Origin of the sequence: Pseudarthrobacter sp. B907 (assembly GCF_040137805.1) — a bacterium.
In the GTDB taxonomy this organism is placed as follows: Bacteria; Actinomycetota; Actinomycetes; order Actinomycetales; family Micrococcaceae; genus Arthrobacter.
In genome coordinates, this window is record NZ_JBEEQE010000014.1 from 1 (window position 1) to 57671 (window position 57671).

Below are 57671 nucleotides of genomic sequence, written 5' to 3' on the forward strand. Positions count from 1 at the left end.
TCTGCCCGTACCCACCGCAGATCCGGAGTTGAGCCCCGGACTTTCACGGCAGACGCGACAAACCGCCTACGAGCTCTTTACGCCCAATAATTCCGGATAACGCTTGCGCCCTACGTATTACCGCGGCTGCTGGCACGTAGTTAGCCGGCGCTTCTTCTGCAGGTACCGTCACTTTCGCTTCTTCCCTACTGAAAGAGGTTTACAACCCGAAGGCCGTCATCCCTCACGCGGCGTCGCTGCATCAGGCTTGCGCCCATTGTGCAATATTCCCCACTGCTGCCTCCCGTAGGAGTCTGGGCCGTGTCTCAGTCCCAGTGTGGCCGGTCACCCTCTCAGGCCGGCTACCCGTCGTCGCCTTGGTGAGCCATTACCTCACCAACAAGCTGATAGGCCGCGAGTCCATCCAAAACCACAAAAAGCTTTCCACCCCCCACCATGCGATGAGGAGTCATATCCGGTATTAGACCCAGTTTCCCAGGCTTATCCCAGAGTTAAGGGCAGGTTACTCACGTGTTACTCACCCGTTCGCCACTAATCCCCCCACAAGTGAGGTTCATCGTTCGACTTGCATGTGTTAAGCACGCCGCCAGCGTTCATCCTGAGCCAGGATCAAACTCTCCGTTGAAGTAAAACAGACACAGCATCCGCCCCCGGGAAAACGGGAACAAACACTGCACAAAATTTGAAACCAGCTAAAAACACCAGACCATCCACGGGGTGGACAATCCGGCACAATCAACCAATTCAATACAATAAATTGGTATCAACAAACTTGGCACACTATTGAGTTCTCAAACAACAGACACACCCGGCACCACCACAACCATCAATTCAGTCGAGGATCGCTCCGGAGCAACTTTTTAAACTTACCGGGCCGCTTCACCCTAGTCAAATCAGCGTTTCCGACTCAATCTTGCCATAGGCTTCTTGGTCTTCTTAGCGGATCAACTCCGGGGAGCAGCGCGGAAATAAACTCTACCACCAGTTGGCCCGGGTGACAAAGCGGCCCCGGCGAGCACCCCTGCAAGCCCCCGGGACGGGCCGCCGCGGGGACGGAAAAGCCCGGAATCCCAAGGATTCCGGGCTTTTCCGTGCCAGCGGTGTGCTTGTTAGTCGAGCGCCCTGAAGTACGCGGCGCCCAGCGGCGGCAGTGTCACGGTGAGGGTGGCCGGCTGACCGTCGATGCCGTCGGCGGATGCCGTCAGTGCGCCGTCGTTCAAAACGCCCGAACCGCCGTAGGCAGCGGCGTCGGTGTTCAAGACTTCCTGCCACTGCCCCGCAGCCGGGACGCCCAGGCGGAAGTCTTGGTGCGGGGCGCCGGAGAAGTTCAGGGCGCACACCAGCTCGTTGCCGGCGGCATCCCGGCGGATGAAGGTCAGCACGTTCCGGTCGGCGTCGCCGCCGTTGATCCACTGGAAGCCGTCGGGATCGTTGTCCCGTTGGTAAAGGGCCGGCGTGGAGCTGTAGAGCTCGTTGAGGTCCTTGGTCAGGAGCTGCACGCCGCGGTGCGCGGGGATATCCGCCAGCCACCAGTCCAGGCCGTGCTGTTCGGACCATTCCGCTTCCTGGCCAAACTCGGTGCCCATAAAGATCAGCTGCTTGCCGGGGTGGGCCCACTGGTACGCCAGGAAGGCGCGCAGGTTCGCGAGCTGCTGCCAGCGGTCACCGGGCATCTTGCGCAGCATCGAACCCTTGCCGTGCACCACCTCGTCATGGCTGATCGGGAGCAGGAAGTTCTCCGTGTAGGCGTAGACCATCGAGAAGGTGACGGTGCCGTGGTGCCACTTGCGGTTGAACGGGTCCTCGGCCATGTACTTGAGCGAGTCGTGCATCCAGCCCATGTTCCATTTGATCCCGAAGCCCAGCCCGCCCTGGCTGGTGGGTGCGGTCACGCCGGGGAACGCGGTGGACTCCTCGGCGATCATCACGGCGCCGGGGTGCGTCTTGTAGACCGTGGCGTTGACTTCTTGCAGGAAGGAAATGGCTTCAAGGTTTTCGCGGCCGCCGAAGCGGTTCGGCTGCCACTGGCCCTCCTCGCGGGAGTAGTCCAGGTACAGCATCGAGGCCACGGCGTCGACGCGGAGGCCGTCGATGTGGAATTCGTCCAGCCAGTAGAGGGCGTTGGCGACGAGGAAGTTGCGGACCTCGCTGCGGCCGAAGTCGAAGATCAGGGTGCCCCAGTCGGGGTGTTCGCCCAGGTTTGGGTCGGAGTGCTCGTACAGGGGTTCCCCGTCGAAGCGGGCAAGCGCCCACTCGTCCTTGGGGAAGTGTGCCGGCACCCAGTCCAGCAGCACGCCGATGCCCGCTTGGTGCAGTGCGTCCACGAGGTGCCGGAACTCGTCCGGATGCCCGAAGCGAGAGGTCGGCGCGAAGTAGGACGTGACCTGGTAGCCCCAGGACCCGCCGAAGGGGTGCTCGGCGACCGGCATGAACTCCACGTGGGTGAAGCCAAGCCACTGCACGTACTCCACGAGTTCCTTGGCCAGCTGGCGGTAATCCAGCCCCACCCGCCAGGAGCCCAGGTGGACTTCGTAGACGCTCATCGGCGCGTTGTGCGGATCCCGGGCCGCACGGGCCTTCATCCACTCGTCGTCCTTGAAGGCGTAGGACGGCTCCACCACGCGGGACGCCGTCAGCGGCGGAACCTCGGTGCCGAAGGCAAGCGGATCGGCCTTTTCCACCCAGTGGCCGTACTTTGTCTTGATCTCAAACTTGTAGCACGCCCCTGCCACAACGCCAGGAATAAACAGCTCCCAGACGCCGGAGGACCCGAGCGAGCGCATCGAGAATTCACGGCCGTCCCAGCCGTTGAAGTCGCCCTTCACCCGCACGGCCTGGGCGTTCGGGGCCCACACGGCAAAGGACACGCCGTCGACGTCGCCGAGGGCCGACTTGTAGTGCCGCACGTGGGCGCCCAGCACATCCCAGAGACGCTCGTGGCGTCCCTCGCCGATCAGGTGCAGGTCAATCTCCCCCACCGAGGGCAGGTAGCGGTAGGGCTCGTCGGCCGGCTGCGGCGCCTGGCCCTCGTAGCTGACCTCAAGGCGGTAGTCCGGCACGTGGCCCTCATCAACGGGCTCCAGCACAGCCACCCACACACCGCCGGATTCATGCGACATGGGGAAGCTGCCGGCGGAGGTGACCACGGACACGGCCTCCGCGAGGTGTTTCACGGTGCGGATAGTGACGTGGCCGTAGTCGTCGAGGTGCGCGCCGAGGACTGAGTGCGGGGCGTGGTGCTCGCCGGCCGCGACCCGGGCAAGGGTCTCCGCGTCCACGGGGAGCGGGACGCCGGGTCGATCGGTACGTGTTGGACCTGTCATTTTGATACCTTCCGCTGCGGCTTCGGCGGGAACGCCGGAGCCTGTACTGCCGAGGAGACGACGGGATGCATTCACCGGGATGGCGAGCCAGTCGGGCCTGTTCCGGAGTTCGTAAACAACTTCGTAGAGGGCTTTGTCGAGCCACAATGCCACGAAAAGGGGCGAGTCGCGGTCGATGGTGCCGGGGGTGACCTCCGCGTAGCCGGCCAGGAAGGCCTCGGCGCAGTCGTCCACCCAGTCCGAGGGCACCACGGCATCGTCGTACTCGCGGACGGCCGCCCCTGCGGCGTAGTCAAAGGAGCGCAGCATACCGACGACGTCACGCAGCGGCACGTCCGGGAAGTTGCGTTCGGAGATCGGCCGCAGCGGCTCACCTTCGAAGTCCAGGATCGCCCAGCGCGCCGCCATCCCCGGGGCGCCGGGGACCTGGAGGATCTGGCCGAGGTGCAGGTCGCCGTGGATCCGCTGCAGGGGGCCTGCGCTGCTGCCTTCGAGGCGCGCCAGCAGGGCCTCCAGCTCATCGTCGAAGGGTCCGACGGCGGCTCCGGCTTCCGCCCAGGACTGCCGGACCCGCTGGGCCACGCCGGGCGCGATTTCGCCGCCCGGCACGGTCTCGGCGGCAGTGCCCAGCGCCTCGGCCAGGCGGCGGTGCACGGTGGCCGTGGCGACGCCGAGGGCGCGGGCCTCGGCCGTGAAGCCGGTTCCGGTGCTGGCCGCATCGACGGCGAGACGCCAGGCGTCCAGGCCGCCGGCCAGGAATTCGTGCGCGACGGCGAGCTCGCCACGGGCCGGGCTGCCGGCGTCGGCAAGACCGCTGGCGCCCCCGGGGCCGGTCCATTCGCCGGTGACCCAGCCGAGGGTCGCCGGGACCTCCGCGGTGCGGCCCGCAGTCAGGGCCGCGCCGATCTCGACCTCGGGGTTCTGGCCCTCGGACAGCACCCGGAAGAACTTGAGGATCGCCGCGGAGCCGCCGTCGTCGACGATCACCGAGCTGTTGGACTGCTCGCCGGAGAGCACCCGCACCTTGCCGGTGGCGAACGGCAGCCGGTGGCCCGATTGGACGAGGTGGCCGGCGGCGGCACCGTCAGCCGTGGCACTGCCTGCCCGCATGAGTTCCAGCCAGGCCTCGATGAAAGCGGGGTCATGGACGCCGTCGTAGATCCAGCCGCGGGCCGGGTCCGCGCCGTCGGCGGGAATCTCCCCCAGCAGGGCGGCACCGGCGCCGGCCAGCGGCAGGGCACGGAAGCTGAGCGGCACCTGCACGACGTCGGTGCGGTTACCGTCCGCCGTCGGATACGTCACGGCGAGCAGCAGGACCTCCAGCCCGACGCCGGCCTCCGGCGCGGGTTCGAGGTGGATACGGCCAGCCGGTTCGAAGCTGAAGTGCGCGCTCTTGACGGGGAACCATCGCTGGCGCGGGAGCCAACTGCGCAGCAGGGCGTCAAGCGCGGGGGGCAGGGTGGGTGCGGTCATTTCAGCCTTCGATGGACAGGATAGGCATCGCCTGGGTGTGGGGAGAGGCCGGGTTGGATGCGGACGATCGGATCCGCAGCCAGAAGAAATCGTGGCTGCCCAGGGTGAGGGTCAGCGTTCCGTCGTCAGAGATCGCGGGGAACGCCTGGCCGCCGAAGACGTCGCGGAGGCCGCGGCCGGCGTACTGCGGCACCTTCAGGGTGGTCGCCACCGGATGCTGGGACAGATTGAAGGCGCACAGGATCGTCTCGGGGTCCTCGCCGGCGGCGTTGCCCGCCGACAGCTCGCGCAGGTAGGACAGGACGACGTCGTGGTCCGCCTCGACGTGCTGGAACGAGCCGAGCCCGAAGGCGGGGTGGTTCTTGCGGACACTCAGGATCTGCCGGGTCCAGCGCAGGAGCGAGCCGGAGTGGGCGGCCTCCGCTTCGACGTTGGCCATGCTGTAGTTGTAGACCAGCGACTGGATCACGGGCAGGTAGAGCTTGCCCGGGTCGGCATGGGAGAATCCGGCGTTGCGGTCCGGGTTCCACTGCATCGGGGTGCGGACAGCGTCGCGGTCCTCGAGCCAGATGTTGTCGCCCATGCCGATCTCGTCGCCGTAGTACAGGAACGGGCTTCCCGGCAGCGAGAGCAGCAGGGCGTTGATGAGTTCGATTTCGGAGCGGGAGTTGTCCAGCAGCGGGGCCAGCCGGCGGCGGATGCCGATGTTGGCGCGCATGCGCGGATCCGGGGCGTACCAGCCGAGCATCGCGGCGCGCTCGTCGGCGGTGACCATTTCCAGGGTCAGCTCGTCGTGGTTGCGCAGGAACGTGCCCCACTGGGCGCCCTCGGGAATGTCCGGGGTGTCCTTCATGGTCTCGATGATGGGCGCGGCCTTCTGGTCGCGCAGTGCGTAGTACAGCCGCGGCATGATCGGGAAGTGGAAGGCCATGTGGCATTCGGGTTCCTCTTCGGTGCCGAAGTACTCCACCACTTCGGCCGGCGGCTGGTTGGCTTCGGCGATGATGACCCGGCCGGGGTAGCTCTCATCGACCATCCGGCGCAGCTGCCGCAGGAATTCATGGGTGGCCGGCAGGTTCTCGCAGTTGGTGCCCTCCTCCTCGAAGAGGTAGGGGATGGCGTCGGCGCGGAAGCCGTCAATGCCCTGGTCCAGCCAGAACCGCACGACGTCGAAGAGGGCGTCGATCACCTTGGGATTTTCGAAGTTCAGGTCCGGCTGGTGGCTGAAGAACCGGTGCCAGAAGAACTGGCGTCGGATCGGATCGAAGGTCCAGTTGGATTCCTCGGTGTCCACGAAGATGATGCGGGCGTCCTGGTACTTCTCGTCCGTGTCGCTCCACACGTAGAAGTCGCCGAACGGGCCGTCCGGGTCCTTGCGCGACTCCTGGAACCAGGGGTGCTGGTCAGAGGTGTGGTTCAGCGGCAGGTCGATGATGACCCGGACGCCGCGGGCGTGGGCCTCGGCGACGAGCCGCTTGAAATCGCTGATGGTGCCGAATTCGTCCAGCACGGAGTTGTAGTCGGAGATGTCGTAGCCGCCGTCCCGCAGCGGGGACTGGAAGAACGGCGGGAGCCAGAGGCAGTCGACGCCGAGCCACTGCAGGTAGTCCAGCTTCTCGATCAGCCCGTGGAAGTCGCCGGAGCCGTCGCCGTTTCCGTCAGCGAAGCCCCGGACCAGGACCTCGTAGAAGACCGCCTTCCGGTACCAGTGCGGATCGTGCTGGAGGCCGGGGGCGTTCAGTTCGAACGTCTGTTTCGGGGTGAAGTGCTGGTTGGGGTTGCTCGGGCTGAAACTCACTGGCGCTACCTCCGGATGCTCAGGATGTGGGCGGGTTCGACGTGTGCGTCCAGGCGTACGTAGTTGTACTCGCCCCATTCCCAGCTGTCGCCGGTCAGCAGGTCATCGACGGTGAAGCCGCCGCTGTGCGTCAGGTTCTCCGGGTCCAGCTCGAGGGCGGCCAGGTCCAGGGACACCGTGCTCTCCCGGGTGCTGTGCGGATCCACGTTGACCACGATGATCAGCGTGTCCTTGGTGCCGTCCGGGAGGGTCTTGTGTTTCGAGTACACAACCGTGGCGCCGTCGGTGCTCGAGTGCAGCGTCAGGTTCTGCAGGTCGCCGAGGGCCGGGTGGGAGTGCCGGATCTCGTTGAGCCGGGTCAGGTACGGGGCCAGGGTGCGGCCGGATTCCGTCGCCGCGTCCCAGTCGCGGGCCTTGTACTCGAACTTCTCGTTGTCGATGTACTCCTCCGCGCCGGGCCGGGCGACGTGCTCGTAAAGCTCGTAGCCGGCATAGACGCCCCAGATCGGGCTGGCCGTGGCGGCGAGCGCGGCACGGATCTTGAACGCCGCCGGGCCGCCGAACTGCAGGTACTCGGTGAGGATGTCCGGGGTGTTGACGAAGAAGTTCGGCCGGAAGTATGCCGGGGATTCGTGGCTGACTTCCTGGAAGTACTCCTCCAGCTCCTCCTTCGTGTTCCGCCAGGTGAAGTAGGTGTAGGACTGCTGGAACCCGGCGCGGCCCAGCGCGTGCATCATCGCCGGGCGGGTGAAGGCCTCGGCGAGGAAGACGACGTCGGGGTGCTTCTTGTTGACCTTGGCGATCAGCCATTCCCAGAACCACACCGGTTTGGTGTGCGGGTTGTCGACGCGGAAGATCTTCACGCCGTGGCTGACCCAGAGCAGGACGATCCGCAGGATCTCGTTGGACAGGCCGGCGGGGTCGTTGTCGAAGTTGAGCGGGAAGATGTCCTGGTACTTCTTCGGCGGGTTCTCGGCGTAGGCGATGCTGCCGTCCACCCGGGTGGTGAACCACTCGGGGTTGCTCTGCACCCAGGGGTGGTCCGGGGCGGCCTGCAGCGCGAGGTCCAGGGCCACCTCCAGGCCAAGCTCGCCGGCGCGGGCCACAAAAGCGTCAAAGTCCTCGAAGCTGCCCAGGTCCGGGTGGATGGCGTCGTGGCCGCCCTCCTTCGCCCCGATCGCCCAGGGCGAGCCCGGGTCGTGCGGGCCGGCCAGCAGGGTGTTGTTCGGGCCCTTGCGGTGTGCGGTGCCGATCGGGTGGATCGGCGGCATGTAGATGATGTCGAAGCCCATGGCCGCGACGGCGTCGAGGCGCTGCGCGGCGGTGCGGAACGTCCCGGAGGTCCATTCGCCGGTTTCGTGGTTGCGGACCGCGCCCTCGGAGCGGGGGAAGAACTCGTACCAGGCGCCGCGGCCGGCCAGTTCGCGCTCCACCAGCAGGGGGTAGGGCTCGGAAACGGTGACCAGTTCGCGGATCGGCTGGCGTGCGACGACGGCGGCCACGTCGGTGCTGAAGCCGGCGGCCAGGCGCTCCTCCGGGGTCTTGGAGCCATCGGAAAGGCCGACGACGGCGATCCGGAGCGTCCGCCGGTCGGCGGAGGGGCGGCTGGCATCCTCGGACGCCTCGGTCAGCAGTGCTGCGCCCTCGGCCAGCATCAGGTCGACGTCGATGCCCGCCTCGATCTTGACCTCGGCGTTGTGGTGCCAGGTGCCGTAGCGGTCGTGCCAGGCTTCGATGACGAACGACCACGGGCCGGTGGACGACGGGGTGAGCAGGCCTTCCCAGCGGTCGGTGCCCTTGCCCCGGTTGCCCCGCGGCGGTGCCAGCCGGACGCGCTGCCGCTCTTTCCCGCGCGGGTCAAGGAGCACGGCGCTGACGCCGAGCATGTCGTGGCCCTCCCGGAATGCGGTGGCTCCGACGACGATGCTCTCCCCTACGACGGCCTTGGCGGGGAACTTCCCGTCCTCGACCGCAGGCTGTACGGCGGTGATGGGAAACCTGCCGAATTTCAGGCCATCCGTGATCGGGGCCTTCGGCTTTTGCTTGGACACGGCACTGGTTCGCGAGTTAGTCGTCACAGCCTCGACGTTATCTACAAATCGCCCAGAATGCTAAGGCCACTCAGTTTTTTCGGGCGAATCCTGAAGGCAATCCGACATTTACCGGAAAGAAACCCAAACCTGTTCCGGGGCCCTAAGTTGTCCGTTAGTGTTTCGCTGGTGAAGGCTATCCGCAGATTTACCGTCCGAACTGTTCTTCCCGAATCGATCCGGCCTTTGGCGCGGCTCGCCACCAACCTTCGCTGGTCGTGGCACCTGCCCACCCGGGAGCTTTTCGAGCAGCTAAACCCTGCGATCTGGGCCGAGAGCGCGCACGATCCGGTGACCTTCCTGGGCCTGGTCAGCCGGGAGGAGCTGCAGCGCCTCGCCGCGGACCAGGACGTGGTGGGCCGCGTCCACGCTGCCGCGAAGGACCTGGACCACTATCTGGAACAGCCGCGCTGGTACCAGGGCCTGGGCGATGACGCGCCCCGCTGCATAGCGTACTTCTCCCCCGAGTTCGGCATCACCGAGGTCCTGCCGCAGTACTCCGGCGGCCTCGGCATCCTGGCCGGCGACCACTTGAAAGCGGCCTCGGACCTCGGCGTCCCGCTGATCGGCGTCGGGCTGCTCTACCAGGCCGGCTACTTCAAGCAGTCGCTGTCCCGCGACGCCTGGCAACAGGAGACTTACCCCGTCCTGGACCCCGACGGCCTGCCGCTGACGCTGCTCCGTGAGGCCTCCGCGGACGGCACCGGTCGGCCCATCCAGATTTCGCTCCCGCTCCCCCACGGCCGCCGGCTGCTGGCTCACGTGTGGCGGGCCGACGTCGGGCGCGTCCCGCTGCTGCTGCTCGATTCCAATGTGGCCGGCAACGACGACGCGGCGCGCGGCATCACGGACCGCCTCTACGGCGGCGGCGGCGACCACCGGCTGCAGCAGGAGCTCCTGCTGGGCATGGGCGGAGTCAAGGCGCTGCGCGCCTACCAGCGGTTGACGGGCGCCCCCGCGCCGGAGGTGTTCCACACCAACGAGGGCCATGCCGGCTTCCTCGGCGTCGAACGCATCCAGGAACTGATGTCCGGGGAGAACCCGCTGAGCTGGGACGAAGCCCTGACCGCGGGCCGCGCCTCCACTGTGTTCACCACCCACACTCCGGTCCCGGCCGGCATCGACCGCTTCGAGACCTCGCAGATCGAGCATTTCTTCACCGCCGGGCTGGCCCCGGATGTCCCGATCGGCAAGATCCTGGACCTGGGCCGGGAGGACTTCGCCGACGGCAACCCCTTTGTCTTCAACATGGCCGTGATGGGGCTGCGGCTGGCCCAGCGCGCCAACGGCGTGGCGAAACTGCACGGGGTCGTCTCCCGCGGCATGTTCTCCGCGCTCTGGCCGGGCTTCGACCATGCGGAGGTGCCCATCACCTCGGTCACCAACGGCGTCCACGTGCCCACCTGGGTTGATCCCCGGGTCTCGCAGCTGGCCCGCGAGCAGTTCGGCTCCGACGCCGAGACGGAGGGCCGCTGGGACCTGGCCTACAACGTCAGCGACGAGGCGCTGTGGGCGCTCCGCCGCGAAATGCGGGTGTCCTTGGTCGAGGACGTCCGCCGCCGGCTCCGGGCCGCCTGGAAGAAACGCGGCGCGGCCGACGCCGAGCTGTCCTGGACCGACTCCGTGCTGGATCCGGACATCCTGACCATCGGCTTCGCCCGCCGGGTGCCCACCTACAAGCGCCTGACGCTGATGCTGCGCGACCCGGAGCGACTCAAGGCCCTGCTGCTGCACAAGACACACCCGATCCAGCTGGTGATCGCGGGCAAGTCGCACCCGGCTGACGACGCCGGCAAGAAGATGATCCAGGACCTGGTCCGGTTCACCGACGACCCCGAGGTCCGGCACCGGATTGCCTTCCTGCCCAACTACGACATCGCCATGGCCCGGACCCTGTTCCCGGGCTGCGACGTCTGGCTCAACAACCCGCTCCGCCCGCTCGAGGCGTGTGGCACCTCCGGCATGAAGGCCGCCATCAACGGCTCGCTCAACCTCTCCGTGATGGACGGCTGGTGGGACGAGATGTACGACGGCGAGAACGGCTGGGCGATCCCGACGGCGAACAATGACGCGTCCCCGGAGGAACGCGACGACATCGAGGCGGCGGCGCTGTACGAGCTGCTCGAAACCCAGGTTGCGCCGAAGTTCTACGGCCTCACGGTCTCCGACGGCGCCGGTGCCGCCGGCCCCTCGCAGTCCGGGCCGCAGAAGGTCCCGACGCACTGGGTCTCGATGATCAAGCACACCATGGCGCACCTTGGACCGGCCGTGTCCGCGGACCGGATGCTGCAGGACTACGTCAACATCCTCTACCGGCCCGCCGCGATCGCCGGGCGGCACGCCTCGGCGGACAACTTTGCCGAGGCGAAGGCCCTGGCGGCCTGGTCCTCGCGGATCCGGGCCGCGTGGCCCCAGGTCCAGGTGGAACACGTGGATTCGGTGGGCGTTTCCGAGGACCCGCAGATCGGCGATGACCTGCAAGTGAACGCCTACGTGGCGCTTCATGCCCTGGCGCCGCAGGACGTGTCGGTGGAGGTGGCCTATGGCCGCGCCGAAGACAGCGACGAACTCGCCGATGTCACCGTGGCCGAGCTGCAGTCCGTCGAGGACCTCGGCAAGGGCCGGTACCTGTTCAGCGGCAACCTCGTGATCGACCGGTCCGGATCCTTCGGCTACACCGTCCGGGTGCTGCCGAAGCACGAGGGTTTGGCGTCGAAGGCCGAGCTGGGGCTGATCGTCAACGCCTGAGCTCCGCCGTGTTTGCTTCGCAAACAGGTCATCCTCCGCGTGCTCGCTCGTTCCTCGCTTAGACGCACGCTTCCGGATGGCCTGTTCGCGAAGCCGTTCGGTGGTCAGCGCGCATTCGGTTCAGCCCGCCTTCTAGGGCGCTGAGGGGGCTAGAGGCAGACGGCGATGACGTTTAGGTCGTTGCCGGCGTAGCTTTCGGCGTCTTGCAGGATTTCGCAGATGATGCCGAAGGACCGGTCGGCGCGGAAGGCGGCGGGGGCCTGCCAGATGAGGGTGAGCGGGGGCTGGCCGTCCTCGTTGATGGCGTCGGCGAAGTCGTGGAGCGAATCGTTGAGGGCGTCGAGGTTCACGCCGAAGTGCTCGGGGAAGTCCAGGGCCTCGCCGAAGGTCTCAAGCACCGCCTTCTTGGAGTCCGCGGCGGGGACTACCAGGGCGCGGCGGCCGGCGTCGTGGATCTGCGCCCGCAATTCGTCGAGGGTCCAGGTGTCGGCGGAGAAAATCTTCATGGGCCCCTACTTGCCTTCGGCGATAAATTTGAATGATTCGTAATGATCGGCGGTGTAATATTTTTCGCCGGCGTTCCCGGCCACGATCCGGCGGGCGCCCCGGTCCGACTCCCCCGGGGTCACAACGGTGTATTCCCGGTAATACCCGGAGGCCTTTCGCGGGAGAATCCGTTCGAAATTCCCGAACGTGACATTGTCCCGGGAATACGGGTACGGGCCGCCCCTGGCGATCAGGTCCAGGGTCTGCCGCGCCTCGGGAGGGAGTTCCGAAGCCTTGATTTCCGGGAGCCCTGAGGGATTGGCGACACGGGCCGCCGCGGTATGGGACGCGGAGTCACCCGGGGAGGGAGCGGCTGGAGACGCGGAGGCGCCCTGGGGAGGGGCGGTCCCGGTCTGCGGCAGGGCGCCCAGCACCACGGCCAGCACCACCAGTCCCAGTAGCACGGCGAGCACGGTGGCCAGCCGCCGGACGTTACTAGACACGGTAAATGCTGATGCTGTTGGCCTGGACAATGTCCCGTTCGCCGGAGGAGATGCGGACACCCTGGCGGCGGTCGTGCAGCTCGGAGGTGGTCAGGCGCAGCTCGTAGAGGCGGTTACCGCCGCCGTCGTCGCTGGGGATGACCGGCAAGGTGACCTTGACGTCGCCGGCGCCGCCGTTGACCACCACCAAGCCGTCCACGCGGCCGTCGTCGGAGCCGAGCAGCAACTGGACCACCCGGTGTCCCGGGTCCTGCCAGCGGTCCCCGGACATCGGCTCGCCGTGGACGTCGAACCAGTGGAAGTAGGACTGCTGGTCCCGAGCCGGGTAGTCGTGCGGCTGGCCGGCCAGGAACTCCTTGCGCAGCCGGATCACCCGCTTGGTGCTGCGCAGCATGGAGTGCGATTCCGGGGTGCTGGTCCAGTCGATCCAGGTCATCGGATTGTCCTGGCAGTAAGCGTTGTTGTTCCCCTGCTGGCTGCGGCCGATTTCGTCGCCGGCGGTGATCATGGGCACGCCTTGGGAGATCATCAGGGAGGCCATCAGGTTCCGGCTGGTCTGCGCGCGCCGGGCGAGGATTTCCTCGTCTTCGGTGCGGCCCTCAAAACCGTGGTTGTAGCTGCGGTTGTCGCCGTGGCCGTCGCGGTTTTGCTCCCCGTTCGCCTCGTTGTGCTTGCGGTCGTAGGAGACCAGGTCGGCCAGGGTGAACCCGTCGTGCGCGGTGATGAGGTTGACCGAAGCCAGCCGGGTCCGCCCGGAGGCAGCAAACAGGCCGGCGGACCCGGACAGGGCGTCCGCGAGCCGTGCTACCGAACCGCCTTGCGCGCCGGCGTCGATCGCAGCCCGGTCGGCGAGCCAGAACGTGCGGACGGCGTCGCGGAAATGGTCGTTCCAGTCCACCCAGCCCGCGGGGAACCGGCCCGTTTGCCAGCCGCCGTAGCCGACGTCCCAGGGTTCGGCGATGAGCTTGGTCTCGGAAAGCACCGGGTCCGCGGCGATGGCCACCAGGAAGGGGTGCCGTGGGTCGAACTCGTTGGCGGCATTGCGGCACAGGGTGACCGCGAGGTCGAAACGGAACCCGTCGATGTGGAACTCGTTCACCCAGTAGCGCAGTGAATCCAGCACCAGTTGCACCACCCTGGGCTCGCCGAAGTTCAGCGAGTTGCCGCAGCCGGTGGTGTCCACATAGTTTCCGTGGCCGTCGTGGCGGTAGTACTCCAGCTCGCCGAGGCCGCGGAAGCTCAGGGTCGGCCCGTCCGCGCCGCCCTCCGCGGTGTGGTTGTAGACGACGTCGAGGATCACCTCGAGCCCGGCGGCGTGCAGGAGCTTGACCATGCCTTTGAACTCGTCCTGCACGGCCTGCGGTCCGGCGTCCTGGGCCGCCTGGGTGGCATAGCCGGGGTGCGGGGCGAAGAACGCCGCCGTGTTGTAGCCCCAGTAGTTGGTCAGTCCCAGGTTCTGCAGGTGCAGCTCGTCCACGTGGAAGTGGACCGGCAGCAGCTGCACAGCCGTGACGCCGAGGGAGATGAGGTGCTCGACCGTGGCCGGGTGCGCCATCCCGGCGTAGGTGCCCTGCAGGTGTTCCGGGATGTCTGGATGCAGCATGGTCTGGCCGCGGACATGGGCCTCGTAGATGATGGTGTTGCGCCAGGGCGTCCGTGGCGCGGAGTCCACGCCCCAGTCGAAGTCGCCCGCCATCCGGACGTTGGTGATGAAGTTACCATGCTCGTCCACGCCGCGGCCGTACGGGTCCAGCAGCAGCGGCTGCTCGCCGTCGTCGTCGTCGAAGTCCATCGCCGGCACGGGGAGCGGCAGGGCATCCTCCGGCGAGACACGCAGTCCGTAGCGCGAGCCGGCGGGCAGCCCCTCGACGATGCCGTGGTGGACCCCGTCCGTGACGTTGGGCAGCGTTTTCAGCTGCCAGCTGCCACCCGGCGCCTGGTACGCGATGTCCAGGGTGGCGACGGCGGGGGCGTAGACGGCCACATTTGCGAACGCACCCCGAGGGTCGTCCGTCGCCGGGGAACCCGTGCGCGGGACGCTGACGCCGAGCGGAAACGGCCGCGAGGCGTCTACGGTGGTAGCTGGCTCTACAAGGGACTTGACCATCGCTTAAAGCTTAGCGGGGCATAACAAATGGGGACGGTTTTGGTCGAAGACTGCGTTCGCGGCGCCGGGAACGGCCGCGCATACTTGGACTAAGCGCTGAACTGGAGGTCACCGTGCGCATAGCACTTGCTCAAATCATCACCGGCCGCGAGCTCGACCGGAACCTAGATCTCGTGCGGGACTACGCCCGCCAGGCCAAGGAAGGCGGCGCAACCCTGGTGGTCTTCCCCGAAGCGACCATGCGCGCGTTCGGCAACTCGCTGCTGGACATCGCCGAACCGCTTGACGGCCCGTGGGCCTCGCAGGTCCGGGCTCTGGCGGCCGAACTCGGCATCGTGATCGTAGCCGGTATGTTCACCCCGGGCGCCGATGGCCGAAAGGTCCGCAACACTCTGCTGGCCACCGGGCCCGGCGTGGACACCAGCTACAACAAGATCCACCTCTACGACGCCTTCGGCTTTGCCGAGTCGGACACCGTGGAGGCAGGAACCCAGCCAGTGACGTTCGACGTCGGCGGCCTCACCTTCGGCCTGGCCACCTGCTACGACGTCCGGTTCCCGGATCTGTTCACCGAGAACGCGGACCGCGGCGCCCAGGTCAACATTGTGTGCGCTTCCTGGGGTGCGGGGCCGGGCAAGGTGGAGCAGTGGAAGCTGCTGTCCCGGGCCCGGGCCGTGGACGCCACGGCGTTTGTGCTGGCCTGCGGCCAGGGTGATCCGTCCAGCGTTGGCCTTGAGACCAAGGGGTCCGCCCCCACTGGAATCGGGCACTCCGCCGTCGTGTCCCCCTTCGGCGAGGTGCTTCAGGAGCTCGACGGCTCGCCCGGCCTGCTCTTCGCCGACCTGGACCCGGCCGTTGTCAACGACGCCCGCACGAAACTCCCGGTCCTCGCCAACCGCCACAAGTTCTAACCGACGCTCCCGCACATCCGGCTATTCAAACGGAAACGCTCCCGCACCAAAGGTGAGGGAGCGTTTCACGTCCACCCACCAAAGGTGAGGGAGCGTTTCACGTCCACCCACCAAAGGTGAGGGAGCGTTTCACGTCCACCCGCCAAAGGTGAGGGAGGGTCGGTTACTTGGTGACGCGCTGGCGGGAGATCTCGTAGAGGGAGATGCCGACGGCCATCGAGGCGTTGAGGGATTCCATCGCGGAATCGATCGGGATGGAGACGATCTGGTCGCAGTTTTCGCGGACCAGGCGGCTCAGGCCCTTGCCCTCGGACCCGACGACGATGCAGACCGGTTCCGTAGCCAGGGCGAGATCGGGCAGCGAGACGTCGCCGTCGCCGTCCAGGCCCAACACGAAGATGCCCATGTTCTTGAAGGCCTTGAGCGTGCTGTTCAGGTTGGCGGCGCGGGCCACGGGGACGCGGACGGCGGCACCGGCGCTGGTCTTCCAGGCCGAGGCGGTGACGCCGACGGACCGGCGTTCGGGCACGATCACGCCGTGGCCGCTGAACGCGGAGACCGAGCGGATGATTGCGCCGAGGTTGCGCGGATCGGTGATGCCGTCGAGGGCGACGAAGAGCGGCGCGTTGGCGATGTGGCCCTTCTTCCAGCCCTCGATGGTCTCCTCGGCCAGTTCGTACGCGTCCTGGTACTCATACGGCGGGATCTGCAGCACAAGGCCCTGGTGGATGGCGTCGTCGGTCATCCGGTCCAGTTCGGGCTTGCCGGTCTCGAGCAGCGGGATGCCGCGTTCGGCCGCGAGCTTGAGGGACTCCTTGACGCGGTCGTCCATCTCGATGCGGATCGCGACGTGCAGGGCCTTGGCCGGGATGCCGGCGCGGAGGGCTTCCACCACGGAGTTGCGGCCGGTGACGACTTCCTCGGTGGCACGGCCCTTGGGGCCGGACCGGGCGCCGGCTCCGGCGCTGCGCGCACCCGTCCCCCGCTTCGCCGCGGAGCGTTCCGCGAGCTGCTTGCTCTTGTGGGCCTTGTGGTAGGGACGGTCCTCCGCCTTGGGAGTGGGGCCCTTGCCCTCAAGGGCCTTACGGCCGTGGCCGCCGGTCCCGACGGTGGGACCCTTCTTCATTTTGACCGAGCGGCGACCGTTATTGGCCATGAGTTTCACCCTTTTAACTACGCGATTCGTTGATAAGTCTGAACTCCAGTCTACTGACTCGAGTTAAATCTTCGACCGCGAGGTCCGCCGCCGGCCCGCGTCAGGCAGGCGCAGCGCGGGGGTTCAGCCGCGCTTCAGGCTCCAGCTGGCGCCATCCGCGCCGTCCTCGACGACGACGCCGGCGGCCGCCAGCATGTCCCGGATCGCGTCCGACGCGGCCCAGTCCTTGCCGGCGCGGGCCTGGGCTCGGGCGACGAGCTGGGCTTCGACCAGGACTCCGAGGGCGGTGTTGGCCTGCTCGTCGACTGCTGCGGCCGCGGTGTCGTTGAGACCAAGCACACGCATCATGTCCGTGACGGACGCCAGCGACTGCCGGGCGTCGTCGAGCTGGCCGGCGGTGAGCGCGGTGTTGCCGGCGCGGACGGTGTCGTGCAGGACTGCGAGGGCCTGGGGGACGTTGAGGTCGTCGTCCATGGCGGCGGCGAACGCGTCCGGGACGCTGCCGCGCCCGGCGGCGGCACCGGCGGCGGCACTGGCGGCGTCGGCGGAAAGGGCCCGTCCGGCGCGGCTGATGAAGCCTTCGATCCGCTCCACCGCGGCGGTCGCCTCCTGCAGCGAGGTCGGCTGGTAGTCCAGGACCGAGCGGTAGTGGGCCTGGCCGAGGTAGTAACGGACCACGCGCGGCGGAGCCAGCTCCAGCATCTCGGCCGGGCTGATGGTGTTGCCGATGGACTTGGACATCTTCTCGCCCGCGTAGGTGACCATGCCGTTGTGCATCCAGAAGTTCGCGAAGCCGTGGCCGGCCGCCTGGGACTGGGCCATCTCGTTCTCGTGGTGCGGGAAGCGCAGGTCCAGGCCGCCGCCGTGGATGTCGAATTCGGTGCCGAGGTACTTGGTGACCATCGCGGAGCACTCCAAGTGCCAGCCCGGCCGGCCGGCGCCCCACGGCGAGGCCCAGCTCGCCGTCGTCGGCTCGCCGTCCTTGTGGCCCTTCCAGAGGGCGAAGTCGCGGGGGTCCTTTTTGCCGCGCGGGTCGGCGTCCGCCGCGCCCTGCATGTCGTCGATGTTCTGGCGGGTGAGGGAACCGTATTTGGACCAGGAGCGCACGTCGAAGTAGACGTCGCCGGAGCCGTCGAGGGCCGGGTAGGCGTGGCCGCGGTCGATCAGCTGCGCGATCAGGGCGTGCATCTCCGGAATGTGGCCGGTGGCGCGGGGCTCATAGGTGGGGCGGGAGACGCCGAGTGTGTCGTAGGCTTTGAGGAATTCCTGCTCGTAGCGGTAGGCCAAGGCCCACCATTCCTCGTTCCGGACCGTCCCGGGCTCGTCGGCGAAGTCCGCGGCGAACGACTCGGCGGACTTGGCGAGGATCTTGTCGTCGATGTCCGTGACGTTGCGGACCACGGTGACCCGGTAGTCCCGGTACTGCAGCCAGCGGGTGAGCTGGTCGAAGGCGATGGCGGAGCGGATGTGCCCGACGTGTGGCATGCCCTGCACCGTGGCGCCGCAGTAGTACAGGCTCACATTTCCTGGAACCAGGGGGAAAAAGTCGCGGACTTCGGCGGAAGCGGTGTCGTAAAAGCGCAGGGTCACCGCTCCAGATTAGCCGATGCCCTTGAGGCGCAGGCCCGGCCGGCTATTTGCAGTGCTGGCCGATCTTGTCCATCTGCTGCCTGAGCTGGGTCAGCTGCTCGGAGGTCTGGACCCCGGTCGGGCTGCCGGCCACCTGCTTCATGATGTCAGCCATCTTCTGGATCGGCTCGGAAACCTCCGGCGCCACCTTGTCCGCGACTTCCTGATAGTGCTGGCCGATCTGGCCGGCTTTGTCCTTGTCGCTCCCGGTAGGCACAAAGGTATCGGTGTTGAGGAACTTGCAGCTTTCCTCGACACTCATCCGGGGCGTGGCCGACGGCGCTGCCGAGCCGGCGCACCCGGACAGCAACATTCCGGCAACAAGGACGACGGCGGGCAGCAGCTTTTTCACGGGAGGTTCCTGACGTTTCCGGCGGGGGTGTCCCTTAAGCGTAGGCCAGTTCGCCCGGTTCGGCTCAGTCGGCCGGATACACCAGGGCGGTGGCCGTGGCCGCGATGCCTTCGCCGCGGCCGGTGAACCCGAGGCCGTCGCTGGTGGTGGCCGAGACACTCACGGGCGCGCCTGCGGCTTCGCTGAGGACCCGCTGGGATTCCTCCCGGCGCGGACCGAACTTCGGCCGGTTCGCCACGAACTGCACGGCAATGTTGCCGATCTCGAAACCGCCGGCGCGGACGATCCGGGCCGCTTCGGCCAGCAGTGTCACGCCCGAGGCGCCGGCGTATTCGGGGCGGTCGGTGCCGAAGTGTGTCCCCAGGTCCCCGAGCCCGCTGGCGGAGAAGAGCGCGTCGGCGGCGGCGTGGGCCACCGGGTCGCCGTCGGAGTGCCCGGCAAGGCCCCGCTCACCGTCCCAGTGCAGGCCGCCGAGCCACAGCGGCTGCGGTGCGTCCTCGGGGGCGTAGGCGTGGACGTCGATGCCGATCCCGGTCCTTGGCATCGGCAGCCGGCGCCGGGCGTTCCCGTCCACTTAGCCCTCCACCCAGCGCGCGCCGAGCGGGCCCTCGAGGAGCCCCTCGGCGAGGATAAGGTCCAGCGGTGTGGTGATCTTCAGCGACTGGCTGGCACCGCGCACCGCGTACACCGGGACGCCGAGCTGTTCCACCAGCATGGCGTCGTCGGTGACGGCTGCCTCCCGGGCATTGTCGAACTCCGCCGTGGCCTCATGGGCCCGGCGCAGGGTGGCGAGGTCGAAGCCCTGCGGGGTCTGGACGGCCCGCAGCATTTCCCGGGGCGCGGTGCCGGTGACGAGCTCGGGGGCGATGTCGGCGTCGACACCGAAGGTGGGGTCCACCGTCTTGATGGTGTCCACAACCGGCACCACGGGGATCACCGCCACCGCGCCGGCGGCAAGGGCCGCGGCCACCCGGTGGAAGACGGCTTCGGGGGTGAGCGCCCGGGCCGCGTCGTGGACGAGGACGGACTGCGTCCCCGGCGCGAGGGCGGCCAGCGCGGACCGCACGGACTCGGCGCGGCTGGATCCGCCGTCGACGACGGTGACGGCCGGCAGTTGCACGCCCTCCCCCGAGACGGCGGTGCGGCGGTGCTCGGCGTGCAGTTCGGCCTCGAACGCCTCGCACTGGGCACGGAGTTCCGGGTCCCCCGGCGGGATGGCAACGCAGATCTGGCCGGCGATGCCCGCCGCGGCCACGCCGCGCAGGGCGTGGGTGAGGATGCTGTCGCCGCCGAGGGGCACCTTGGCCTTGGGCATGCCGTAGCCCAGGCGCTGGCCGGATCCCGCGGCGACGACGATGACCGCGGTGACGTCGGCGCTCGATGCAGTGTTCATGCGGACAAGACTACGTCCCGGCGCCGCGGACCAGCCCAAGTAGCTGGCAGTCGGGCCGGATTTTGGGCAAAAAGAAGCCCCGGCGGCTGTGACGCCACCGGGGTTCGATTCTTAGTTAGGAAGCCAGGACTTCGTCGAGAACGCTTGCGGCCTTCTCTTCATCAGTCTTCTCAGCCAGTGCCAGTTCTGAGATCAGAATCTGGCGGGCCTTGGCCAGCATGCGCTTCTCCCCTGCGGAGAGACCCCGGTCGTGATCACGGCGCCACAGGTCGCGAACGACCTCTGCCACCTTGATGACGTCACCGGAAGCAAGCTTCTCCAGGTTTGCCTTATAACGACGCGACCAGTTGGTGGGCTCTTCAGTGAACTCGGCCCGCAGCACGTCGAATACGTGCTCCAAGCCTTCCTTGCCCACTACGTCCCGGACCCCAACAAGGTCAACGTTCTCTGCTGGAACTTCAATGGTCAGATCACCCTGAGCCACCTTGAGCTTGAGATACATCTTCTCTTCGCCCTTGACAGTGCGCATCTTGATTTCTTCAATTTTGGCTGCACCGTGGTGAGGGTAAACTACTGTCTCGCCGACCTCAAAAACCATGTGGACATTCCCCTTTCCCGCAGACCAGTTTATCACGATTAAGGCATACAACTGCCATGGATCCTGCTCCGAAACCGCATGAATCCGCGGAAAACGGCCCGAATCGGCCGCTAAAACCCCTTGACGAACGCGGATAATAGTGCATTGGCCATCCTCTGCCAAGGGCCTCCGGGTACGACGGCGGACGGTCACCGAATCCGCGTTTGAGCGTCATTGCGGATAGGCTATGCCTGAATAATGTTTAAAGACTCTCAAGGAGTACGTGACGTGCGTTTCACTGCGATGACCCGGTCCCGGCGCGGCAAGCTGGCGATGGCCACGGCTGCCTTTGGCATTGGCCTGCTGTCCCTGACCGGCTGCGGCTACATCAACGCCCAGCAGACCACGGCGCAGTATTCGGCGTCGGACGGCACCCGGACCGACCTCGGCCCGCTGCAGCTCCGCAACATGATGATCATCTCCGACGGCGAGTCCAAGCCCGGCCGCGTGATCGGCGCCGTGTACAACACCTCGTCCAACGACGTTTCACTGACCATCAGCGGCGCCAGCGGCTCCCGGACCCAGGTGCCGGTCAAGAAGAACTCGTACGTCCTGCTCAACGACAGCACCGACGCGGCGATCCTCAGCACCTCCGGCGGCAAGCCCGGTTCGCTGGTTGAGGTGACCATCCGCGAGAACGGCACCAACTCGGACGCCAAGTTCAAGATGCCGGTCCTGGACGCCGCGATCTCCGACTACAAGAAGTACCTGCCGACCGCCCAGCCCACCAGCACCGGCACGGCCTCCGGAACCGCCACGCCGACGCCGACTCCGACGCCGTCGCCGACCAGCAGCCACTAAGTTCCGGCGCCGCCCGCCGCGGCAGCACGCACAAAAAAGGAGGGGCACCCGATGGGTGCCCCTCCTTTGTGCGTTCCGCGGCTTAGGGTTCGAACTTGTAGCCGAGCCCGCGGACCGTGATCAGATACCGCGGCGCGGAGGGGTCCGGTTCGATCTTGCTGCGCAGCCGCTTGACGTGCACATCCAGGGTCTTGGTGTCGCCCACGTAATCGGAGCCCCAGACCCGGTCGATCAGCTGCCCCCGGGTCAGCACCCGGCCGGAGTTGCGCAACAGCATCTCGAGCAGCTCAAATTCCTTCAGCGGCAGCGACACCTGGTCACCCTGGACGCTGACCACGTGCCGCTCGATGTCCATCCGGACCGGACCGGCCTGGACGGTGCTGGAGACCAGCTCCTCGGGTTCGCCATGGCGGCGCAGCACGGCCCGGACCCTGGCCACCAGCTCGCGCGAGGAATAGGGCTTGGTGACGTAGTCGTCGGCGCCGAGCTCCAGCCCCACGACCTTGTCGATTTCGGCGTCCTTGGCGGTCAGCATGATCACCGGGACGGAGGAGCGCTGGCGCAGCTGGCGGCACACTTCGGTCCCGGACTGCCCGGGCAGCTGCAGGTCCAGGAGGACCAGGTCGGCGCCGTTGCGGTCGAATTCGGTGATGGCGTCCAGGCCGTTGTCCACGACCTCCACCTCGAATCCCTCCTTGCCCAGCAGGTAGGAGAGGGGGTCACTGAACGATTCCTCGTCCTCGACAATAAGAATCCGGCTCAAGCGCTAGCTCCTTGTTCATGGACGCCGGCGGCGTCGCGTCGTTCGGGTCGTACGGTCTGCGGGGCGCGCCGGGGATCCGCCGCGGGCTGGTCCTGCCCTTCCATTTCGGGAAGGCGGATGGTGAAGGTGGAGCCCTGGCCGGGCTGGGACCAGAGCGTCACCTCGCCGCCGTGGTTGGCCATTACGTGCTTGACGATGCTCAGGCCAAGCCCGGTGCCGCCGGTGTGGCGGGAGCGGGCGGAGTCCACGCGGTAGAAGCGTTCAAAGACGCGTTCCTGGTCCTCGGGGCTGAGCCCCTCGCCTTGGTCCGTCACGGAGACCGCGACCAGGCCGTCCCGGGCGCGGACGCCCACGCCCACCCGGGTGTTCTCCGGTGAGTACCGGATGGCGTTGTCGATCAGGTTCCGCAGCGCCGTCACGAGCAGGTCCTGGTCGCCGTAGACCATCGCGTTGGTCCGGCCGCCCACCACAATCTCGATGTTCTTGCTCTCGGCCGGGAGCTGGGACCGGTCCACGGCCTCGGCCACCACGGTGTTGATGTCCACCGGGTGCGCCTGCTGGGCCACGTTGGCGCCCTGCAGCCGGGACAGTTCGATGATGTCCTGCACGAGGGCGGCCAGCCGGGTGGATTCCTTGTGCATACGCTTCGCGAACCGGCGGACGGCTTCCTCGTCGTCGGGCGAGGCTTCCAGCGCCTCGGCCAGCAGCGAGATGGCGCCGACGGGGGTCTTGAGCTCGTGCGACACGTTCGCCACAAAGTCGTTGCGGATTTCCTCGGTGCGGGTGATCTCGGTGCGGTCGTCCGCGAGCAGCAGGATATATTCCTCGCCGAGCATGGCAGCCCGGACCTGCACCACAATGGTTCCCTGGCCGAGCGGGCCGCGCGGCAGCTCGAGCTGCTTCTCGAGGATCACGCCGTCGCGGCGGACCTTCGCGGTCATCTCCAGCAGCTGCTGGTGCACCACGGTGTGCCCCCTCACCAGACCGTAGGCGTACGCGGCGGGACTGGCGCGCACCACGCCGTCGATCGCGTCCACCACCACGAACGCCCGGCCGACGACGGCGAGCACCTCCGCGGCGCCGTCGGGCAGGGACGGGTCCCCGGTCTCCACGTCGCTGATTTTGCGCTGCTGCTCACTGACCCGGAAGGCGAGCACGCCGAAGATGCCGAGCGACAGGCCGATCAGGCCTGCGATCACACCGATGAGCATTGGATCCACGGCTCCAGCTTATGCGCTGCGCCCCGCCGGAAATCGAAAACTTGTGCGATTGGGGGCCCGGTTCAGCTAACGTTCACCTATTGAGGCGTAACAGTTCACCGGAGAATGGAAGGGTGACAGGTTGAACGCCGCTACGGTGAAACGAAACGCGCCGGCCACAGCGTGCCCGGCACCGTTTCCGAGGAAAGGACGCACCAGTGCGTAAGGTTTTTCAGGAAGAGCTCGCCCAGGTGGGCGAGCAGCTCGTCGAAATTTCGAAGCTGGTCAGCGAAGCCTTCGAAAAGGCCACAACGGCCTTCGAGGGTGCCGACATCGACCTGGCCGAGGACGTCATCGCGGCGGACGCTCGGATCGATTTCCTGCAGAACAGCCTCGACGAGCGGGCCATCGACATCCTCGCCCTGCAGGGCCCGGTGGCCAGCGACCTGCGCATGATCGTGGGTTCGCTGCGGATGAGCGCCTCGCTGGAGCGGATGGGAGACCTTGCCCGGCACCTCGCCCAGCTCGCCCGGCTCCGCTACCCGGCGAACGTTATCCCGCAGCCGCTGCAGGAGACCTTCAAGAACTTCGCCAAGTACGACCTCGAGATCGCCGAGAAGCTCACCGTGCTGCTGGAGACCCGGGACCTTGAGGTTGCCCGCGACATCCTCAAGGCCAACACCGCCGTCAACGACCTGCACCTGAGCATCTTCAAGTCGATCGCGCGCAGCGACTGGACCGAGTCCGCGGCCACCACCGTCGACGTCGCCCTGGCCAGCCGCTACTTCGAGCGGTTCGCCGACCACGGCGTCTCCGTCGCGCAGAAGGTCACTTATCTGGTCACCGGCGCCTGGCACCCGACCAGCATCGAACACAGCTGACGCCTCGCTCTTCCCGCGGCAGACAGTACGACGGCGGGGGGGGGGAGGGGGGGGGGGNCAGAAGGTCACTTATCTGGTCACCGGCGCCTGGCACCCGACCAGCATCGAACACAGCTGACGCCTCGCTCTTCCCGCGGCAGACAGTACGACGGCGGCCGGTCACCTTGGGGGTGACCGGCCGCCGTCGTCGTATCCGGGGTGCGGAAGTGCCTACTTCTTGCCCTGGTTCGCCACGGCCTTGATGGACTCGGCGGCGGCCTCGGGGTCGAGGTAGGTGCCGCCCGGGTTCAGCGGCTTGAAGTCCTCGTCCAGCTCGTAGACGAGCGGGATGCCGGTGGGGATGTTCAGGCCGGCGATGTCCTCGTCGCTGATGCCGTCAAGGTGCTTGACCAGCGCGCGCAGGGAGTTGCCGTGGGCCGTGACCAGCACGGTCTTGCCGGCTTTCAGGTCCGCCTTGATGTCCGATTCCCAGTAGGGCAGCAGCCGGACCAGGACGTCCTTGAGGCACTCGGTGCGCGGCATGGCGTCGCCGAGGTCCTTGTAGCGGGGATCCCCCACCTGGGAGAACTCGGAGTCGTCCGCCAGCGGCGGCGGCGGGGTGTCGTAGGAACGGCGCCAGGTCATGAACTGCTCCTCGCCGTATTCGGCCAGGGTCTGCGCCTTGTCCTTGCCCTGCAGCGCGCCGTAGTGGCGTTCGTTGAGGCGCCAGTCGCGCTTGACGTCAATCCAGCCGCGGTCCGCCTTCTCCAGCGCCAGGTTCGCGGTGTTGATGGCCCGCTTCAGGCGCGAGGTGTAGAGGATGTCCGGGAGGATGTTGTTCTCCACCAGCAGCTCGCCGCCGCGCACCGCCTCGGCCCGGCCCTGGTCGTTCAGGTCAACGTCCACCCAGCCGGTGAACAGGTTCTTGGCGTTCCATTCGCTGTGGCCGTGGCGCAGCAGAATCAGCTTGTAAGTCATGCTTTTCATCCTAACCGAGCACCCGCGCACCGTGCCGTGCGTTACAGACCACCCTCATCAGCCCAACGCGGGGTCAGCTACGGCCCATCCCAAGGCCCGGCATGGGCCGTAGCTGACCCCGCGTTGGAGGATAGGGTTGGCGTGTGGTGCAGAAGGCTGAGCGGGTGGCGTCCCCCCGGACCCCGGGCGGGCCTACGGGTGCATCCCGGGCCGGCCGGCCGGTGGGCAACGTGACCCGCGGGACCACCAACCCGAACCGGATGCGGCGGGTTGACCGCTGGCTGACCGGGCCGCAGGCGTGGCGGCTGCGGAACGCGGCGGATCCGCTGGTCGTCGACCTTGGCTACGGCGCGTCCCCGGCCACCGCCGTCGAACTCTACGAACGCCTCCGCGCCCTCCGCGCCGATGTGCGCGTGGTCGGGATCGAGATCGAGCCCGAGCGGGTCCGGCAGGCCAAGGCGCTGGAACGCCCCGGGCTGAGCTTCCAACTGGGCGGCTTCGAACTTCCGGTGCCGGGCCGGCCGGTGCTGGTGCGGGCGTTTAATGTGCTGCGGCAATACGAGGAGGCGGACGTTCCGGCGATCTGGCGGCTGGTGCAGGACCGGCTGGCTCCCGGCGGCCTGTTCATTGACGGCACCTGCGACGAGATCGGACGGCGGGTGACGTGGGTGGCGCTCGACGCCGACCGCCCCCTCAGCCTGGGGCTGTCCATGCGCTTCGGCGCCTTCGCACTGCCCTCGGAGATCGCTGAACGGCTGCCCAAGGCGCTGATCCACCGGAACGTGCCGGGCGAAAAGATCCATTCCTACCTGCTGGCGCTGGACAAGTCCTGGCTGGAGGCGGCGCCGCTGGCCTCATTCGGGAACCGGCAGCGCTGGACGGCAATGTGCCGTGCCCTGCGCGACGGCGGCTGGCCGGTGCAGGACGGTCCGGCGCGGTGGCGCCTGGGCGAGCTCACCGTGGATTGGGAAGCCGTGGCGCCGGGGGTTTAGGTGGGTGGGCCCACGCCGGCAGGGTTCCCTGAGCGAGCTTGCGAGCTTAGGGAGCCGGCGGGGGCTACCAGGGGCCGTAGGGGCCCATGTTCCGGCTGCCGCCGCGGCCAGCGTCTTTGACTGCGGGACGGACGTCGGCAAGATAGACGGCGGCGGCTGTCACGGCGGCGAGGCCAAAGAGCCCCAGTGCGTTGACAGGGCTGCCGCCACGGTAGGTGACAACGGCCAGCACCCCGATGAGCAGTGCGCCGCCGGTGAGGGCGAGCCAGAAGGTCTTGGTGCGCTTGGACACCGCTTCGAAAGCGTTGGCTTTGTGGCGCAGGCAGTCGAGAAACGCCCAAATCTCAAGGCTGAGCGAGACGAGCAAAAGAACCGCGCTCACTCCGAAGTCGGCAAAGTCAATGAGATTTCTTCCGTCCATGCCCCCAGCCTAGCCGTCCAGTGTGGCCAAAGCCTGCTGCAAATCGGCCCACAGGTCCTCGACGTTCTCAATTCCCACACTCAGGCGGACCAGGTTGTCCGGCACACTGGCCGGCTCCGCCGTGTGCCGGCGGCGGCGCTCGATCAGCGATTCCACCCCGCCCAGCGACGTGGCCGGCAGCCAGAGCTGCAGGGCCCGGATCATCCGGTCGGCGGCGTCCGCGCCGCTGAGGCCGGCGCCGTCCACACCCGCCATTTCGATGCACAGCACGGAACCGAAGCCCTTCATCTGCGCCTTCGCCCGTTCGTGGCCGGGGTCCGTGGGGAGCCCCGGGTAGCGGATGGCCCCGACCCGGGGGTGCCCGCTCAGCCGTTCGGCGAGCACGGCCGCCGAGGCCTGCGAGCGCTCGATCCGCAGGGCAAGGGTGCGCAGACCCCGCAGCGCCAGCCACGCCTCGAACGGCCCGGCGATCCCGCCGTGGATGGTGCGGTGGTGCAGCAGGCTCGCGTGCAGACCGGCGTCGGAGGTCACCAGGGCGCCGAGGACGACGTCGGAATGCCCGGAGAGGTATTTGGTGACCGAGTGCAGCACGACGTCGGAGCCGAGGGACAGCGGCTGCTGCACGAGCGGGGTGGAGAAGGTGTTGTCGGTGACCACCAGGGCGCCGGCGGCGTGCGCCGCGGCGGTGAGCGCCCGGATGTCCGCGACGCCGAGCATCGGGTTGGTGGGGCTCTCCAGCCACAGCATGCTGGCGGGCTTGCCGCCGGCGGGGGCCAGTTGCGCCAGCACCGCGTCGGTGTCCGCGATGTCCACGGTGCGCAGCTCCAGCGCACCCTTTTGCGCCAGTTCGGTCGCCATCACCAGCGAGCCGGCGTAGCTGTGGGACGGCATCACGAGCACCCCCTGCGCCGGGACCAGGGACAGCGCCGAACTGACGGCGGCGAGGCCCGAGGCGTAGAGCAGGCCGGGCAGTTCCGCGCCCTCCAGCTGCGCCAGGGCCTGCTCGAACGGGTCCCAGGTGGGGTTGGAGTAGCGTCCGTAGCCGCGGTCGCCCGGGCCCAGCGGGCCGGTGCCGAAATAGGTGGAGGAGAGCACGATCGGGGGGTTGACCGGGGCGTCGCGTTCGCGCGGCGGCCGGCCCGCAGCCACCACGAGCGTTTCGGCGGAGAGCGTGGCTGCGTGTTCTTCGGAGAGACTCATGGACACAGGGTACTTCGGGGCCGCGCCGGGCCTGTAAGGCGTTACGCGCAGGCCACCATGGTGTCGGTGAGTCGGTAGGCTAGAGCAGTGACTACCCAGACTCCCGGCCCGTTCCCCGGACTGTTCATTGCCTTCGAAGGCGGCGACGGGGCCGGCAAGTCCACCCAGGCCGCAGAACTCGCCCGGGCCCTTGAGTCACTCGGGTTGACCGTGCTGCGGACCCGGGAACCGGGCGGCACCCCGATCGGCGAAAAACTCCGGTCCCTCGTGCTGGACCACGGCCACGGCCACATCGACGCACGCACCGAGGCCCTGATCTTCGCGGCCTCCCGGGCCGCCCACGCAGCCCAGGTGATCCGCCCCGCACTGGAACGCGGCGAGGTGGTCCTCACCGACCGGTACATCGACTCCTCGGTGGCCTACCAGGGTGCCGGCCGCGACCTCGGCACGGACGCGGTGCGCGAGGTCAACGACTGGGCCACCTCCGGCCTGCACCCGGACCTCACCGTGCTGCTTGACGTCGATCCTGCCGACGGCCGGCGGCGGCGGACCGCCGGGGATACCCCGGAGGACCGGCTCGAATCCGAAGCCGACGAATTCCATGCCCGGATCCGTGCCGCGTTCCTGGCGCTGGCCGCGGACCGGCCGGAGCAGTATCTTGTCCTCGCGGCGCACCTGCCCGTGCCGGAGCTGGCCGCCCGGATCCTGGAGCGCGTGCAGGGCCTGCTCGCGCTCCGCCAGGGCAGCTCGGCATGAGTGTCTGGGACGACCTCCAGGGCCAGCCCGCCGTCGTCGCCCAGCTGCGCCAGGCCGCCGAGGGCGAGGGGCTGACCCACGCCTGGCTGTTCACGGGCCCGCCGGGCTCCGGCCGGTCCAACGCCGCGAAGGCCTTCGCCGCGGCGCTGAACTGCGACCAGGTGGACGTGGCCCAGCGCGGCTGCGGCGTGTGCCCGGCGTGCCAGACCATCGTGGGCGAGACGCACTCCGATGTGACATTCGTGCGGACCGAGAAGGTCACCATCACCATTGACGAGGCCCGCGAACTCGTCTCCAGCGCGGGCAACCGGCCCTCCTCCGCGCGCTGGCGCATCATCGTCGTCGAGGACGCGGACCGGATGGCGGAGCGCACCACCAACGTGCTGCTCAAGGCCATCGAGGAGCCCACCCCGCGCACCATCTGGATGCTCTGCGCCCCCTCCCCCGCGGACGTGCTCGTGACCATTCGCTCCCGCTGCCGCCCGGTGGCGCTGCGGCTCCCGCCGGCCGCCGACGTCGCGGCCCTGCTGGTCAAGCGCGACGGCGTCGACCAGGACGTCGCCGAACGCGCCGCCCGGGCCGCGCAAAGCCATGTGGGCATCGCCCGCCGGCTGGCCCGGGACCCCGAGGCCCGGGAACGCCGGCTCGAGACCGTGCGGTTCCCGCTGCAACTGCGGGGCATCACCGCGGCCGTGATGATGGCGGACAAACTGGTCAAGATCGCCACCGAAGAAGCCAACAGCTCCAATGACGAGCGCGACGCCGCCGAGAAGGCCGCACTGCTCGCCACGCTCGGCGCACCGGAAAGCGGTCCGCTGCCGCCGGCCATGCGCGGCCAGGTCAAACAGCTGGAGGATGACCAGAAGCGCCGTGCCAAGCGCTCCGTCACCGACTCGCTTGACCGCACCCTGACCGACCTGCTGTCCTTTTACCGGGATGTGCTGATCATCCAGATGGGGGACGCAGTTGAACTGGTCAATGTTGAGCTGAAGAACGAACTGCAGGACTTTGCCGGCCGTTCCACGGCCGAAGTGACCCTTGCCCGCATGGACGCCATCAACAAGGCCCGCAAACGGATCACCACCACCAACGTGGCCCCGCTGCTGGCGATTGAGTCCATGGCCGCCAGCCTGATTTGACCTGACAGTAACGCTCGACCCGCCACGCTTCGACCAGTTCCACGTCCCAAGGAGAACCGCATGACGTCAGCACCACCACGGCCCGCAGGCCACCAACCCGTGGGGCGCGGGGTGCGGGCGGCCGGAGCCCTGGCGCTCGGCCTGGTGCTGGCCCTGGTGCTGTCTTCCTGCACGCTCTTCGGCTCCGGCGACGGCGGCTCCAAGAGCGCCCCGGCCACGGCCGACCCCTCAATCGCCGCCGCGGCCCCCGCCGAGCTGCGGAGCTTCTACTCCCAGCAGCTGAGCTGGACGCGGTGCGAGGGCACGTTCCAGTGCGCCAAGGTCAAGGTGCCCCTGGACTACAGCAAGCCCGACGGCGACACGATCGAAATCGCCGCGCTCAAACTGGCCTCGAAGGGCGGCAGTAAGAAAGGCAGCCTGCTGGTCAACCCGGGCGGCCCCGGCGGCTCCGGCTACGACTTCGTCAAAGACGCCGGCTCCACCAACATCTCCGAGAAGGTGCGTGCGAACTACGACGTCGTCGGCTTCGACCCGCGCGGCGTGAAGCGCTCCGCGCCTGTCACCTGCCTCACCGACCAGGAGCGCGACGCCTCCCGCGCCAAGGTCTACAAGCTGGACACCGACGCCGGGCTCGCCGAGACCCTCACGGACAACAAGGCCATCGCCGCCAAGTGCGCCGAGAAGACCGGGCCGGTGCTGGCCCACGTCGACACCGCCAGCGCCGCCAAGGACCTGGACATCCTCCGCGGTGTCCTCAACGACAAAAAGCTCAACTACCTCGGGTACTCCTACGGCACCTTCCTCGGCTCCACCTACGCCTCCCTGTTCCCGGACAACGTGGGCCGGATGGTTCTGGACGGCGCGATGGACCCCTCGCTCAGCTACGAGGAGCTGACCGCAGGCCAGGCGAAGGCGTTCGAAAAGGCCATCCGCGCCTACGTCACCCACTGCCTCCAGGGCAGCGGCTGCCCGTTCAGCGGCACCCCGGACGACGCCGTCAAACAGATCCAGGACATCATCGCCGCCGTCGAAGCCAACCCGAAGTCGGCCAAGGATGGCCGGGTGGTCAACGCGTCCATGTTCGTCAGCGGCTTCATCCTGCCGTTTTACAACGACGACAACTGGCCCGTGCTGACCCAGGCCCTGGACAGCGCCATGAAGGGTGACCTGTCCCCGATGCTCCGGCTCTCCGACTTCGGCGCGGACCGGGAGCCCAACGGAAGCTACTCGGCGAACTCCACCTTCGCCTTCACCGCCATCAACTGCCTCGACTACCCGATGTCCTCCGACACGGCCGCGATGCGCGCCGAGGAGCAGCAGCTCCGCCAGCTCTCCCCCACCCTGGGCTACTACTTCGCCTACGGCGGCACGAGCTGCCAGGACTGGCCCTACAAGAACCTGCGCACCCCGGCACCGGTTGAGTACAAGGGCTCGACCGAGATCGTCGTGATCGGCACCACCGGGGACCCGGCAACGCCGGTCGAGTGGGCCAGCGCCCTGCGCAAACAGCTGGGCACGGCCTCCCTGCTGACTTGGAAGGGCGAGGGCCACACGGCCTACGGACGGTCCAACAGCTGCATCGAGAACGCCGTGGACGGCTACCTCGTGGACGGCAAGACCCCGGCGGACAACACCGTCTGCTGACCCGTCCGCTCGCCCGTCTGCTCACCTCCAGGTGATGCCGCGGGGCCCATTTTGACCCGGGCGCGGGGACTCCATTACAGTTGTCTCTTGCATGATCCGCCCGGTTCGCCGGGGGTTTCACGCGGTTGCTTCCTTAGCTCAGTCGGTAGAGCGTTTCACTCGTAATGAAAAGGTCATCAGTTCGATTCTGATAGGAAGCTCGAGAAGAACGAAGCAAAGAACCCCCGGAAATCATTGATTTCCGGGGGTTCTGTCGTTCGCGGATGCGAACCTTGCCGGGTGCACGGCCCCGCGGACCGGGTTTCCGGCCTGCGGCTTGCCGCTACCTGGTGGGGGCACTTCGACACGGACACGCCGTGTTCTACCGGGCCGGAGAGCCGAACCTTGGTCCGAAGGCGCCCCGGGCGGACGCTTGGACCCACGCTGGCGGTAGGGCGGGGGCAGCGGCCGTGTGGGGGCACTTCGACACGGACACGCCGTGGTTTGAAGCGGCTACGCCCGGCAACGGACTCAATGTCGCCCCGGACGGCGCGGGAGCCCTGCCCTTGTCAATCGCCGCCTCGTCCGCGACCCTTGGGACATGGACCGGCCTGAGCGCGAGGTGCCCGCCGCTCCCGGGTCGGGCACGTCCGCAGCCCCGGGCTCGTCCACCCCGGGAAACACGCCGGGGCGGGACCGCCGCCCCTGGGGCACAGTGGTTGGCTTCGGGCTGGTCAGCCTCGCCACCGACATCGTCTCCGACGGCGCCCGCCCGCTCGCCGGGCCGCTGCTCGCCCAGCTTGGCGCGTCCGCTTTGCTGGTGGGCCTCGTCACCGGCGGGGCCGAGGCCGCGGCGCAGGGCCTGCGCGTGATCTTCGGACCATGGGCGGACCGGACGCGCAAGTACTGGACCTTCACGCTGGCCGGCTATGCCATGACCGCCGTCTGTGTGCCGCTGCTCGCCTTCGCCCCGGCGGCGGGCGCCGCCGGGCTCGGTGTCGCCTCGGTGCTCATTATCGGGGATCGGGTGGGCAAGGCCGTGCGGAGCCCGGCCAAGACGGTGCTGCTGGCCGCGGCGGCCAAGGACGTCGGACGCGGCCGGGGCTTCGCCGTGCACAAGTCCCTGGACCTCACCGGCGCGCTGCTCGGACCGGTCATCGTCGCGGCCGTGCTGGAGGCCACCGGGCTGATCTCGGCCGCGTTCGCGGCGCTGGCGGTTCCGGCAGCAGCAGCGCTGGCGCTGCTGCTCTGGTTGCGCCGCCGGCTCGCGGAGCCCGACGGCGGGAGCCCCGCCGCCCCCGCGGGCGGGCCGCCCGCCGCTCCGGTGGCGCCCGCCGGCAACGGCGACGCGGGCGCCGGCGGCACTTTCGGCACGGGCGCCGGGACCGGCGGCCGCCCGGCGTCGTTGTTTTCCGGCATTTTCCTGCCCTTTGCGGTGTGCGCCTTCTTCTGGAGCGCCGGGCTCGTGGCGTTCGGCGTCATCTCCTACCACCTGACCGCCGCGGCGGCAGTCGCGGCCCCGGTGGTGCCGTTGCTCTACGCCGCGGCCATGGGCGCGGCGGTGCTCGGTGCCCTCGGCAGCGGCTTCCTCTATGACCGGGTGGGCCCCGCCGTGCTGTTAGCGCTGCCCCTGCTGATCGCTGCCGTTCCCGTGCTGGCTTTCTCCACCGGCATGGGCCTGGTGCTGGCCGGCGTTGCCATCTGGGGAACCGCCACCGGGATCCAGGATTCCACCGTCAAGGCGCTGGTGGCCGACCTTGTTCCGGAGGCCCGGCAGGGATCGGCGTACGGGGTGTTCGCGGCCTTCGAGGGGGCCGGCGCACTGGCGGGCGGCGCCCTCTACGGCGCGCTTTACGACGCCCGCCCGGCGCTGATCGCCGTGGTCGCAGCGCTGCAGGCCGTGGCGTTGGTCCTGCTGTTTATTACGGTGCGGCGGGCCCGGCAATGGCGGGCGCCGGGCGGGCCAGGACAGCGCTAACGGCCCCAGACGGAGGAAGCGCCGGAGTGCCCGGTGATGATGCTCTGATAAAGGAAGAAGGCCCCTGCCAGGGCGCCGGCAACCAGGAGCACTATCCGCAGGATGCGGGTTTCCCGCAGCGGCCCGAGGAAGGCGAACCGCCGGCCGATCGGCTCGAAACTCACGACGATCATCGCGGCGACGATCACGAAGAAGATGATCGAGACGATCTTCAGCACGTCGCCCTGCTGTGCGTGCGCCCGGATCATGGCCGTTGCCGGGCGGGACTTTTCGAGTTGCTCACCGGCCTGCGCGGTGACGAGCGCAACCGGGACCAGCCCGAGCGAGAGGACGCCCAGGGGCCAGGCCAGGTACCGGCGCCAGCGGGGCGCGGCCGCGTAGACGATGGCCGCGAGGCCGGCGATCGGGCCCAGCACCACAACGGCGTGGACCAGGAGGATGTGGGCCGGCAGTCCGGCGATTTCGATCACGTGGGCTTCTCCTACGGTATACGTGCGCTGGGCCCCTGCGCGGGGCCGGAGCTTCTATGATTCTTGCATGGCAGACCGGGAGCTGGCGGGCATCGCGGCACAGCTCTATGCGCAACCGTTCGACAATTTCGTCGCCGCCCGCACCGCGGCGGCCAAGGCGCTGCTCGCCGGGCAGACCCCGACGCCGGAACTGCGCGCCCGCGCCGCGAACGTGCGGGCCCTGCCCAAGCCCTCGGTGACCGCCTGGGCGGTGAACATGCTCGCCTGGCACCGGCCCGAGGCGCTCCGCGACCTGGCCCAGCTGGGGCTGGCCATGCGCGCGGCCCAGGCCGCCCTGGACGCTGCCACGCTCCGCGGCCTCGCGGGGGAACGGCGGAAGCTCCTGGCCGGCGCCGTCGGGGCGGCCCGCGCCGTGGCGGAGCAGCACGGCAGGAAGATCAGCGGCACCGTCGCGACGGAAGTGGAACAGACCCTGCGGGCGGCCACCGCCGACGAGGGCGCCGCCGCGGCCGTCCGGAGCGGGCGCCTGCTCCGGGCGCTCACCGCCGACGGCGTCGACGTCGTGGAGCTCAAAGGTGCCGTCGCGGTCCCGGACTCCCCCGGCCCCGCCACGCCTGCCGGGCCGCGGGTGCCGCCCGCTGCGTCGGAAGCGGCGGCGCCTCCGGGCCGTGTCCCTTCACCAGCGGACCGGCCTCGGCTGCGGGCCGTCGGGCAGGAGCGCCCGGCGCCGAGCCCCTCCGCGCGCGAGCGTGCCCTTGCCGCCCTGGAGCAGGCATCGGAAGCTTCCCGTTCCAGCGCGGCGGAAGCGGACCTCGCGGCCGCCGAGTTGGGCGAAGCGACGGCCGCCGCCGAGACCCTGGCGCAGGAGTCGGCCGCGCTCAGGGAGCAGCTGGCCCACGCCGAGACCGGGCTTCGACAGGCCCGGAAACGCCTCGACCAGGCCACCGCCGCGGCGCGGCAGGCCGCCCGCGCCGCCGACAAGGACCGCCGCCGGGAAGACCTGGCCCGGGAACGGGTGCTGCGGCTGGGCAACACGCCGGGCGGATGACCGCTGAGTGTCAGAGGCCGGTTGCAGACTGGATTCATGGAACAGCACCAGGATTTTGCAGCAGCCCAGCAGTCAGCCGGCCAGTCCGCTGGTGTCCAGTACTGGGAAGTCACGTACCTGGACACGGAGTGTGGCCGTGTGCGCACTGAATTGTTCGACGACGCCGCCGCGGCGGAACGTTTCGCCAGCCGCCGGGTCCGGGACGAGGACGGCTGGGCGATTGTCGACGCCGTGCGGCCTCGGGTGGGCAGGGCCGCCGCCTGAACAGAACAGCAGGGCCCCCACCCGGAGGTGGAGGCCCTGCGAGGCTGTTTTAGGCGAAGTCGGAGATCGCCGGGTCCGGCCCGGTGCGGCCGGCGCCCTCTGCACTGCGGTCCAGGCCGTTGATGGCCTGCACGTCGGTCTCGTCCAGGGCGACGTCCAGGGCCGCGTAGTTCTCGCGGATCCGGGACTCGGTGACGGACTTGGGGATCACGACGTTGCCGATAGCGAGGTGCCAGGCGATGACGATCTGCGCCGGCGTGGCGTTGTGCTTGGCCGCGATCTGTTCGATGACCGGGCTGTCCAGCAGCTCGCCGCCCTGGCCCAGCGGCGACCAGGCCTGGGTGAGGATCCCCTGGGAGGCGTTGAATTCACGCAGTTCCGCCTGGTTGAAGAACGGGTGCAGCTCAATCTGGTTGATGGCCGGCACAACGCCGGTCTCGTTGATCAGGCGCTGCAGCCCTTCCTTGGTGAAGTTCGAGACGCCGATCGTCTTCACCCGGCCCTGCTTCTGGAGCTCGATGAGCGCCTTCCAGGTGTCCACATATTTGTCCTGCTTCGGCTGCATCCAGTGGATGAGGTACAGGTCAAGGGTCTCGAGGCCCAGGCGCTCCATTGAATCTTCAAACGCCTTGAGCGTGGACTCATAGCCCTGGTCGGCGTTCCACAGCTTGGTCGTGATGAAGATTTCCTCCGGCTTGAGGCCCGAGCGCTCGATCGCGCGGCCCACCCCCGCCTCGTTTCCGTAGATCTTGGCGGTATCGATGTGCCGGAAGCCTGCCTCGAAGGCCTGGACAACCACCTTCTCGGCGACGTCGTCCTCGACCTGCCAGACGCCGTAACCGAGCTGCGGGATGCTGTTGCCGTCATTGAATGTCAGTTCAGGTGAAGAAGTCATTCGTCCATCCTGCCAACCGACGGCCGGCCAGGCCAGTGTTTTGGCGGGGCTAAGCTAGGCGCTTAACCCGGAATACGCCGGAATGCCCGGGAATACGCGGCCTCAGCCGCCGGAGGCGGCCTCGGCAAGCCGCCGTTCGGCGTCGTCGACGTGCTCGGCCACGGATTCCGCACGGCGGCGAACGGACGCCGCACCGACCGGGACCGGCCCGACGGCGAGGCGGAGCATGGCCGCGGCCTCCGCCGTCATCGCCAGCGAGTTGCCCGCCGTCGAGAGCGAGCGGTGCACGCCGGCCAGGGCGCCGGGGATGTCGAGGCCGTCGCTGGGCGAGCGGCGCTGGGCTTCCATACAAATCTGCCGGACCCGTCCGGCCAGGGCGGAGAGTTCGTTGGCGATCTCCACGAGTTCGGCATACAGCGCCTCGTCCTCGACGCCTTCGAGCACCTGGTGGTAGCGGTCCAGTCCGCGGAGGAACCTGTCGTGGGCGCGGCGCCACAGCCCCTTGCCGAGTTCGGCGTCGTCCCTGCGTCCCTGCCGCGCGGCGCTGAAGAATCCCAACGGTGCCCTAGAGGTACTGGCCGGGACCGTGGTCCGGATCGACGGGGCTGGCGGGCTGCGAGGGGTCGGAACCGGGCTGCCGCTCGGCGGCGCGCTGGGGCTCGCCGTTTTCCCCGATGATGACCCCCGGCGCGATCATTGTGCCGGGAGGAAGCTGGCGGAGCTGCAGCTGGGCGGCGGCGTGCTCGCGGGCGGCGTGCTGGGCGGCGATTGCCGTCTGGATGCCGTGGAACAGCCCCTCGAGCCAACCCACCAGCTGGGCCTGCGCAATGCGCAGCTCGGCGTCGGACGGGGTGCCGTCCTCGGGAAACGGCAGATGGATCCGCTCCAGTTCCTGGACCAGCTCGGGCGCCAGCCCGTCCTCGAGTTCCTTGATCGAGCGTTCGTGGATAGCCGCCAGCCGGACCCGGGCCGCGTCGTCCAGCGGCGCGGACTTCACTTCGTCCAACAGTTGCTTCATCATGGTGCCGATCCGCATGACCTTGGCCGGCTCGTCCACCAGGTCTTGGAGGTGGCTGGCACGGCTGCGCGGGGCCTGGTCGCGCGGCTCGAACGGGCGCGGACTTTGCCCGCCGGTGCCCGCAGCGTCCCCGTCCTGCGGAGCAGCGGGCGTCGTGACGCCCTCCAGCGGAGCGCCCTCCGGCGCCGTTTCCTGGCCGGGCTGAGTGTCGTTCGGATCGCTCATGGCTTCATACTCTCACGCGCGCAAGGCAGTGCCGGCGTGCGTGACGCCCGGGACGGTGACCGCCGTCGCGCACCTGGTGTCGTGTCCGGAAAAACGGCAGGGGGCGCCGTCGGGAACTGGTGTTCCCGACGGCGCCCCCTGCCGGGATTGCCCCTGCCCGGGCCGCAACCTAGCAGCAACGGCCTTGCGGATTGCTGTCCTGGCGGTCCGTGTGGTCCCGCCAGAAGTCCCGCTCACTCATCGGCGGGCCGTCATGGCCCGAGGCCCGGTGGTGCTCCAGGTACTTCTTGTAGGCATCGGCTCCGAGGACCCCGTTGAAGTACTCGGCGAAGCCCTTGAATCCCGCTACGAGCGCGTTCATGGCAGGACCGCTCAGTGCCGGGCGGAGTGTTCGAGCCGCTGGTCAGCAGGCAGGTTCTTCCACTCCGCTTCCAGCTCCCGCTCCGCCGCGGTGGGGAACAGCCCGGCCGGCGCGAACACGCGGGACGGCTGGGCCGGATCCTCGAATTCCACGTTGGCAACTCCGGCGGAGGCATTGCGGAAGGCCCTCACCGTGGCGATCAGCGCCGTGATGATGACGATGATGCTCAGCACCACGAAGATGACCGAGAGCCAGCCCTGGATCATCGTGTTGCGGACCACCGCTTCCATGGCGGCCTGCGTCTTGGCCGTGCCGAAGGAGGTCTTGCCGTCGGCCAGCGCCTTGGCGAAGGCCGCGTTGTTGGCGAAGTACCCGACGGCGGGGACCGGCGAGAAGATCTTGTAGAAGCTCGCGGTGATGGTGACGACGGCCGCGAAGGCCAGCGGCAGCGCCACAATCCAGAGGTACTTGAACGTGCCGCGCTTGGCCACGATCGCGAGCACCACGGACAGGGCGATGGCCGCGAGCAGCTGGTTGGCGATGCCGAACAGCGGGAACAGCGTGTTGATGCCGCCCAGCGGGTCGGTGACGCCCATCAGCAGCACGGCGCCCCACGCGGCCACCATCACTGCGGTGGCCATCCACGCTCCGGGACGCCACGAGTGGTCCTTGAACTTCGGCGCGAAGTTGCCGATCGAGTCCTGCAGCATAAAGCGTGCGACGCGGGTGCCGGCGTCGACCGCCGTCAGGATGAACAGGGCCTCGAACATGATGGCGAAGTGGTACCAGAACGCCATCATGGCGGTGCCGCCGATGAACTGCTGCATGATGTGGGCCAGGCCCACGGCGAGCGTGGGTGCGCCGCCGGAGCGGGAGATGATGCTTTGCTCGCCGACGTCCTTGGCGGTCTGGGCGAGTTCACCCGGGGTGATGTTGACCCCGGCGAGGCCCAGGCTGTTGACCCACTGCGCGGCCGATTCCACGGTGCCGCCGGTCAGCGCCACCGGGGCGTTCATGGCGAAGTAGATGCCGCGGTCGATGGAGATGGCCGCCACGAGCGCCATGATGGCGACGAAGGATTCCATCAGCATGCCGCCGTAGCCGATGAGGCGGGTCTGGCGTTCCTTTTCGATGAGCTTCGGCGTCGTGCCGGAGGAGATCAGTGCGTGGAAGCCCGAGAGGGCGCCGCAGGCGATGGTCACGAAGAGGAACGGGAACACTGCGCCGGAGAAGACGGGGCCGTTGTCGCGGCTGGCGAACTCGCTGAAGGCCGGGACGTTGATTTCCGGCCGGACCACGATGATGGCGACGGCCAGCATCACGATCACGCCGATCTTCATAAAGGTGGAGAGGTAGTCACGCGGTGCGAGCAGCAGCCACACCGGCAGGATGGCAGCGATGAAGCCGTAGATGATCAGGCCCCAGGCGATGGTGACCTTGTCCAGGTGGAAGAACGCGGCGCCCCATTCGGTGCCTGCAACAGCGCCGCCGCCGATGATGGCGGCCATCAGCAGCACAAAGCCGATGATCGAGACTTCCATGACCTTGCCGGGGCGGAGGTAGCGGAGGTAGACACCCATAAAGAGGGCGATCGGGATGGTCATGCCGACGGAGAACACACCCCACGGGCTTTCGCCGAGGGCGTTGACGACGACGAGCGCCAGGATGGCGACAATGATCACCATGATGAGCAGGGTGGCGATGAGGGCAGCGGTGCCGCCGATCACGCCGAGTTCCTCACGGGCCATCTGGCCGAGGGACCGGCCGCCGCGGCGCATGGAGAAGAAGAGGACCAGGTAGTCCTGGACGGCACCGGCGAGGACGACGCCGATGATGATCCAGATCGTGCCGGGCAGGTAGCCCATCTGGGCGGCAATGACCGGGCCGACCAGCGGGCCGGCGCCGGCGATGGCGGCGAAGTGGTGGCCGAAGAGGACGTTGCGGTCGGTCCGGACGTAGTCCTTGCCGTCGGCCTTGTATTCGGCGGGGGTGGCGCGGCGGTCGTTCGGCTTGGTGATGTACCGCTCAATCACCTTGGAGTAGAAGCGGTAGCCGATCAGGTAGGTGCAGACCGAGGCGAACACGAACCAGATCGCGTTGACCGTCTCGCCGCGGACGATCGCGAGCATAAACCAGGCGACGCCGCCCAGCAGGGCGATTGCCGCCCAGAGGGCGATTTTCGCGGGTGTCCATTTGCGCTCGTCCGCCTCACGGACGGCATCATCGACGGACGTGGCCGGAAGCCCCGGTACCGGTGTGATTCCGTCGTCGATTTTTGCGGTGTTTGGCCTGCCATCTGGCATTGTGCCCATGTCTCCTCCTTGAGAAACCCCATCCAGCAGATCAGCAGTCAGATCTGCCCCATGGCACCTTACCAATGGGGCGTTCGGATGGACATGGCCATGCGGCCCGCCGCGCCGTTCCGCTCGCCGAGCGGTGCCCGGTGCGCGGTGGGCGGCGTCACTATGGGGCAGGCCTCAGCCGGGGCCGGCGAGCTGCATCAGGCGGGCTTCGCACAGGTCCAGCCAGCGGACCTCGGCCTCGGTCTGGAAAATGAGCGAATCCAGGACCAGGAGCCGCGCCGTGTCGGCCGGGCGCGGGTGCACGGCGGCCTCGCGCCGGGACTTGGTGTACTCCTGCAGGGCGCGGATGGAGACGGCGCGCTGCGCCTGGATCAGACCGCCGACGTCGACGGCGGGGAGCGTCAGGGCGAGCGCCAGCTTGATGGCGAGTTCGTTGCGGGGCGGGTTGGCGCGGCCCACGGGCGCGTGGAACCAGGCCTGGGCCTGGGCCCGGCCGGCGTCGGTGATGCTGTAGATAATGTGGCCGTCGCCGTCGCCGCCGTCTTTTTGCACGAGGCCGTCGCGTTCAAGCCGGTCGAGGGTGGTGTAGACCTGCCCGATGTTCAGCGGCCAGGACGATCCGGTGCGGTCCTCGAATTCGGTCCGGAGCTGGTACCCGTAACGGGGGCGGTCCTGCAGCAGCGCCAGGAGGCTGTGGCGGATAGACATGGTGCTTCCGAGGGTAGCAGGACGTCGGCATACACGCGCCCCAAGACGCGTGTATACCGCGTATGGAACTACATTATCGTCATTAGCCCCGGGCGGCCGTCGAACACATGCCCGGCGGGGCATGCAATGCGTCACATGGGCCGGGTAAGCGGATCAGGTGACGAGCAGGACCTTGCCCACGTGTTCCCCCGAGTCGAAGTAGCGGTGCGCGGCCTGGACCTGGCCGAGCGGAAAGGTCTTAGCCACGAGCGGCCGGATCCGGCCATCTGCCAGCATCGGCCAGACGGCATCGCGGACCGCGTTCATGATGACCGTCTTCTCTTCCACCGGGCGGGGACGGAGCGCGGTGGCGATGATGGCGGCTCGCTTGCGGAGCAGCACGCTCAGATCCAGTTCTGCGGTGGTGCCGCCCTGCAGCCCGATTACAACGAGCCGGCCGTAGTCGGCGAGCGCGTCCACGTTCTGCCGGAGGTACTTGGCCCCGACGACGTCGAGGATGACGTCCGCGCCCTTGCCGCCGTTCTGGGCACGCAGGCTGCCCGGGAAGTCCTCCGCCGCGTAGTTGATGGCGATGTCGGCCCCCAGGAAGGCTTTGGCGGTGCCGACCTTTTCCGCCGTGCCGGCCGTGGTGGCGACCCGCGCACCGAGGGCCTTCGCGAGCTGGATGGCCATGGTGCCGATGCCGCCGGTGGCCCCGTGAATCAGGACGGTTTCGCCGGCCTGCAGCTGGGCCGTCATGACCAGGTTGGAGTAGACCGTGGCGGCGACCTCCGGCAGCGCCGCAGCGGTGACCAGGTCCACGCCGTCGGGAATCCGCAGCACCTGGCCGGCCGGGACCGCCACCTGCTCGGCGTAGCCGCCGCCGGAAAGCAGGGCAACCACCTTGTCGCCAACAGAGAAGGGCTTGGTGACGCCGGGCCCGAACCCCGCGATCCGGCCGGATACTTCGAGACCCGGAATCTCCGAGGCGCCCGGGGGCGGCGGATAGAACCCCCTGCGCTGCTGGACGTCGGCCCGGTTCAGGCCTGCCGCCACCACATCGATCAACACCTCGCCCTCGGCCGGAACGGGCGCCGGAACCTCGCGGAGCTCCAGTGCCTCGGGGCCGCCGGGCTCGGAGATGTAGACAGCCTTCATGGAGAACTCCCGATTCCTAGCTCATTTTCCTGCGGGCGGGGCGCCGTACCGCGCACGGTGCCGATGCCGCCCGTTTCCAGAGTAGGTGCCCGAACCGGCGTCGTCTGCGAGCGCCGCCGCTTTTTGTGGCTCCTGACCGGCTATGAAAGACTACTCATTAGGGAAGGTTGTCCGAGCGGCCGATGGAGCTGGTCTTGAAAACCAGTGTGCGGTAACCCCGTACCAAGAGTTCGAATCTCTTACCTTCCGCGGGAGCGCTGAATATGCGCGGCTTTGAGGCCGGTTGGGTCGATCGAAAGATTGCCCCGACCGGCCTCACCTGTTTCCGCATCCATGCGCCGTCAGGAGTCCGGTTCCCGCGGCGCCGGCTCAATCGATTCCACCGCATACGGTTTGGTCGCCGAGCGCTGCAGCGGAGCTCGCAGCCGCGCCTGGTAGGGGACGTCCCGGAACGAGGCTCGGGGATCCATCTGGACCACCAGGAGCGGTTCGTCGCGGGAGACATCCACCCGAACCACCATCCCGTCCCGTTTGCTTCCCACGAGCAGCGGGGTTGCGGGTTCCACCGCGGTCTCGCTCAGCAGCTCCCGAAATTCCGGACGCGCCGCAAGGTAGAGGATGCCGTGGGCTATCCCGACGACCCTGAGCGGGATCACCGAGGCAGCAGCCGCCGGCTCCGGAGAGTGGCGGCCGCGCGTCGGGCGTTCCCGCGCGGCCGGCGCCGCACGGCTGCATTGCTGGCAGCGGGCCCGTGTCCCGACGTCGGCCAACAGCGTCACGAGCAGGCCCCGGGGGGCGGACGCCCACTTGTCCGCCACTGCCTGGCACCACTGGGTATGGAATTCCCGCCCGTATTTCATCACGTAGACCTGGTCGCGGCCGAGGATCGGCCTTCCCTCCCGCCAGGCGGCCGGCTGGACCGGTTTGAGTTCGCCCACCCCTCTGGCGTCCGCCGGTGCGGGCCCGGCGGACTTGAGGTACCTGCGGATCAACGGATTGGGAGGCCGTTTTGGACCTGGAATGGCTCGGCCTTCCTCTGCGGAGGGAGCGCGGCCCGCTCCCCGTGGTTGCCCCCTATATAGCTTGCGGCCTTTTCTTGCAGTATGCCAGTCCAAAGCGGTACTTGTCCCCCTGCCCGGAACGGCGCGGGCGGGGCTAGAATTTCGGCATGACACCGCAGGAGCTGGCCAACCTGGCCCACCTGCGCCGGGCGCGGGACCTGATCGACCGCCACTACGCGCGGCCGCTCGATGTGCCCACCATGGCCGCCGGCGCGTTGATGTCCCCGGCGCACTTTTCCCGCCAGTTCAAGGCCGCCCACGGCGAGACGCCGTACAACTACCTCATGACGCGGCGGATTGAACGCGCCATGGCGCTGTTGCGGGCCGGGGCGTCCGTGACCGACACGTGCATGGACGTCGGCTGCACCTCCCTGGGCTCGTTCAGCTCCCGGTTCACCGAGATCGTCGGGATGACTCCCAGCGCTTACCGGGACCTCGAGCACCAGGCGGTGAAGGCCATGCCGGCCTGCGTCGCCCGGCAGCACACGCGCCCGCCGCGGAAACAGAGCAGGATTGAAGAAGCACCGGCGCTGCCGCTCCCCTAGCGTGGGATTCATGAACATTTCACTGCAATACGCGCAAATCACCGTCAACGACCTCGATGAGTCGCTCGCCTTCTACCGCGACGTACTCGGCCTGGAGGTGCGCAACGACGTCGGCTCCGACGGCCACCGCTGGGTCACCCTCGGCAGCGCCGCCCAGCCGGACCTGGAGATCGTGCTCTCGCCTCCGCACGCGGGCCGTTCCCAGGACGACGGCGACGCGCTCCAGCAGCTGCTCACCAAGGGCGCCCTGCCCGTAATCGTGTTCCGCACCGACGACCTGGATGCCACGTTTGAGGCCGTGCGGGCCGCGGGCGCCGAGGTCCTCCAGGAGCCCATCGTCCAGCCGTGGGGGCCGCGTGACTGCGCATTCCGTGACCCGTCCGGCAACATGGTCCGCTTCAACCAGGCCTGAGAGGACCAGGCGGTTGGCCCCGGGACCGGCTGTCCCCCGCGGCCGGGCCATTGAAACCGTCCGACCCCCGGCATAGGGTCTCCTTGTCTGACCACCCAACCAGGCGCCGGCTGCCCAGGAGGCAAGCCGGAGCCGCCCAGAGCAGGAGACCACAATGCCCACGCCTGACATCACCCCCGGCGCACCGTGCTGGATCGACCTCATGACCTCGGACACGGAGAAGGCGCAGTCGTTCTACGGCGAACTGTTCGGCTGGACCTTTGAGGCCGGCGACGAAGAGAAGTACGGCGGCTACATCACCGCCTCGAAAAACGGGAAGTCCGTCGCCGGGATAATGCAGAAAATGGCCGAGCAGGCCGGATTCCCCGACGTGTGGAGCACCTACCTGCGCGCCGACGACGCCGCCGCGACCGCCGAGGCCGTCAAGGCACACGGCGGGCAGGTCTACATGGAACCGATGGACGTTCCCGAGCAGGGCAAAATGGCGATGTTTGCCGACGCAACCGGCGCCTCGATCGGAGTCTGGCAGCCGCGCGAAATGAAGGGCTTCGAGCTCGCCGCCGAACCCGGCGCCCCGGCCTGGCACGAACTCCACACCAAGGATTACCCCGCGGCAGTGAAGTTCTACCAGGACGTCTTCGGGTGGGACACGGACGTTATGAGCGACACCCCGGACTTCCGCTACACCACCCTCGGCGCCGGCGATGCGGCCAAGGCCGGGATCATGGACGCCTCCGGCTACCTGCCCGCCGAGGTGCCCTCCAACTGGCAGGTCTACTTCGCCGTCCAGGACGCCGATGCCACCGCGGCCAAGGCCCAGGAACTGGGCGCGACCGTCATCCAGGCGCCCGAGGACACCCCGTTCGGACGGCTCGCCACCCTCAGCGACCCCACCGGTGCCATGTTCAAGATCGTGGCAGAGACCCGACAGGAGGGCTCCGCCGCCGAACACGCCTAAGCCTGGGGGTTTCATAAATCCTTTGGAAAAATTGCTGTAAGAAATACCGGCCAGCCGCTTCCCACGCGGACACTGGCCGGTATTCTATTGAGTGCCCGGGCCAGGGGGACGGCCTGGGCACTCAAAAATGCACTACCAACACCGTCGCTGGGGCACCTTGTTGGGCTTCCGTGCCGGCTGTGAGGCGTTCCGTTGGGCCGTCTCGCCGAATGCACATGCAATCCACCCTATGTTCATTCACCCCTGTTTTGCTGTGCCGGAAACTGCTTGACCAGGAGCAGACCGGCCGGTCCGCGGGCCATCAACCCGGACATCGCACCCGCCCTTACCCGGGCACCCTAATGAGAGTTAGAGCGGATGAAAATCACATATTGGAAAACGGCGCTGGGCACAGCTCTGTCCGCGGGGCTCATCGCAGCGCCGCTGACCGCAATGCCCGCCATGGCGCTGGAGGTCTCGCCGGCAGCCGCCGGAACATCGCCGGTCGTCATCAACGAGGTCTATCTCAGCGGCGGCAGCGCCGGAGCGGCCTACAAGAACAAGTTCGTTGAGCTGTACAACACCTCGGACGCACCCGTCACCCTGGACGGCTGGTCCATCCAGTACCGCTCCGCCACAGGCACCACCGCCCCGTCCACCACGGCTCCCCTCACCGGCACCATCGCTGCCAAGGGCTATTACCTGCTCAAGGGCGGCAGCAACGGCACCGTCGGACTGGACCTGCCCACCGCGGATGCCACCGCCACCGGGTTCAACCCGGCCGGCGCGGGCGGCACGATCGTCCTGGCCAAGCAGTCCACAGCCCTGAACCCGCTGGCCACCGGCTCCGTCGTCGAACCCGCCAACGTGGCCGACCTGCTCGGCTACGGGACCTCCAACACCTTCGAGACCCAGGCGGCAACGGCGCCGTCGGGCAACTCGGACGTCAAGAGCATGAACCGCAGCGGCGGCGCGGACAGCAACAACAACGCCGCCGACTTCGCCCTGAACGCCGCCATCACCCCCAAGGCGGCCAACGGCGAAACCACCCCCGTTGATCCCGGCCCGGTCACGCCGCCGGCGCTGAAGACCATCGCCGAGATCCAGGGCACCGGCACGGCCAGCCCGCTCGCGGGCACGTCCGTCACCACCCGTGGCAAAGTCACCGCGGCCTTCCCCACCGGCGGCTTCGCCGGGTTCTACCTCCAGACCCCCGGAACCGGCGGTGACCTGACTCCCGCCAACCACACGGCGTCGGACGCCATCTTCGTCTACGCTCCGTCCGCCGTCGGCTCCGTGCAGATCGGCGACTACCTCGAGGTCACCGGCGGCGTCGCCGAGTACTACGGCATGACCCAGCTCAACGTCGCCGGCGCTGCCGGGGTCACCAAGCTGACCGAGGCGGCCCCCGAGGTCAAGGCCACCGGCTTCAGCCTCCCGGCCGAGGAAGCCTTCCGCGAATCCCTCGAAGGCATGCTGCTCACGCCGCAGGGACCCGTCACGGTCGCTGACAACTACTCCCTCAACCAGTACGGCGAGATCGGACTGGCCGGCGGCACCACCCCGCTGGAGCAGCCCACCGCCGTCGCCGCCTACGGCTCCCCGGAGTACACGGCCACCGTCGCGGCCAACGCCGCCCGCGGCATCAAGCTCGACGACGGCGCCAGCACCAACTTCCTCAAGGACGCCACCAACAAGGCCCTGACGCTTCCGTACCTGACCACGGCCGATCCCGTCCGGGTCGGCGCGCCGGTCACGTTCAAGACCAACGTGGTCCTCAGCTACGCCAACAACTCCTGGAAGTTCCAGCCGCTGACCCAGCTGACCACCGCCAACGCGGACACGGTCCAGCCGGCTGGCTTCGGCGCCACCCGCGCTGACGCCCCGGCGGCGGTGGGAGGCAACCTAAAGATCGCCTCCTTCAACGTGCTGAACTACTTCCCGACCACCGGGGACACGATCCCCGGGTGCACGTTCTACACCGACCGCGCCGGCAACCCGATCACGGTCAAGGGCGGCTGCAACGTCCGCGGCGCGGCCAACGCCGAGAACTTCAAGCGCCAGCAGGACAAAATCGTCGCCGCCATCGCCCAGTCCGGCGCCGACGTCGTCACCCTGATGGAGGTCGAAAACTCGGCCCAGTTCGGCAAGAACCGCGACGACGCCCTCGCCAAGCTGGTTGACGCCCTGAACATCGCCACTCCCGGCATCTGGGACTACGTCCGCACCCCCGCGAACGCACCGCCGCTGTCCGATGAGGACATGATCCGCACCGCGTTCATCTATAAAAAGGCCGCCGCCGAACCGGTGGGCGAATCCATCATCCACAACGACACGGTCGCCTTCGCCAGCGCCCGCAAGCCGCTGGCCCAGGTCTTCAAGCCCGTCGGCGCCGCCGACGACAAGAAGTTCATCGCGATCGCCAACCACTTCAAGTCCAAGGGCTCGGCCGCCACGCCGGACGACACCGACAAGGGCCAGGGCGCTTCGAACCTCGCCCGCACCGCCCAGGCACAGTCCCTGCTGGCGTTCTCCGACGAGCTGCAGAAGTCCAAGGGCACCGACAAGGTGTTCCTGATCGGCGATTTCAACTCCTACGCCAAGGAGGACCCGATGAACGTCCTCACCGGCGCGGGCTACGTCAACCAGGACGAGAAGGCCAAAAACGCCGACGGCACCGCGAAGCACTCCTACCTCTTCGGCGGCCTGGTGGGCTCGCTGGACCACATCCTCGCCTCGCCGGCGGCCAACGCCGTCGTCACCGGCGCGGACATCTGGAACATCAACTCGGTAGAGTCCGTGGCGCTGGAGTACAGCCGCTACAACAACAACATCACCGACTACTACGTGCCGAACCAGTTCCGCGCCAGCGACCACGATCCGGTGGTGGTGGGGCTGGACCTGCCGTCCATCCCGGCCAGCGTTGACCTGAACTTCCTGGGCATCAACGACTTCCACGGCCGCATCGATTCCAACACCGTGCTGTTCGCGGGAACCATCGAGAAGCTCCGGGCGGCCGCGGCCCCCGGCGCCACCGCGTTCCTCTCCGCCGGCGACAACATCGGCGCCTCGCTGTTCGCCTCCGCCGTCGCCAAGGACCAGCCGACCATTGACGTGCTGAACACCCTCGAGCTGCGCACCTCGGCCGTGGGCAACCACGAGTTCGACGGCGGCTGGGCAGACCTGCGCGACCGCGTCATCGCGGGCGGGGCCAACGCGAAGTTCCCGTACACGGGCGCCAACGTCTACAAAAAGGGCACCACCGAGCCGGCCTTGCCGGAGTACACCGTGCTGGACATGAACGGGATCAAGGTGGCCGTGATCGGCACCGTTACGCAGGAAGTGCCCTCCCTGGTCACGCCGGCGGGCATCGTCGATCTCGAGTTCGGCGATCCCGTCGACGCGATCAACCGTGTTGCCGCGAAGATCAAGGCCGGCAAGCTCGCCGACGTGATCATTGTGGAGAACCACGACGGCGCCGGTTCCGGCGCCCCCGAAGGCGCCACCCTGGCGCAGGAGGTCGCCGCCGGCGGCCCCTTCGCCAAGATGGTCACCCAGGTCACCCCGGACGTTGCGGCCATCTTCAACGGCCACACCCACAAGCAGTACGCGTGGGACGCGCCGGTCCCCGGAGTCGAAGGTAAGACCCGTCCGATTGTGCAGACCGGCAACTACGGCGAGTTCATCGGCCAGATCCAGCTGACCATCGACACCAAAACCATGTCCGTCACCGGCTACAAGGCGGCCAACGTCAAGCGGACCACCGATCCGGCCGCCGGCCTGGTCACCGCCTACCCGCGGGTGGCTGCGGTGAAGGCCATCGTGGACAAGGCCGTCGCCGACGCGGCCGTGATCGGCAACCAGCCGGTGGGCAAGGTCACCGCGGATATCACCACGGCGTTCGCCGGCTCCCCCGCCGTGCGTGACGACCGCACGAGTGAGTCCACCCTTGGCAACCTCGTGGCGGACTCGCTCGTGGACGCGCTCAAGGCACCGGAACTCGGCGCCGCTGAGATCGGCGTCGTCAACCCGGGCGGCCTGCGCAACGAGCTGTACTACGCGCCGGACGGCACCATCACGTACGCCGAGGCCAACGCGGTCCTGCCGTTCGTGAACAACCTCTGGACCACCACGCTCACCGGCGCGCAGTTCAAGGTGCTGCTCGAGCAGCAGTGGCAGACCAACCCGGACGGCACGGTTCCAAGCCGGGCCTACCAGCAGCTGGGCCTGTCCAAGAACGTCAACTACACCTACGACGCCGCCCGCGCCGCCGGTGACCGGATCACCGCGATCCGGGTCAACGGCACGCTGATCGATCCGGCGAAGTCCTACCGGATCGGAACGTTCAGCTTCCTGGCAACGGGCGGCGACAACTTCCGGATCTTCAAGGATGGCGCCGACACCAAGGACTCGGGCCTCGTGGACCGTGACGCGTGGATCAAGTACCTGCAGACCCACAACCCGGTTTCGCCGGACTTCGCCCGGCGTTCGGTGGCCGTGGTGAACACCACCGCGGCCGAGGTCAAGGGCGGGGACTCCGTCACCCTGGCGGTCTCCAAGCTGGACCTCACCTCGCTGGGCAGCCCGGTGAACGCCGCGCTGCGGGTCGAGTTCACCGACGCCAAGGGCGTGGTCACCGCGCTCGGGACCGTTCCGGTCTCTGCCGGTGCGGCGTCCGTGAGTGTTGTGGTTCCCGCGGGCGCAGCCGCCGGAACGGGCACCCTGGTGCTCACCGCCGTCGAGTCCGGCACCGTGGTGAAGGCGGACGTGCTGGTCGCGGCCAGCGCACCGGTTTCGCCGACGTGCACCGCGCCGGTCAAGCCCAAGCGGCCGGCGGACCTCGTTGGCCAGGCCAACTACGGCCAGGCCATGGCCGCCTACCGGCACTGCCTCCAGGGCTAGTTCCGTAGCCCCGCAACAGTGAGCATGCCCGTTCCCCGGCCGGAACGGTGGACATTTTACGCAAGTGTCCACCGACCGGCCCGGGGAACGGGCATGCTCATTTTTTGTTGGCCCTGGGTTCTCCCGCCGTAACAAATCCGGGAGGGGTTGCTGTGGCAGATGAGGCACCTGTTGCACTGGTACCATGTGCCGCATGCGCAAAGGGCGATTGAATCGGGCTGTCGGTATTTTCATCGCCCTGACGGCCAGCGGCGCGGCCGCCCTCCTCTGGTTCGCCGTCGCTGCCGGTGGTCCGGCGCTGAGCGAATCCCCCTCCCAGGGCTTGTTCTTCGGCTTCTGGAGCATTCTCTACAACACGGACGCTCCGGCGCCCCGCGTCCTGCTGGCCGCCATCGCGCTGGCGCTCCTGCTCGCTGCCGGCGTTGCCGCGGTGGACCGGCGGATCGCCAACCGCTCGCGCCGCTCCGCGGATCCGCTGACGGGCCCGCTTGCGCCCCGCGTGGTGATGGCGGCGACGCGCGGCGAGTACGCCGGACCGGTAACGGTCACCGTCCTCATCCCGGCCCACAACGAGGAAGCCTCCCTGCCGCTGACCATCGCCTCCCTGCTGGCCCAGTCCCGCCGTCCGGACCGGGTGATTGTTGTGGCCGACAACTGCAGCGACGCTACCGTGTCTCTCGCCCGGGAGGCCGGCGTCGAGGTGGTCGAATCGGTCAACAACACCCAGAAGAAGGCCGGCGCGCTGAACCAGGTGCTCAAGGAGCTGCTCCCGGAGCTGGGCGACAACGACGTCGTGATGGTGATGGACGCGGACACCCGGCTCGACGACGGTTTCCTCGCCGCCGCCGTGGACCGCTTCGCCAACGACCGCGCGCTGATGGCCGTCGGCGGCCTGTTCTACGGCGAGGAGGGTCACGGGCTGATCGGCCAGTTCCAGCGCAACGAGTACCTGCGCTACAGCCGGGAGATCGGCCGGCGCCGCGGCCGCGTTTTTGTGCTGACCGGCACCGCCTCGATGTTCCGGGCCCGGGCCCTGCGTACCGTGGCCGCCAGCCGCGGCTCCTCGATCCCGGGAACCCCCGGCTATGTCTACGACACCGCCGCCCTCACCGAGGACAACGAGCTCACGATCGCGCTGAAGTCGCTGGGCGGGCTGATGATCTCGCCGGACCAGTGCACGGTGGTGACCGAACTGATGCCCAGCTGGGGCACCCTCTGGGCGCAGCGGCTGCGCTGGCAGCGCGGGGCACTGGAGAACATCGGCGCCTACGGCATCACGCCGCCGACCCTGCGGTACTGGGCCCAGCAGCTGGGCATCGGTTACGGCGTGATCGCCCTGGGCTCTTACCTGCTGCTGATCTTCCTCATGGTGTTCTCGCTGGACACCTGGATCTGGTTCCCGTTCTGGCTGGGGCTGGGCGTGCTGTTTATGGTTGAACGCGTCGCCACGGTCTGGAAGGGCGGCTGGGGGGCCCGGCTCCTGGCCCTCACCCTGTTCCCGGAACTGTTCTTCGATATGTTCCTGAACTTGGTCTACCTCAAGGGCGTCGCGGACATCTCCCTGGGCCGGACCGCCAGCTGGAAGCACGTCGCGCCCGTCCGGATCCGCGAGAACACGGGAGCCGGACGCCCATGACCATCACCGCCGCCGTCCCAGCCGGCATCCTGTTCCCCGAATCCCTGCTGCACTCGCAGTGGTTCGCCGTCCTCGCCACGTTCGTGGCGATCAACACCGTGATGTACGCCGCCCTCGCACTGGCGAAGATCCTGCCGAAGCTGCACCCCACGGACTGGATCCGGACCCGGAATGAGCGCTCCGAAACCCGCAGCATCCACCCGGACGCCAACAACTGAGGCGTTAGCGGCCGAGGATGTCCCGGGCGATCTCGTCGGCGTCGCGCAGGGTGCGCTGGCCGCTGCGGTAGACCGGGCCCTGCTGCTGCCGGGCTTCGGCCGCGATCGCGGTGCCCCATTGCACGGCGGAGAGCTGCAGTCCCAGCACGTAGATCCCGTCCGTGACCGTCCCGTTCGCCGCTACGGGCCGGTAGGGATGCGGCACAACGTCCAGGCCGGAACTCTGCACAGGCGTCCCTTCCACGCTCATCGTCAGGCGCGGGCGCACCAAGCCGTCCGCGAGCAGCTGCTCCAGCAGCGGGGACGCGTTGACTGCCACCCGGTTGGCCGGAGCGAGGGCCTCGATCAGCACCGGTGCTTCAACCCTGCCCCCGCCGTCGTGGCCGGGGCCGGCCACCCACGGCGAGACAGCCGTGAAAACGCGGGCCTTCCGGTCCACACCGAACTTCGGGTCCGGGCCGACGAAGCTGACCACTCCGGCCCGGGCCAGGGCCGCGAGCTGCTCGGCGCGGAGGGCCGGCGGGCCGCTCGCGATGCCCTCCACAAACGCTTCGAACCAGCCGCGCAGCCCGGCCACCCACGATTCGTCGGTGATGCCGCCGTCGGCCACTGCCGTCTTCAGCACCGCGCGCCCGTGGTGCAGGGCGCCGATCGCCATCTTCACCGGATCGTCCTCACCGAGGGCGGAGCGCCGCGCGTCGTCGTTCAGGTAGTCGACGACGGCGGCGTCCAGCTCCGCGCGGGAGGCGAAGCTGCGGCCGGACAGCGGCGCGGCGAGGCCCAGGAGGTCCAGCCGGTGGTGCGGCCGGACGGACGCGTCAATCACCGATCGGGCGGCGTCTTCCCAGTTTGTGGTGGAGTGGGCATGCGGGCGCAGGGTCTCCTCCAGCGCGCCGAGGAAGCCGGCCGGATCCGCGCCGACAGCGTCGGGCTGCGAGCGCGCCAGGGTGTAGTAATAGGCCCACAAGGCATCCCGGTGCAGCAGCGGCCACAGGTCGTGGTCGAACGCCGGCACAATGCCGGCGGCGGCGAACCTGGCGACCGCCTGCTCGGTGCAGTACCTGAGCTGGACCGCTGCCGGGTAGTAGCCGGCCAGGGTCGCCTTGGCCCGGTACGGGGTGCCGCGCCGGGAGGCGGCGATGAGGTGCGGTTCCCGGCCGGACGGCTGGTACGTCAGCCCGATCCCGTCCGGCGCGGGCTGGAAGGTGCCGCCGCGGCCCTCCGTCAGCTGGCCCATCACGTCGAAGAAGTTCAGGCCCATGCCGCGCACCAGCACCGGCTGGACCGCGGGGACGACGGACCAGTCCACGTCGGCGGGGACTGCCGGCGGCAGGTACTTCAGTCCGAGCTCCTCCGCCGCGCGCTGCAGTTCGCGCTGTTCGGGGTTGAGCCGGGACTCCAGGTGGCCGAGCGCCAGCACCACGGATCCGACGGCCAGCACGGTGCCGTCGGCGAGTTCGACGTCGAAGCCGTTGTTCCTGTTCCCGGGGACCGCCGTCGCGGCGGACGCTGGCGCGCCGGAGGGGCGGACCGCCGTCGCGGTGGTGTCGTGGAACTCCACCGTGACCCCGTCGGGCAGCCGGTCCAGGAGTTCCTCGAGCGTGCACCTCAGGTACCGGCCATAAAGCGCACGGCTGGGAAAGTCGGCGGACTCCAGGCCGGCCAGCTCGGCGCGCTCTTCGGCGGACAGTGCCGGGTGCGGATCCCGCCGCTGAGCCCGCCGCCATTGGTCGAAGGTGCACCCGGCCAGCGGCGGCGCCAGCTCCGGATCTTCCGGGATCACCGTGGGGTAGAAGGACTGTGTGTTCATCAGGTAGAGCCGCGACTGGCCGGGCTGCCAGACGTGGCCCGGGCCCGCGGGATAGGGATCGATTACGTGGATGTGCAGGGTGGGCCCTGGCGCGGACGGGGTCCAGTTGGCGAGCAGCCGCTCCAGCACACTGGTGCCCCGGGGCCCGGCGCCGACCAGGGCCGTCCGGATGCTCTGCGATATGGCCACGGCATCCAGCGTATCCGCTTCCGGGCCGGCGGCTTGACTTGCCTGCCCGCCCTGGCAGTTGCTTGGATGGGCCCATGACCACCACTGCAGCTGAGCACCCCACCGCGCCCGGCGGGCCCGCCGGAGCGATTTCCGGCACCGCCCCCGAGCCCGTCGACGAGAACATCTGGCTGGAGGACATCTACGGCGAGGCCCAGCTGGCCTGGGTCCGCGAACAGAACGCCCGCACCGAAGAACTGCTCCAGGACGCCGAATACGGCGAGCTCGAAGCCCGGATCCTGGAGGTCCTGGACTCCACCGACCGGATCGCCATGGTGGGCAAGCACGGCGGGTGGTACTACAACTTCTGGAAGGACCGCGACAACCCCAAGGGCCTGTGGCGGCGCACCGCCTGGGAGAGCTACCGGGCGGGCTCCCCGGAATGGGAAACCCTCCTCGACATTGACGCCCTCGCCGCGGCCGAAGGCGAGGAATGGGTCTTCCACGGCGCCAATTTCCTGCGCCCCGCACCCGGGCAGCCGCACCGGCTCGCCCTGCTGGCGCTCTCCCCCGACGGCGGCGACGCGAACCGCTACCGCGAGTTCGACGTCGAGACCCGCAGCTTTGTGGAGCCGGCCGAGGGCGGTTTTGACCTGCCGACGGCGAAAGGTCACGTGTCCTGGCTGGACGCCGACACGCTGCTGGTGGCGAGCACGGCCGCGGGTCTGCCGCGGACCAGTTCGTCCTACGCCCGGACGGGTGTGGTCCTGGGCCGCGGCGAATCCCTCGCCGCGGCCGAGCGCATCTTCGAGATCCCGGAAGACCACATGATGGCGCTGCTGGCGCACGACTCCACCCCCGGGTTCGAACGGACGTTCGCCGTGGACTGGATCAGCTTCTTCGAGACGCGCACCTCGGTGCTGCGGGACGGCGTGTGGGTCGAAATTGACGTGCCGGACGACGTGAACCTCAGCACCCACCGGGAGTGGCTGCTCTTCCGGCCGCAGGGCGATTGGACGGTCAACGGGGCGAGCTACCCGGCGGGGTCCCTGCTGGCAGCGGACTTCGAGGACTTCCTGGCCGGCGGCCGGGAGCTGTACGTGCTGTTCACCCCGGATGAGCACACCTCCCTGCAGTCGTGGAGCTGGACCCGGGACTTCCTGCTGCTGAACCTGCTCCGGGACGTGTCCTCCGAAATCCGGGTGCTGGACCCGGCCCGGCCAGGCACCGACGTCGCCTGGGCCGCCAGCGTGCTGGATGCCTGCCCGCCGCTGCACGACGTCAACGCCTACGCCGTGGATGATGAGGACGGTGCCGGAGCCGAAGGCGCGAGGCAGGGCGACGGCGACAATGCTGCCGGGAACGACTTCTGGTTGGTCGCGACCGGGTTTGCGACCCCGAGCACCCTGACCCGCGGCACCCTGATGCGGGCCGGCGCCGACGGCGTCCTCAGCACGCACGAGGTGATCCGGACGGCGCCGTCGTTCTTCGATGAGGACGCGTACGAGGTCCAGCAGCACTTTGCGGTGTCGCAGGACGGCACCCGGGTGCCCTACTTCCAGGTCGCGGCGCGGGACCTGGTGCTCGACGGGCAGAATCCCACGCAGCTCTCCGGCTACGGCGGCTTCGAGATTTCCCGCACGCCGGCCTACAGCGGCGCCGTTGGGCGGGCCTGGCTGGAACGGCGCACGGAGGAATCCGCGGGCGCGGACGGCGAGGCGCCGCACAGCCGCGGCGGGGTCTACGTGGTGGCGAATATCCGCGGCGGCGGCGAGTACGGCCCGGCCTGGCACCGCGCGGCGCTGCAGGACAAGCGGCACCGCGCCTACGAGGACTTCGCCGCCGTCGCGCAGGACCTGATTTCGCGCGGCGTGACCTCCCCCCAGCGGCTGGGCTGCGTGGGCGGCTCGAACGGCGGACTGCTGGTGGGGAACATGCTCACGACGTATCCGGAGCTGTTCGGCGCCGTCTCCTGCGGGGTCCCGCTGCTGGACATGCGTCGGTACACCAAGCTCTCCGCCGGGTATTCGTGGATTGCCGAATATGGCGACCCGGACGTGCCGGAGCAGTGGGAGTTCATCCGGACCTTCTCGCCGTACCACCTGCTCCGCGACGGGGTGGAGTACCCGGAAACGTTCATCTGGACCGCCACCTCGGACGACCGGGTGGGCCCGGTGCAGGCCCGCAAGATGGCCGCCCGGATGCAGGCCATGGGCATCCCCAATGTCTGGTTCCACGAGGCGCTGGAAGGCGGCCACGCGGGCGCCTCGGACAACCGGCAGGCCGCGGCGCTGCAGAGCCGCAGCCAGCACTTCCTCTGGCGCGCGCTGGCGGGCCGTGCGGACTAAACCCGGCACCGCCGAGGAGCGACGGCACCGCCAACGGCACGCGACCTCACCGCAACGCGGGGTCACTTTCGGCCTGTTCCGGGCACCCGGACCGGCGCTAAGTGACCCCGCGTTGACCGTTTTGCACTGCATGGCCCCTTCTGCGTATCCTTGGTTGGCTAGTAACAGCAATTGGAGACGTGCCAGAGCGGCCGAATGGGCTTCACTGCTAATGAAGTGTGGGGCACAACTCCACCGGGGGTTCAAATCCCCCCGTCTCCGCGTTTGGCCCCGGTCCTGGACCGGGGCCTTTTGCGTTCCCGCCCCCGGCGCTCCCTCACTTCCGGTGGGAACTCGGCCGACGATCCCTCACTTCCGGCGGGAACTCCCCCGACGCTCCCTCACTTCCGGCGGAAATTGGGAAACTGCTCGGGCGTCCGGATGGCAGGATAGGCGCATGTCCACCAACCACGCGTATGACGCGATCATTGTCGGCGGCGGCCACAACGGCCTGGCCGCGGCAGCGTACCTGTCCCGGGCCGGCCGGAAGGTCCTGCTGTTGGAGAAGCTGCACCACGCCGGCGGCGCCGCGGTGTCAGCCCAGGCGTTCGACGGAGTCGGGGCCCGGCTCTCCCGCTATTCCAACCTTGTGAGCCTGTTGCCGCAGCAGATCATCGACGATCTGGGCCTGCGCATCACGCTGGCACGGCGGCGGTACTCCTCTTACACACCGGACCCCGCCCACCCAGGCCGGGCCCTGCTGGTCGACAACGAGGACGCCTCTTCTACGGCCGCCTCCTTTGCCGCGGTCGGAGCATCCGAGGACGAATTCCGCGCCTTCAACGACTTCTACGCCAGCTGCGGAAAGCTCACCCGGGCCCTCTGGCCCACGATGACCGCGCCGCTGCCCACCCGCTCATCGGCTCGGCAGCTGGCCCTCGAGGCCGGCGCCGCCGACGCGTGGGAAGCCATGATCGAGCGGCCGATCGGGGACGCCATCACCGGTGCCCTGAAGCACGATCTGGTCCGCGGCGTCGTGCTGACCGACGCGCTGATCGGCACCTTCGCCCGCGCCGACGACGCCGACCTCCAGCAGAACATCTGCTTCCTGTACCACCTGATCGGCGGCGGCACCGGCGACTGGGACGTGCCGGTGGGAGGCATGGGCGCGGTCTCCGGGGAGCTGGAACGGTCCGCCCGCGAAGCCGGGGCGACCATCCTGGTCTCGGCGGAGGTCACGTCGGTGCAGCCGGGCGGGGTCGTCGGCTACCGGCACAGCGGCGCGGACCACACCGCTTCCGCCCCGTGGGTCCTGTCCAATGTGGCACCGGTTGTCCTGGACCGGCTGCGGGCGGCCGCGGTTCCTGCCCTGCCGCCGCACGCCACGCGGAACCCGAACCACCTCCGCGAAGGCGCCCAGGTCAAGGTGAACCTGCTGCTCAAGCGGCTGCCCCGGCTGCTGGATGGCAGTGTCAGCCCGGCAGCGGCCTTTGGCGGCACCTTCCACATCAACGAAACCTGGTCGCAGCTCGACGGCGCCTACCTCAGCGCCGCGGCCGGGAACGTCCCGGAACCGCTGCCGTGCGAAATCTACTGCCACTCGCTGACCGACCCCAGCATCCTGGCCCCGGAACTGCAGGCAGCCGGCGCGCAGACGCTCACGGTTTTTGGCCTGCACGTCCCGGACCGGCTGATCAGCGCGGAGAACAACGAAGCCCGGCGCACCGAGCTGCAGGCCGCCGTGCTGCGGTCCCTGGACAGTGTGCTCGCCGAGCCGGTCGAGGAGCTGCTGCTGACGGACCGGGACGGCCGGCCGTGCATCGAAACCAAGACCACACTGGATATTGAGCGTGCCGTCGGCATGCCGCGGGGAAACATCTTCCACGGCGGCCTCGACTGGCCCTTCGTCG

Annotated in this window: 46 protein-coding genes, 3 tRNA genes and 1 rRNA gene (1 of these 50 running past the window's edge); 22 read left to right on the top strand and 28 right to left on the bottom strand. The window is 68.5% G+C overall.

Annotation, left to right across the window (positions count from 1 at the left end; translation table 11 throughout):
* The 4 genes from ABLI39_RS12445 to ABLI39_RS12460 all read right to left on the bottom strand — a co-directional run.
* A 16S ribosomal RNA gene (locus ABLI39_RS12445) occupies positions 1–625 on the bottom strand; the annotation flags it as partial.
* 484 nt (positions 626–1109) lie between these two features.
* The gene (locus tag ABLI39_RS12450; RefSeq protein WP_349413742.1) at positions 1110–4796 is read right to left on the bottom strand and encodes a 1,4-alpha-glucan branching enzyme; all 3687 of its coding nucleotides are present in this window, start codon (positions 4794–4796) and stop codon (positions 1110–1112) included.
* A gap of 1 nt (position 4797) precedes the next feature.
* Positions 4798–6594, bottom strand: coding sequence for a maltose alpha-D-glucosyltransferase (gene treS / locus ABLI39_RS12455; protein WP_349413743.1), 1797 nt, complete (start codon positions 6592–6594; stop codon positions 4798–4800).
* Positions 6595–6599: 5 nt separating this feature from the next.
* A complete protein-coding gene (locus ABLI39_RS12460; RefSeq protein WP_349413744.1) occupies positions 6600–8672 on the bottom strand; it encodes an alpha-1,4-glucan--maltose-1-phosphate maltosyltransferase in 2073 nt (690 codons plus the stop codon).
* A gap of 141 nt (positions 8673–8813) precedes the next feature.
* On the opposite strand from ABLI39_RS12460, the gene glgP reads away from it, so the two are divergent.
* Positions 8814–11432 (top strand): alpha-glucan family phosphorylase, encoded by a 2619-nt coding sequence (gene glgP / locus ABLI39_RS12465; protein WP_349413745.1) that lies wholly within the window; start codon positions 8814–8816, stop codon positions 11430–11432.
* A 149-nt stretch (positions 11433–11581) separates the two neighbouring features.
* Here glgP and ABLI39_RS12470 read toward each other — a convergent pair whose 3' ends face one another.
* From ABLI39_RS12470 to glgX, 3 genes are read right to left on the bottom strand one after another with little or no spacing between them, the layout of a single operon-like run.
* On the bottom strand, positions 11582–11938 hold the full coding sequence (locus ABLI39_RS12470) for a barstar family protein (RefSeq protein WP_349413746.1): 357 nt from the start codon (positions 11936–11938) through the stop codon (positions 11582–11584).
* Between the two features lie 6 nt (positions 11939–11944).
* Positions 11945–12421 carry a guanyl-specific ribonuclease gene (locus ABLI39_RS12475; RefSeq protein WP_349413747.1) on the bottom strand — a complete coding sequence of 159 codons (477 nt, stop codon included), beginning with the start codon at positions 12419–12421 and terminating at the stop codon, positions 11945–11947.
* Complete coding sequence (gene glgX, locus ABLI39_RS12480; protein ID WP_349413748.1) at positions 12414–14528, bottom strand: glycogen debranching protein GlgX; 2115 nt, start codon at positions 14526–14528, stop codon at positions 12414–12416. The genes ABLI39_RS12475 and glgX overlap by 8 nt, the downstream gene beginning before the upstream one ends.
* Before the next feature lie 113 nt (positions 14529–14641).
* Between glgX and ABLI39_RS12485 the strand changes: the two genes are divergently transcribed.
* A complete protein-coding gene (locus ABLI39_RS12485; protein ID WP_349413749.1) occupies positions 14642–15439 on the top strand; it encodes a carbon-nitrogen hydrolase family protein in 798 nt (265 codons plus the stop codon).
* A 163-nt stretch (positions 15440–15602) separates the two neighbouring features.
* Here ABLI39_RS12485 and rlmB read toward each other — a convergent pair whose 3' ends face one another.
* The 6 genes from rlmB to ABLI39_RS12515 form a co-directional block, all read right to left on the bottom strand.
* Entirely contained in the window at positions 15603–16595 is a 993-nt protein-coding gene (gene rlmB / locus ABLI39_RS12490) for a 23S rRNA (guanosine(2251)-2'-O)-methyltransferase RlmB (protein ID WP_349413750.1), read from the bottom strand.
* Between the two features lie 123 nt (positions 16596–16718).
* Complete coding sequence (gene cysS / locus ABLI39_RS12495; RefSeq protein WP_349413751.1) at positions 16719–18185, bottom strand: cysteine--tRNA ligase; 1467 nt, start codon at positions 18183–18185, stop codon at positions 16719–16721.
* A gap of 43 nt (positions 18186–18228) precedes the next feature.
* Positions 18229–18576: a hypothetical protein gene (locus ABLI39_RS12500; protein ID WP_349413752.1), complete on the bottom strand. Its 348-nt coding sequence runs from the start codon at positions 18574–18576 to the stop codon at positions 18229–18231.
* A gap of 64 nt (positions 18577–18640) precedes the next feature.
* Positions 18641–19120, bottom strand: a complete 480-nt coding sequence (ispF, locus tag ABLI39_RS12505; protein ID WP_349413823.1) for a 2-C-methyl-D-erythritol 2,4-cyclodiphosphate synthase — start codon at positions 19118–19120, stop codon at positions 18641–18643.
* A 30-nt stretch (positions 19121–19150) separates the two neighbouring features.
* A complete protein-coding gene (gene ispD, locus ABLI39_RS12510; RefSeq protein ID WP_349413753.1) occupies positions 19151–19969 on the bottom strand; it encodes a 2-C-methyl-D-erythritol 4-phosphate cytidylyltransferase in 819 nt (272 codons plus the stop codon).
* A 115-nt stretch (positions 19970–20084) separates the two neighbouring features.
* Positions 20085–20567: a CarD family transcriptional regulator gene (locus tag ABLI39_RS12515; protein WP_026266570.1), complete on the bottom strand. Its 483-nt coding sequence runs from the start codon at positions 20565–20567 to the stop codon at positions 20085–20087.
* A 282-nt stretch (positions 20568–20849) separates the two neighbouring features.
* Between ABLI39_RS12515 and ABLI39_RS12520 the strand changes: the two genes are divergently transcribed.
* Positions 20850–21407: a hypothetical protein gene (locus ABLI39_RS12520; protein WP_349413824.1), complete on the top strand. Its 558-nt coding sequence runs from the start codon at positions 20850–20852 to the stop codon at positions 21405–21407.
* An 82-nt stretch (positions 21408–21489) separates the two neighbouring features.
* On the opposite strand, the gene ABLI39_RS12525 is transcribed toward ABLI39_RS12520, so the two are convergent.
* Positions 21490–22170, bottom strand: coding sequence for a response regulator (locus ABLI39_RS12525; protein ID WP_138767418.1), 681 nt, complete (start codon positions 22168–22170; stop codon positions 21490–21492).
* Positions 22167–23381 carry a sensor histidine kinase gene (locus tag ABLI39_RS12530; RefSeq protein ID WP_349413825.1) on the bottom strand — a complete coding sequence of 405 codons (1215 nt, stop codon included), beginning with the start codon at positions 23379–23381 and terminating at the stop codon, positions 22167–22169. The genes ABLI39_RS12525 and ABLI39_RS12530 overlap by 4 nt, the downstream gene beginning before the upstream one ends.
* A gap of 206 nt (positions 23382–23587) precedes the next feature.
* Between ABLI39_RS12530 and phoU the strand changes: the two genes are divergently transcribed.
* Positions 23588–24250, top strand: coding sequence for a phosphate signaling complex protein PhoU (phoU, locus tag ABLI39_RS12535; RefSeq protein ID WP_349413754.1), 663 nt, complete (start codon positions 23588–23590; stop codon positions 24248–24250).
* A gap of 210 nt (positions 24251–24460) precedes the next feature.
* Here the strand turns inward: phoU and ABLI39_RS12540 are convergent, their stop codons facing one another.
* Complete coding sequence (locus ABLI39_RS12540; RefSeq protein WP_349413755.1) at positions 24461–25207, bottom strand: phosphoglyceromutase; 747 nt, start codon at positions 25205–25207, stop codon at positions 24461–24463.
* A 143-nt stretch (positions 25208–25350) separates the two neighbouring features.
* Here ABLI39_RS12540 and ABLI39_RS12545 point away from each other — a divergent pair, with 143 nt between their 5' ends.
* A complete protein-coding gene (locus tag ABLI39_RS12545) occupies positions 25351–26199 on the top strand; it encodes a class I SAM-dependent methyltransferase (RefSeq protein WP_349413756.1) in 849 nt (282 codons plus the stop codon).
* A 64-nt stretch (positions 26200–26263) separates the two neighbouring features.
* On the opposite strand, the gene ABLI39_RS12550 is transcribed toward ABLI39_RS12545, so the two are convergent.
* On the bottom strand, positions 26264–26620 hold the full coding sequence (locus ABLI39_RS12550; protein WP_146335778.1) for a DUF2516 family protein: 357 nt from the start codon (positions 26618–26620) through the stop codon (positions 26264–26266).
* A 9-nt stretch (positions 26621–26629) separates the two neighbouring features.
* A complete protein-coding gene (locus tag ABLI39_RS12555; RefSeq protein ID WP_349413757.1) occupies positions 26630–27820 on the bottom strand; it encodes a trans-sulfuration enzyme family protein in 1191 nt (396 codons plus the stop codon).
* Between the two features lie 87 nt (positions 27821–27907).
* Here ABLI39_RS12555 and tmk point away from each other — a divergent pair, with 87 nt between their 5' ends.
* The 5 genes from tmk (at position 27908) to ABLI39_RS12580 (ending at position 33316) form a co-directional block, all read left to right on the top strand.
* Positions 27908–28576 carry a dTMP kinase gene (gene tmk / locus ABLI39_RS12560; protein WP_349413758.1) on the top strand — a complete coding sequence of 223 codons (669 nt, stop codon included), beginning with the start codon at positions 27908–27910 and terminating at the stop codon, positions 28574–28576.
* Positions 28573–29715: a DNA polymerase III subunit delta' gene (locus ABLI39_RS12565; protein WP_349413759.1), complete on the top strand. Its 1143-nt coding sequence runs from the start codon at positions 28573–28575 to the stop codon at positions 29713–29715. Before tmk ends, ABLI39_RS12565 begins: the two co-directional genes overlap by 4 nt.
* 60 nt (positions 29716–29775) lie before the next feature.
* A complete protein-coding gene (locus ABLI39_RS12570) occupies positions 29776–31359 on the top strand; it encodes an alpha/beta hydrolase (RefSeq protein ID WP_349413760.1) in 1584 nt (527 codons plus the stop codon).
* 127 nt (positions 31360–31486) lie between these two features.
* Positions 31487–31559, top strand: a tRNA-Thr gene (locus ABLI39_RS12575).
* A gap of 380 nt (positions 31560–31939) precedes the next feature.
* Positions 31940–33316 (top strand): MFS transporter, encoded by a 1377-nt coding sequence (locus ABLI39_RS12580; RefSeq protein WP_349413761.1) that lies wholly within the window; start codon positions 31940–31942, stop codon positions 33314–33316.
* On the opposite strand, the gene ABLI39_RS12585 is transcribed toward ABLI39_RS12580, so the two are convergent.
* On the bottom strand, positions 33313–33786 hold the full coding sequence (locus tag ABLI39_RS12585; protein WP_349413762.1) for a DUF2231 domain-containing protein: 474 nt from the start codon (positions 33784–33786) through the stop codon (positions 33313–33315). The genes ABLI39_RS12580 and ABLI39_RS12585 overlap by 4 nt on opposite strands.
* Before the next feature lie 67 nt (positions 33787–33853).
* Between ABLI39_RS12585 and ABLI39_RS12590 the strand changes: the two genes are divergently transcribed.
* Both ABLI39_RS12590 and ABLI39_RS12595 read left to right on the top strand, forming a co-directional pair.
* Positions 33854–34834, top strand: coding sequence for a hypothetical protein (locus tag ABLI39_RS12590; protein ID WP_349413763.1), 981 nt, complete (start codon positions 33854–33856; stop codon positions 34832–34834).
* Between the two features lie 36 nt (positions 34835–34870).
* A complete protein-coding gene (locus ABLI39_RS12595) occupies positions 34871–35098 on the top strand; it encodes a hypothetical protein (RefSeq protein WP_349413764.1) in 228 nt (75 codons plus the stop codon).
* Between the two features lie 49 nt (positions 35099–35147).
* Here ABLI39_RS12595 and ABLI39_RS12600 read toward each other — a convergent pair whose 3' ends face one another.
* From ABLI39_RS12600 to ABLI39_RS12630, 7 genes are all read right to left on the bottom strand, one after another.
* Positions 35148–35993: an aldo/keto reductase gene (locus ABLI39_RS12600; protein WP_349413765.1), complete on the bottom strand. Its 846-nt coding sequence runs from the start codon at positions 35991–35993 to the stop codon at positions 35148–35150.
* A 102-nt stretch (positions 35994–36095) separates the two neighbouring features.
* Positions 36096–36551 carry a hypothetical protein gene (locus ABLI39_RS12605; protein ID WP_349413766.1) on the bottom strand — a complete coding sequence of 152 codons (456 nt, stop codon included), beginning with the start codon at positions 36549–36551 and terminating at the stop codon, positions 36096–36098.
* A 7-nt stretch (positions 36552–36558) separates the two neighbouring features.
* Positions 36559–37236, bottom strand: a complete 678-nt coding sequence (locus tag ABLI39_RS12610) for a bacterial proteasome activator family protein (protein WP_349413767.1) — start codon at positions 37234–37236, stop codon at positions 36559–36561.
* A 169-nt stretch (positions 37237–37405) separates the two neighbouring features.
* A complete protein-coding gene (locus tag ABLI39_RS12615) occupies positions 37406–37597 on the bottom strand; it encodes a YbdD/YjiX family protein (protein ID WP_349413768.1) in 192 nt (63 codons plus the stop codon).
* An 11-nt stretch (positions 37598–37608) separates the two neighbouring features.
* Positions 37609–39909 (bottom strand): carbon starvation CstA family protein, encoded by a 2301-nt coding sequence (locus ABLI39_RS12620; protein WP_349413769.1) that lies wholly within the window; start codon positions 39907–39909, stop codon positions 37609–37611.
* A gap of 165 nt (positions 39910–40074) precedes the next feature.
* Positions 40075–40608, bottom strand: coding sequence for a PadR family transcriptional regulator (locus ABLI39_RS12625; RefSeq protein WP_349413770.1), 534 nt, complete (start codon positions 40606–40608; stop codon positions 40075–40077).
* Between the two features lie 153 nt (positions 40609–40761).
* A complete protein-coding gene (locus ABLI39_RS12630) occupies positions 40762–41745 on the bottom strand; it encodes an NAD(P)H-quinone oxidoreductase (RefSeq protein WP_349413771.1) in 984 nt (327 codons plus the stop codon).
* 161 nt (positions 41746–41906) lie between these two features.
* Between ABLI39_RS12630 and ABLI39_RS12635 the strand changes: the two genes are divergently transcribed.
* Positions 41907–41994 (top strand) — tRNA-Ser (locus ABLI39_RS12635).
* A gap of 92 nt (positions 41995–42086) precedes the next feature.
* On the opposite strand, the gene ABLI39_RS12640 is transcribed toward ABLI39_RS12635, so the two are convergent.
* Positions 42087–42683, bottom strand: coding sequence for a hypothetical protein (locus tag ABLI39_RS12640; protein ID WP_349413772.1), 597 nt, complete (start codon positions 42681–42683; stop codon positions 42087–42089).
* Between the two features lie 230 nt (positions 42684–42913).
* Here ABLI39_RS12640 and ABLI39_RS12645 point away from each other — a divergent pair, with 230 nt between their 5' ends.
* The 6 genes from ABLI39_RS12645 (at position 42914) to ABLI39_RS12670 (ending at position 51456) form a co-directional block, all read left to right on the top strand.
* Positions 42914–43351: a helix-turn-helix transcriptional regulator gene (locus ABLI39_RS12645; protein WP_349413773.1), complete on the top strand. Its 438-nt coding sequence runs from the start codon at positions 42914–42916 to the stop codon at positions 43349–43351.
* A gap of 10 nt (positions 43352–43361) precedes the next feature.
* Complete coding sequence (locus ABLI39_RS12650; RefSeq protein ID WP_349413774.1) at positions 43362–43763, top strand: VOC family protein; 402 nt, start codon at positions 43362–43364, stop codon at positions 43761–43763.
* Between the two features lie 154 nt (positions 43764–43917).
* On the top strand, positions 43918–44721 hold the full coding sequence (locus tag ABLI39_RS12655) for a VOC family protein (RefSeq protein ID WP_349413775.1): 804 nt from the start codon (positions 43918–43920) through the stop codon (positions 44719–44721).
* A 357-nt stretch (positions 44722–45078) separates the two neighbouring features.
* Entirely contained in the window at positions 45079–49602 is a 4524-nt protein-coding gene (locus tag ABLI39_RS12660; RefSeq protein ID WP_349413776.1) for an ExeM/NucH family extracellular endonuclease, read from the top strand.
* 193 nt (positions 49603–49795) lie between these two features.
* Complete coding sequence (locus ABLI39_RS12665) at positions 49796–51238, top strand: glycosyltransferase family 2 protein (RefSeq protein WP_349413777.1); 1443 nt, start codon at positions 49796–49798, stop codon at positions 51236–51238.
* A complete protein-coding gene (locus ABLI39_RS12670) occupies positions 51235–51456 on the top strand; it encodes a hypothetical protein (protein WP_349413779.1) in 222 nt (73 codons plus the stop codon). Before ABLI39_RS12665 ends, ABLI39_RS12670 begins: the two co-directional genes overlap by 4 nt.
* 4 nt (positions 51457–51460) lie before the next feature.
* On the opposite strand, the gene ABLI39_RS12675 is transcribed toward ABLI39_RS12670, so the two are convergent.
* Positions 51461–53455: an FAD/NAD(P)-binding protein gene (locus tag ABLI39_RS12675; protein ID WP_349413780.1), complete on the bottom strand. Its 1995-nt coding sequence runs from the start codon at positions 53453–53455 to the stop codon at positions 51461–51463.
* Positions 53456–53529: 74 nt separating this feature from the next.
* Here ABLI39_RS12675 and ABLI39_RS12680 point away from each other — a divergent pair, with 74 nt between their 5' ends.
* The 3 genes from ABLI39_RS12680 to ABLI39_RS12690 all read left to right on the top strand — a co-directional run.
* Positions 53530–55782 carry a prolyl oligopeptidase family serine peptidase gene (locus tag ABLI39_RS12680; RefSeq protein WP_349413781.1) on the top strand — a complete coding sequence of 751 codons (2253 nt, stop codon included), beginning with the start codon at positions 53530–53532 and terminating at the stop codon, positions 55780–55782.
* A 173-nt stretch (positions 55783–55955) separates the two neighbouring features.
* A tRNA-Ser gene (locus tag ABLI39_RS12685) sits at positions 55956–56043 on the top strand.
* Between the two features lie 175 nt (positions 56044–56218).
* On the top strand, positions 56219–57671 hold the 5' portion of the coding sequence (locus ABLI39_RS12690; RefSeq protein WP_349413782.1) for a phytoene desaturase family protein. 167 nt of this gene lie beyond the right edge of the window; the window shows 1453 of its 1620 coding nt (coding positions 1–1453); its start codon is at positions 56219–56221; its stop codon lies off the right edge, out of view.

Coding starts and splice junctions, on each gene's coding strand:
- ABLI39_RS12520 (WP_349413824.1), top strand. CDS start 20,850: ATGACCCGGTCCCGGCGCGGCAAGCTGGCGATGGCCACGGCTGCCTTT.
- ABLI39_RS12570 (WP_349413760.1), top strand. CDS start 29,776: ATGACGTCAGCACCACCACGGCCCGCAGGCCACCAACCCGTGGGGCGC.
- ABLI39_RS12580 (WP_349413761.1), top strand. CDS start 31,940: ATGGACCGGCCTGAGCGCGAGGTGCCCGCCGCTCCCGGGTCGGGCACG.
- ABLI39_RS12670 (WP_349413779.1), top strand. CDS start 51,235: ATGACCATCACCGCCGCCGTCCCAGCCGGCATCCTGTTCCCCGAATCC.
- ABLI39_RS12590 (WP_349413763.1), top strand. CDS start 33,854: ATGGCAGACCGGGAGCTGGCGGGCATCGCGGCACAGCTCTATGCGCAA.
- ABLI39_RS12450 (WP_349413742.1), bottom strand. CDS start 4,796: ATGACCGCACCCACCCTGCCCCCCGCGCTTGACGCCCTGCTGCGCAGT.
- glgX (WP_349413748.1), bottom strand. CDS start 14,528: ATGGTCAAGTCCCTTGTAGAGCCAGCTACCACCGTAGACGCCTCGCGG.
- ABLI39_RS12665 (WP_349413777.1), top strand. CDS start 49,796: ATGCGCAAAGGGCGATTGAATCGGGCTGTCGGTATTTTCATCGCCCTG.
- ABLI39_RS12565 (WP_349413759.1), top strand. CDS start 28,573: ATGAGTGTCTGGGACGACCTCCAGGGCCAGCCCGCCGTCGTCGCCCAG.
- ispD (WP_349413753.1), bottom strand. CDS start 19,969: ATGAACACTGCATCGAGCGCCGACGTCACCGCGGTCATCGTCGTCGCC.
- ABLI39_RS12650 (WP_349413774.1), top strand. CDS start 43,362: ATGAACATTTCACTGCAATACGCGCAAATCACCGTCAACGACCTCGAT.
- ABLI39_RS12470 (WP_349413746.1), bottom strand. CDS start 11,938: ATGAAGATTTTCTCCGCCGACACCTGGACCCTCGACGAATTGCGGGCG.
- ABLI39_RS12555 (WP_349413757.1), bottom strand. CDS start 27,820: ATGAGTCTCTCCGAAGAACACGCAGCCACGCTCTCCGCCGAAACGCTC.
- ABLI39_RS12530 (WP_349413825.1), bottom strand. CDS start 23,381: ATGCTCATCGGTGTGATCGCAGGCCTGATCGGCCTGTCGCTCGGCATC.
- ispF (WP_349413823.1), bottom strand. CDS start 19,120: ATGCCAAGGACCGGGATCGGCATCGACGTCCACGCCTACGCCCCCGAG.
- ABLI39_RS12550 (WP_146335778.1), bottom strand. CDS start 26,620: ATGGACGGAAGAAATCTCATTGACTTTGCCGACTTCGGAGTGAGCGCG.
- ABLI39_RS12655 (WP_349413775.1), top strand. CDS start 43,918: ATGCCCACGCCTGACATCACCCCCGGCGCACCGTGCTGGATCGACCTC.
- ABLI39_RS12610 (WP_349413767.1), bottom strand. CDS start 37,236: ATGAGCGATCCGAACGACACTCAGCCCGGCCAGGAAACGGCGCCGGAG.
- ABLI39_RS12630 (WP_349413771.1), bottom strand. CDS start 41,745: ATGAAGGCTGTCTACATCTCCGAGCCCGGCGGCCCCGAGGCACTGGAG.
- ABLI39_RS12620 (WP_349413769.1), bottom strand. CDS start 39,909: ATGGGCACAATGCCAGATGGCAGGCCAAACACCGCAAAAATCGACGAC.
- ABLI39_RS12600 (WP_349413765.1), bottom strand. CDS start 35,993: ATGACTTCTTCACCTGAACTGACATTCAATGACGGCAACAGCATCCCG.
- ABLI39_RS12515 (WP_026266570.1), bottom strand. CDS start 20,567: ATGGTTTTTGAGGTCGGCGAGACAGTAGTTTACCCTCACCACGGTGCA.
- ABLI39_RS12625 (WP_349413770.1), bottom strand. CDS start 40,608: ATGTCTATCCGCCACAGCCTCCTGGCGCTGCTGCAGGACCGCCCCCGT.
- ABLI39_RS12660 (WP_349413776.1), top strand. CDS start 45,079: ATGAAAATCACATATTGGAAAACGGCGCTGGGCACAGCTCTGTCCGCG.
- ABLI39_RS12645 (WP_349413773.1), top strand. CDS start 42,914: ATGACACCGCAGGAGCTGGCCAACCTGGCCCACCTGCGCCGGGCGCGG.
- ABLI39_RS12595 (WP_349413764.1), top strand. CDS start 34,871: ATGGAACAGCACCAGGATTTTGCAGCAGCCCAGCAGTCAGCCGGCCAG.
- ABLI39_RS12680 (WP_349413781.1), top strand. CDS start 53,530: ATGACCACCACTGCAGCTGAGCACCCCACCGCGCCCGGCGGGCCCGCC.
- rlmB (WP_349413750.1), bottom strand. CDS start 16,595: ATGGCCAATAACGGTCGCCGCTCGGTCAAAATGAAGAAGGGTCCCACC.
- ABLI39_RS12615 (WP_349413768.1), bottom strand. CDS start 37,597: ATGAACGCGCTCGTAGCGGGATTCAAGGGCTTCGCCGAGTACTTCAAC.
- ABLI39_RS12540 (WP_349413755.1), bottom strand. CDS start 25,207: ATGACTTACAAGCTGATTCTGCTGCGCCACGGCCACAGCGAATGGAAC.